At 34.9% G+C, this 57,671-nt stretch carries 36 protein-coding genes (2 of these 36 only partly in view); 14 read left to right on the forward strand and 22 right to left on the reverse strand.

What is annotated here, in order from left to right; all coding sequences use genetic code 11:
- Positions 1 to 2,263, reverse strand: partial view of an excinuclease ABC subunit UvrA gene (uvrA, locus tag PG912_RS04515; protein ID WP_275688635.1) — the 5' portion only. Its footprint begins 527 nt before the window's first position; only the first 2,263 of its 2,790 coding nucleotides appear in the window; it begins with the start codon at positions 2,261 to 2,263; the stop codon falls past the left edge of the window.
- Positions 2,264 to 2,501: 238 nt separating this feature from the next.
- Between uvrA and PG912_RS04520 the strand changes: the two genes are divergently transcribed.
- A complete protein-coding gene (locus tag PG912_RS04520; RefSeq protein WP_376740996.1) occupies positions 2,502 to 3,089 on the forward strand; it encodes an RNA polymerase sigma factor in 588 nt (195 codons plus the stop codon).
- Between the two features lie 237 nt (positions 3,090 to 3,326).
- On the opposite strand, the gene PG912_RS04525 is transcribed toward PG912_RS04520, so the two are convergent.
- Positions 3,327 to 3,983 carry an endonuclease III domain-containing protein gene (locus PG912_RS04525; protein WP_275688636.1) on the reverse strand — a complete coding sequence of 219 codons (657 nt, stop codon included), beginning with the start codon at positions 3,981 to 3,983 and terminating at the stop codon, positions 3,327 to 3,329.
- Between the two features lie 34 nt (positions 3,984 to 4,017).
- Here PG912_RS04525 and bcp point away from each other — a divergent pair, with 34 nt between their 5' ends.
- Positions 4,018 to 4,470 carry a thioredoxin-dependent thiol peroxidase gene (gene bcp, locus PG912_RS04530; protein WP_275688637.1) on the forward strand — a complete coding sequence of 151 codons (453 nt, stop codon included), beginning with the start codon at positions 4,018 to 4,020 and terminating at the stop codon, positions 4,468 to 4,470.
- A 195-nt stretch (positions 4,471 to 4,665) separates the two neighbouring features.
- On the opposite strand, the gene PG912_RS04535 is transcribed toward bcp, so the two are convergent.
- From PG912_RS04535 to PG912_RS04550, 4 genes are read right to left on the reverse strand one after another with little or no spacing between them, the layout of a single operon-like run.
- Positions 4,666 to 5,409, reverse strand: a complete 744-nt coding sequence (locus tag PG912_RS04535; RefSeq protein ID WP_275688638.1) for a sterol desaturase family protein — start codon at positions 5,407 to 5,409, stop codon at positions 4,666 to 4,668.
- A gap of 57 nt (positions 5,410 to 5,466) precedes the next feature.
- A complete protein-coding gene (locus PG912_RS04540; protein WP_275688639.1) occupies positions 5,467 to 6,105 on the reverse strand; it encodes an alpha/beta hydrolase in 639 nt (212 codons plus the stop codon).
- A gap of 1 nt (position 6,106) precedes the next feature.
- Positions 6,107 to 7,366: a dihydroorotase gene (locus tag PG912_RS04545; protein ID WP_275688640.1), complete on the reverse strand. Its 1,260-nt coding sequence runs from the start codon at positions 7,364 to 7,366 to the stop codon at positions 6,107 to 6,109.
- Positions 7,363 to 9,294 carry a BatA domain-containing protein gene (locus tag PG912_RS04550; RefSeq protein ID WP_275688641.1) on the reverse strand — a complete coding sequence of 644 codons (1,932 nt, stop codon included), beginning with the start codon at positions 9,292 to 9,294 and terminating at the stop codon, positions 7,363 to 7,365. Before PG912_RS04550 ends, PG912_RS04545 begins: the two co-directional genes overlap by 4 nt.
- A gap of 183 nt (positions 9,295 to 9,477) precedes the next feature.
- Here PG912_RS04550 and PG912_RS04555 point away from each other — a divergent pair, with 183 nt between their 5' ends.
- Together PG912_RS04555 and bshC are read left to right on the forward strand one after the other, a co-directional pair.
- Positions 9,478 to 10,143: a class I SAM-dependent methyltransferase gene (locus tag PG912_RS04555; protein ID WP_275688642.1), complete on the forward strand. Its 666-nt coding sequence runs from the start codon at positions 9,478 to 9,480 to the stop codon at positions 10,141 to 10,143.
- Positions 10,144 to 11,730 carry a bacillithiol biosynthesis cysteine-adding enzyme BshC gene (gene bshC / locus PG912_RS04560; protein ID WP_275688643.1) on the forward strand — a complete coding sequence of 529 codons (1,587 nt, stop codon included), beginning with the start codon at positions 10,144 to 10,146 and terminating at the stop codon, positions 11,728 to 11,730.
- A 1-nt stretch (position 11,731) separates the two neighbouring features.
- On the opposite strand, the gene PG912_RS04565 is transcribed toward bshC, so the two are convergent.
- Complete coding sequence (locus PG912_RS04565) at positions 11,732 to 12,022, reverse strand: hypothetical protein (RefSeq protein ID WP_275688644.1); 291 nt, start codon at positions 12,020 to 12,022, stop codon at positions 11,732 to 11,734.
- Positions 12,023 to 12,034: 12 nt separating this feature from the next.
- Here PG912_RS04565 and rlmF point away from each other — a divergent pair, with 12 nt between their 5' ends.
- Positions 12,035 to 12,892, forward strand: coding sequence for a 23S rRNA (adenine(1618)-N(6))-methyltransferase RlmF (gene rlmF / locus PG912_RS04570; RefSeq protein WP_275688645.1), 858 nt, complete (start codon positions 12,035 to 12,037; stop codon positions 12,890 to 12,892).
- Between the two features lie 137 nt (positions 12,893 to 13,029).
- Here rlmF and PG912_RS04575 read toward each other — a convergent pair whose 3' ends face one another.
- From PG912_RS04575 to PG912_RS04630, 12 genes are all read right to left on the reverse strand, one after another.
- Positions 13,030 to 14,109 carry an NADH:flavin oxidoreductase gene (locus PG912_RS04575; protein WP_275688646.1) on the reverse strand — a complete coding sequence of 360 codons (1,080 nt, stop codon included), beginning with the start codon at positions 14,107 to 14,109 and terminating at the stop codon, positions 13,030 to 13,032.
- 178 nt (positions 14,110 to 14,287) lie between these two features.
- On the reverse strand, positions 14,288 to 14,863 hold the full coding sequence (locus tag PG912_RS04580; protein ID WP_275688647.1) for a Crp/Fnr family transcriptional regulator: 576 nt from the start codon (positions 14,861 to 14,863) through the stop codon (positions 14,288 to 14,290).
- Positions 14,864 to 15,083: 220 nt separating this feature from the next.
- Positions 15,084 to 15,656 carry a Crp/Fnr family transcriptional regulator gene (locus PG912_RS04585; protein ID WP_275688648.1) on the reverse strand — a complete coding sequence of 191 codons (573 nt, stop codon included), beginning with the start codon at positions 15,654 to 15,656 and terminating at the stop codon, positions 15,084 to 15,086.
- A gap of 295 nt (positions 15,657 to 15,951) precedes the next feature.
- Complete coding sequence (locus PG912_RS04590) at positions 15,952 to 16,524, reverse strand: Crp/Fnr family transcriptional regulator (RefSeq protein WP_275688649.1); 573 nt, start codon at positions 16,522 to 16,524, stop codon at positions 15,952 to 15,954.
- Between the two features lie 131 nt (positions 16,525 to 16,655).
- Positions 16,656 to 17,267 (reverse strand): WbqC family protein, encoded by a 612-nt coding sequence (locus PG912_RS04595; protein WP_275688650.1) that lies wholly within the window; start codon positions 17,265 to 17,267, stop codon positions 16,656 to 16,658.
- Positions 17,267 to 18,847, reverse strand: coding sequence for a signal peptidase I (gene lepB / locus PG912_RS04600; protein ID WP_275688651.1), 1,581 nt, complete (start codon positions 18,845 to 18,847; stop codon positions 17,267 to 17,269). The genes PG912_RS04595 and lepB overlap by 1 nt, the downstream gene beginning before the upstream one ends.
- An 80-nt stretch (positions 18,848 to 18,927) precedes the next feature.
- The gene (gene dapB / locus PG912_RS04605) at positions 18,928 to 19,629 is read right to left on the reverse strand and encodes a 4-hydroxy-tetrahydrodipicolinate reductase (RefSeq protein WP_275688652.1); all 702 of its coding nucleotides are present in this window, start codon (positions 19,627 to 19,629) and stop codon (positions 18,928 to 18,930) included.
- Between the two features lies 1 nt (position 19,630).
- Positions 19,631 to 20,167, reverse strand: a complete 537-nt coding sequence (locus PG912_RS04610) for a DUF5683 domain-containing protein (RefSeq protein ID WP_275688653.1) — start codon at positions 20,165 to 20,167, stop codon at positions 19,631 to 19,633.
- 42 nt (positions 20,168 to 20,209) lie between these two features.
- Positions 20,210 to 21,097: a ParB/RepB/Spo0J family partition protein gene (locus PG912_RS04615; RefSeq protein WP_275688654.1), complete on the reverse strand. Its 888-nt coding sequence runs from the start codon at positions 21,095 to 21,097 to the stop codon at positions 20,210 to 20,212.
- A gap of 10 nt (positions 21,098 to 21,107) precedes the next feature.
- Positions 21,108 to 21,872 (reverse strand): ParA family protein, encoded by a 765-nt coding sequence (locus PG912_RS04620; protein ID WP_275688655.1) that lies wholly within the window; start codon positions 21,870 to 21,872, stop codon positions 21,108 to 21,110.
- Between the two features lie 152 nt (positions 21,873 to 22,024).
- Positions 22,025 to 23,143, reverse strand: a complete 1,119-nt coding sequence (dnaN, locus tag PG912_RS04625) for a DNA polymerase III subunit beta (RefSeq protein ID WP_275688656.1) — start codon at positions 23,141 to 23,143, stop codon at positions 22,025 to 22,027.
- Between the two features lie 83 nt (positions 23,144 to 23,226).
- The gene (locus PG912_RS04630) at positions 23,227 to 24,171 is read right to left on the reverse strand and encodes a lipid A deacylase LpxR family protein (RefSeq protein WP_275688657.1); all 945 of its coding nucleotides are present in this window, start codon (positions 24,169 to 24,171) and stop codon (positions 23,227 to 23,229) included.
- A 69-nt stretch (positions 24,172 to 24,240) separates the two neighbouring features.
- On the opposite strand from PG912_RS04630, the gene ppk2 (PG912_RS04635) reads away from it, so the two are divergent.
- Positions 24,241 to 25,098 (forward strand): polyphosphate kinase 2, encoded by an 858-nt coding sequence (gene ppk2, locus PG912_RS04635; RefSeq protein WP_275688658.1) that lies wholly within the window; start codon positions 24,241 to 24,243, stop codon positions 25,096 to 25,098.
- Position 25,099: 1 nt separating this feature from the next.
- Positions 25,100 to 25,879, forward strand: coding sequence for a polyphosphate kinase 2 (gene ppk2 / locus PG912_RS04640; RefSeq protein WP_260585340.1), 780 nt, complete (start codon positions 25,100 to 25,102; stop codon positions 25,877 to 25,879).
- 133 nt (positions 25,880 to 26,012) lie between these two features.
- Here the strand turns inward: ppk2 (PG912_RS04640) and PG912_RS04645 are convergent, their stop codons facing one another.
- Positions 26,013 to 26,645, reverse strand: coding sequence for a low molecular weight phosphatase family protein (locus tag PG912_RS04645; protein ID WP_275688659.1), 633 nt, complete (start codon positions 26,643 to 26,645; stop codon positions 26,013 to 26,015).
- Between the two features lie 82 nt (positions 26,646 to 26,727).
- Between PG912_RS04645 and PG912_RS04650 the strand changes: the two genes are divergently transcribed.
- The 6 genes from PG912_RS04650 to PG912_RS04675 all read left to right on the forward strand — a co-directional run bounded on the left by PG912_RS04650 (position 26,728) and on the right by PG912_RS04675 (position 55,023).
- Positions 26,728 to 27,276, forward strand: a complete 549-nt coding sequence (locus PG912_RS04650; RefSeq protein ID WP_275688660.1) for a Smr/MutS family protein — start codon at positions 26,728 to 26,730, stop codon at positions 27,274 to 27,276.
- A gap of 15 nt (positions 27,277 to 27,291) precedes the next feature.
- The gene (locus PG912_RS04655) at positions 27,292 to 28,428 is read left to right on the forward strand and encodes a cysteine desulfurase family protein (RefSeq protein ID WP_275688661.1); all 1,137 of its coding nucleotides are present in this window, start codon (positions 27,292 to 27,294) and stop codon (positions 28,426 to 28,428) included.
- A 542-nt stretch (positions 28,429 to 28,970) separates the two neighbouring features.
- Positions 28,971 to 29,786, forward strand: coding sequence for a hypothetical protein (locus tag PG912_RS04660; RefSeq protein WP_275688662.1), 816 nt, complete (start codon positions 28,971 to 28,973; stop codon positions 29,784 to 29,786).
- The gene (locus PG912_RS04665) at positions 29,764 to 51,894 is read left to right on the forward strand and encodes a tandem-95 repeat protein (protein WP_275688663.1); all 22,131 of its coding nucleotides are present in this window, start codon (positions 29,764 to 29,766) and stop codon (positions 51,892 to 51,894) included. Before PG912_RS04660 ends, PG912_RS04665 begins: the two co-directional genes overlap by 23 nt.
- Before the next feature lie 46 nt (positions 51,895 to 51,940).
- Positions 51,941 to 52,867, forward strand: a complete 927-nt coding sequence (locus PG912_RS04670; protein ID WP_275688664.1) for a PorP/SprF family type IX secretion system membrane protein — start codon at positions 51,941 to 51,943, stop codon at positions 52,865 to 52,867.
- An 11-nt stretch (positions 52,868 to 52,878) separates the two neighbouring features.
- Positions 52,879 to 55,023 (forward strand): OmpA family protein, encoded by a 2,145-nt coding sequence (locus tag PG912_RS04675; RefSeq protein ID WP_275688665.1) that lies wholly within the window; start codon positions 52,879 to 52,881, stop codon positions 55,021 to 55,023.
- 339 nt (positions 55,024 to 55,362) lie between these two features.
- Here the strand turns inward: PG912_RS04675 and PG912_RS04680 are convergent, their stop codons facing one another.
- Both PG912_RS04680 and PG912_RS04685 read right to left on the reverse strand, forming a co-directional pair.
- The gene (locus tag PG912_RS04680) at positions 55,363 to 56,133 is read right to left on the reverse strand and encodes a zinc ribbon domain-containing protein (protein ID WP_275688666.1); all 771 of its coding nucleotides are present in this window, start codon (positions 56,131 to 56,133) and stop codon (positions 55,363 to 55,365) included.
- A 3-nt stretch (positions 56,134 to 56,136) separates the two neighbouring features.
- Positions 56,137 to 57,231: a Nif3-like dinuclear metal center hexameric protein gene (locus PG912_RS04685; RefSeq protein ID WP_275688667.1), complete on the reverse strand. Its 1,095-nt coding sequence runs from the start codon at positions 57,229 to 57,231 to the stop codon at positions 56,137 to 56,139.
- A gap of 50 nt (positions 57,232 to 57,281) precedes the next feature.
- On the opposite strand from PG912_RS04685, the gene lpxK reads away from it, so the two are divergent.
- Positions 57,282 to 57,671: the 5' end (the start) of a tetraacyldisaccharide 4'-kinase gene (gene lpxK / locus PG912_RS04690; RefSeq protein WP_275688668.1), read on the forward strand. It continues 648 nt past the right edge of the window; the window shows 390 of its 1,038 coding nt (coding positions 1–390); its start codon is at positions 57,282 to 57,284; the stop codon falls past the right edge of the window.

Below are 57,671 nucleotides of genomic sequence, written 5' to 3' on the forward strand. Positions count from 1 at the left end.
GTTTTCCGTTACAAGTATCGCACTGCAAATGCACGTCTGCCATAAATTGCATTTCAATCGTAACTTCACCTTCACCTTTACAAACCTCGCAACGACCGCCTTCTACATTAAAAGAAAAATGTTTTGGTTGATAGTTTCTTATGTTAGATAGTTTTTGATCTGATAATAATTTACGAATATCATCATACGCCTTTATATAAGTAACAGGGTTTGATCTTGATGAGCGACCAATCGGATTTTGATCAATAAATTCAATATGTTTTATTGTATCAAAACTTCCGGTTATGTTGGTGTATTGGCCAACTTTATCTCCATACCCGTTTAGTTTTTTCTGCATTGCAGGATATAAAATTTTCTTAACCAACGTACTTTTGCCACTACCAGAAACACCTGTAATTACCGTTAAGTTATTTAAAGGAAAAGAAACATCAATATTTTTAAGATTGTTTTCGCGCGCACCAATAATATCAATAGTGTTTTTTGATGTTCTACGAGAAGTTGGAATATCAATTTTTAATTCTTCGGATAAATATTTGGCAGTTAAGGAATCTGATTTCATAATAGCATCAAAAGTACCTTCGGCAACTACGTGTCCGCCATAAGTACCTGCTTCAGGATCGATATCAATAATATAATCGGCTTCCTTCATAATATCCTCATCATGTTCAACCACAATAACAGTATTCCCTAAATCGCGTAAATCTTTAAGAACCTCAATTAGTCTTTCTGTATCTTTTGGATGCAAACCAATACTTGGTTCATCTAAAATATACATAGATCCTACCAACGAACTACCTAAAGAAGTGGCTAAGTTTATACGTTGACTTTCACCACCTGAAAGTGTGTTAGAAGTACGATTTAAGGTTAAGTATTTTAAGCCAACATCAGTTAAAAAAAGCAAACGATTATTAATTTCTGTAAGCAATCTTTTCGCAATATTTTTGTCGTTTTCATTTAAGTTTATGTTCTTAAAAAAAACAGCCAATTCATCTAAAGGAAGTGTAACTAAGTCAGAAATTACTTTGTCATTTACTTTTACATAGTTGGCTTCTTTACGCAATCTTTTACCGTTACAATCGGTACAAGTTGTTTTTCCGCGATAGCGAGAAAGCATCACTCTATTTTGAATTTTATAACTTTTTTCTTCTAATTTTTTAAATAAGTCATTTATTCCTTCAAACTTTTTTGTCCCGTTCCAAATAAGCTTTTTTTGTGCTTCAGAAAGTTCAAACCATGGTTTATGAATAGGAATTTCAAAAGTTTCAGCGTTAAGAATTAGTTCTTCTTTATATATTCTGTAGGCATCAGTTTTAAAAGGGAAAATAGCATCTTCAAAGATTGATAATCCTGTATTCGGAATCACTAAATCTTCATCAATGCCAATTACGCTTCCGTAGCCTTCACAAGTTGGGCAAGCTCCGTATGGATTGTTAAAGCTAAATAAATGTGTGTTCGGTTCTAAAAAAGTAATACCGTCTAACTCAAATTTATTACTAAATTCAGTAACAGTATTGGTATTTAAGTTTTCTATTAAACAGAATCCTTTTCCTTCAAAAAAAGCAGTTTGAATGGCGTCTCCTAAGCGATTGTAAAAATCTTCTTCATGTTTTAAAATAATTCTATCAACCACTAAAAATAACGCTTCATCATTATAATCTTCAATAGGAAAATCATCAATTCTTAAAACAGTATTATTATATTTTAATCGCGCGTAACCTTGTTGCGTTAATACTTGTAAAACAGTTTTTAAATCTCTGTTTTCATTAAGGGTAATTGGCGCTAATAATAAAAGTTTGGTGCGTTCTTCGAAAGTTTTAACAAAAGTAAGTACATCAGAAACGGTGTGTTTTTTTACTTCATTACCAGATATTGGCGAAATGGTTTTACCAATACGTGCATATAATAGTTTTATATAATCGTAGATTTCGGTTGAGGTACCTACAGTTGATCTTGGATTTGTTGAGTTTACCTTTTGTTCGATTGCAATTGCCGGAGCAATCCCTTTGATATAATCTACCTTAGGTTTGTGTAATTTTCCTAAAAACTGACGCGCGTATGAAGATAAACTTTCTACATAACGACGCTGTCCTTCGGCATACAAAGTATCAAAAGCTAAAGAAGATTTTCCAGAACCAGAAAGCCCTGTTATTACAACTAATTTATTTCGAGGAATAACAACATCAATATTTTTTAAATTGTGCAGTTTTGCCCCTTTTATAATAATGTTTTCCTTAGGATTAATGGTAGAAATATCTGTCTTCATCTATTCAAAAAAATAAGGGATAAAAATACCATTTTTGTAAATGAAAGAAGAGAATAACCAATTAATTTTTTAAAATTTTTAGATAAAATTTATTGAATACTTGTATTTGTTAATAAAAAAAACAATATTTGTAACTAGTTACTAATCAATAAATAAAAGCCTATAGCTAAATAATTACTTTTTAACGATTCACCCCTTAACGGAAGAATATTGAATGATGTTCTTAAAAAAAGTAATTATGATGCATAAAGATGTTGTAAGCGATAGCGCTTTAGTACGAGACTACATTAATGGAAAAGAATTGGCGATTGAATTACTAATTAAACGCCATCAGCAAAGATTATATAGCTTTATATATAGCAAAGTACAGAATAGAGATACTACAGAAGATATTTTTCAAGATACTTTTATTAAAGTGATAAAAACACTTAAAAAAGGACGTTACAACGAAGAAGGTAAATTTTTACCTTGGGTTATGAGGATTTCTCATAATTTAATTATCGATTTTTTCAGGAAAAATAATAGAATGCCAACTTTTAACAATACAGAGGATTTTGATATTTTTTCTGTACTAACAGATGGTGCTTTAAATGCTGAAAATAAAATTATAAAAGAACAAATTTTAGCTGATGTTAGAGATTTGGTAGAAGAATTACCAGAAGAACAAAAAGAAGTTTTAAAGATGCGTATTTATAATGATATGAGTTTTAATGAAATTTCTGAGAATACAGGAGTAAGCATTAATACGGCTTTAGGGAGAATGCGATATGCTTTAATTAATTTGAGAAAAATAATTGAGAAAAATAAAATAATATTAGTAAATTAGACAATATTAGTGAAGTAGCATCGTTAAATACTTGATAACAAAATATATAAAGGGAATATATGATGCAAATTTACTCAGAAAAATCTCCGGATTTTAAAATGAAACCTACACAAGAAACAATTCAATTTTTGATTAATTTTTCTAAATCGTTAAAAGTAGTTAAAACCAAATCAAACTATCTCATTGAATTGAATTTGAATTAAGAGAGGAAAAGCTTCAACTATGGTTGAAGCTTTTTTATGCTCTTTTTTTATAGTATTCATCTAAAACGGTTTTTCTTCCTATTGTTTTAGTAATAATATCATTATCTAAATCCCAACCACGAGCAGGAGAGTATTCTCGTCCGTACCAAATTATTTGTAAGTGAAGGTCGTTCCATATTTCTTTAGGAAATAATCGTTTTGCATCTTTTTCAGTTTGAGCTACATTTTTACCGTTCGTTAAATTCCAACGATATAATAATCGATGTATGTGTGTATCTATTGGAAAAGCAGGAACACCGAAAGCCTGACTCATTACTACGCCAGCAGTTTTATGGCCTACAGCAGGTAATTCTTCTAAAAATTCAAAACTCTCAGGAACTTCTCCATTATGTTTTTCGATTAATATTTTAGATAAACCATAAATTCCTTTCGATTTCATAGGTGACAATCCGCAAGGTCTTATGATTTCTTTAATTTCTTCTACAGTCATTTTTACCATATCGTAAGGGTTATCCGCTTTAGCGAATAAAAGAGGTGTAATCTTATTTACACGAACATCAGTACATTGTGCAGACAATAAAACGGCAATAAGTAAGGTATATGGATCTTTATGATCTAAAGGGACTGGTATTTCTGGATACAATTTCTCTAATGTATCTATCACAAATTGAACTTTGTTTGCCTTGGTCATTTTCTTTATCTTTATATCGACAAAAATACGAATTATGATAACATTAAAAATAGGAGATAAAGCACCAAATTTCGAGTCTGTTGATGAAAAAGGAAACACAGTAAAACTTACAGATTATAAAGGTAAAAAACTAGTTTTATTTTTTTATCCCAAAGCAAGTACGCCAGGTTGTACAAATGAAGCGTGTGATTTAAGAGATAATTATCAATCTTTTTTAGCAAAAGGCTACGAGGTTTTAGGAGCTAGTGCAGATTCTGCAAAACGCCAACAAAACTGGATAAATAAACATGAGTTACCTTTTCCGTTATTAGCAGATGAAACTAAAGAAGTAATTAATGCTTTTGGTATTTGGGGATCAAAAAAGTTTATGGGAAAAGAATATGACGGAATTCACAGAACTACTTTTGTAATTGATGAAAACGGAATTATTGAAGATATAATTAGTAAAGTAAAAACAAAAGAACACGCTAAACAGATTTTAGGATAACAAAAAACCGAGCTTAAAGCTCGGTTTTTTATTTTTGTTTAGATGATAATTCAGCCTGTAACTCTTTACTTGTTTTAGAGCTGTTATCATGACTCCAGCCCGGAGGCATAAAAACATATTTAAGTCGAGTGCCTAGTGGTAAGTGTTTTTTTCTATTAAAGAAATCTTTAAAAATTTCTTTCCATTCATGAAAAATTATATTGATAGGCCTTTGTCTTCTAACGGAGAAGTTAATCCGTAACGTAGTTTTTCATAAGTTACTTCATCTTCTTCAGCTTGAAATGTGCCGAACATACGATCCCAAATGATTAAAACCATTCCCATGTTTTTGTCTAAATATTTGGTATTTGAAGCATGATGAACTCTATGATGAGAAGGAGTTACAAAGAAAAATCCCCATAAACCTAATTTGCTTTTTATAAAATTTGTGTGACACAAAGTTCCGTAAATTTGATTCAATGCATAAGCAAACATAATATGTAAAGGTTCAACTCCTAAAAAAGCTAAAGGTAAAAAGAACATATAACGAAATAAAGGCTGTAATACCGGTGAACGAAAGCCTGTTGAGATATTATAATATTCCGAGTTGTGGTGTGTTACATGAACCGCCCAAAAAAATCTTGAATGATGGTCTACATAATGATGTATGTAGTATAAAAAATCTTGTCCAATAAATGCAAATAACCAGTAAGCTAGGCCTAAATATTCCCAATCTACAATTCTGTAATGATAGCAAATTCCCATTACACCAAAAGAGATTACTTTCATTAATAGGTCTAAACTAAAGTTTATTAGTGCAAAATAAACATTCGTAGAAGTGTCTTTAAAATCGTAATTTTTCTTCTTCGACCTGTAACTAAAATATATTTCAATTAAAATTATTGAAATAAAAAACGGTGTGCTCCAAAAATATAGAACATCTTGATTTAATAAACCCATACTGATTCTTTAGAATGCAAAAATATTTCTTTTTGCTTAAAAATAATAATTAAATTTTTACAAACGATTTTCGATCCACTTTTTAAAACTATAAAAGTTTTGAGGAGCCACTCCGTGACCTACCGGATATTCTGAATATTCGCTTTGTAATTTATTGTTTGATAAAATTTGTGGTGCTTTTCGAGCCCAATCAATAGGTAATACCTGATCTACGGTTCCATGAGAAATGTAATAATCTGTAGTAATCGTACTCGGTATTTTTTTAGGTAGTAATTCTTCGTTAATATAACCGCTTAAAGCAATTACATGTTGCACTTTATTAGGGTAATTAAAACTTAGTGCGTAGCTTAAAATGGCTCCTTGACTAAAGCCTAAAAGAAATGTTTTATAAGGATTTGTGTTGTATTTATTTTTTATTTCATCAATAAATAAAGCAATTTCATCTACTGATTCTTTTGCTTGAACTAAGTCAGAAAATTTACCATTAACAGCATCAAAATTAATGGCATACCAAGCATAAGCTCCCATGCCCATACTATGTGGTGCTTGCGCACTAACAATTAATAAGTTATCAGGTAATTCTTCAGCAAATGAAAATAAATCTTGCTCGTTACTACCGTATCCATGCAGTAAAATTAATAAAGACGGATTTGTAGTTGTTTTCTTAGGTTCTCTTACGATGTAATGTAAACTCATTTTATGAATTTAAAACTAATTGATTGTTATTGTAAATACCGTATACTTTTCCTTTTAATTCTTTATTTAAAAAGATACTATTTTTTGAAGTTGATAGGATATGTTTTTTTGAAAATGTATAAGATCCATCAGGGTTAAAAATTGATAAATTTGCTTTTTCATTTTCTTTGATACTTGCTTTCTCTAGTTCGAAACGTTCTTTTGGATTAGTAGATAAACAGTTTGTAATAGTTTCGATATCTAAAATTGAATTTAAAACACCAAAAGCACTTTCTAAACCGATGGTTCCGTCTTTTGCTTCTGAAAACTCTACCTTTTTATGTTCTATATCTATCGGATTATGATCTGACGTTATCATGTCAATCGTTCCGTCTTTTACACCTTTTAAAAGTGCTTTTATATCGGTTGATGTTCTCAGCGGTGGATTTACCTTTTTATTACCGTCAAAATCATGCAATTCATCATCAGTTAAAAATAAATTATGAACAGCTACGCTACATGTTACATCTAAACCTTTCTTTTTAGCGTCTTTAATTAGTTGAACCGATTTTTTAGTTGAAATTGTAGGAATATGTAGTTTTCCACCCGTATATTCTAGTAAAAATAAATCGCGAGAAATTTGAAGCTCTTCTGCCAAAGCAGGAATTCCTTTTAAACCTAAAAGCGTGCTGTTTTTACCTTCATTAACAACACCTTCACCAGCAATCGCATTATTTTTAGGAAAACTCATTGCCAAGCCATTAAAATTTTGAGTGTATAATAAAGCTACTTTTAATAAATTATCGTTAGCAATAGGTTTATTATAATCTCCAAAAGCAATAGCGCCAGATTGTTGCATGTCGTACAATTCGGCCATTTCAATACCTTTACTTTGTTGTGTTAACGTACCAATAGGGTATAGGTTCGTAGCGAATCCGTTGGCTTTATTAATTAAAAATTCAACGGCAGATTTATTGTCTATTACCGGGTTTGTATTTGGGTTTACAGCAATAGCTGTGAATCCACTTTTAGCGGCTACTAATAAACCATGTTTAATTGTTTCGCGCTCTTCATAACCAGGCTCACCAAAAGAAACACTCGTATCAAACCAACCTGTAGATACATGTAAATTATCAAGTTTTACAACTTGATATTCTTTTTTAGAAGTAATCGTATCGTTAATCTTGGTAATAATTCCATCAGTAATTAAAATGTCTTTAGTTTGTTGGTGATAAGGACTAGAGGCATCAATAATTGTAGCCGATTTTAGCAGCGTTGTCATGGTTTAAAGAATTTTAAGATCAAAATTTCTATAAGCAAAGATACAATGGCTAAGGCTAAAAACCATTTCCAAAGCCATTGAATTTTATTTTCACTATTAATATTTTTTAAGGTGTTTTTAACCGAATTAGCGGTAGTTTTTGAGTTTAAGTTTTCTGAATCTAAGAAATTTAATAAACTTTCTTTCTTCGGATAATTAAAAGCAATGTTTTTTAAAATACTTGCTTCTTGTTTTATTTGATAAAATCCGGCAACTAAAGGTTGATCTGTAGTTGTAATTTTTACACTATTTTGAAGTGTTTGTTGCAGCGGAATAAAGGACGTTTTGTTATTTGAAATAGTTACTATTTCATCTTTGCCTAGTTGTTTATCAATGTCAATAACTGATTGCTTATCAACTGTATAATATAATTTAGAAAGTTGTAAGCTGTTTTTACCAATATTATAAAAAACTGGCACAATTAAAGGAGAATTTATAAAGTTACTATTCTCTTTATTAAGCGGAGCCGCTACCCAATAAATAGCTGAATTTACTGAGTTTGTTTTTTGTATAAAACCCAGTTTGTTTTCGAAAGAAATAACAGTACTAGCGTTTAATAGTTGTGTATTATAAGAAGTTTTTACAAACGGATATTGAAAATTACGCACATTTTTTTCAAACACTTTTTTTAAAATCGGATGTTTGTAATTTATAGTTGTAATTTTTAAACTATCAGTTTTTTTAGAGAGTAGTTTTCCTATTTTAAGTTTGTTAAATAAACTGTTGTAAGACGAAATGGTTAAATCTCTAGAAGGTATTATAACCAAGTTTCCACCGCTTTTAGTGAATTCAATTAAACTAGCAATAAGATTCTCCGGAATATTATCAATTTCATTTAAAACAATTAAATGCTGTTTCTGAATTAAATTGTAATTCAGGTTTTTAATAGCAGAAAATGTAAAGTCAAATGCTTCTTTTGTATAAATTCTGCTTAAAAAATCAGCAGATTCACCAATATTTAAAACAGCAGTTTTAGTGTTGGAGTTTATGGCGAAATAAAAGGAATTATCAAAAGTATAAGTGTCTTTAAAATTTAATTCAATTTTTCCAGAAAAATCAGTTGTTTTCAAAATAGAAAAAACCACTTTTTTAGTTTCATTTTCTTCAATAGAAAAAAGTTGTTTATTGATTAACTTTTCTTTGTTGTAAATAGCAATTGGTACATTCTTTTTTAAAATTCCTTGATTTTTAACAAGAATGTTTACTTCAAAATTTGTTGTTCCGTTGTCACTTATAAAAACATTATCTATTGATAAATTACTTTTTTGCTGCGGATTTAATTTTACAAAAGAGGTATTCTTTGGTGAACTTAATAAGTCTTCTTTTTTTACGTTCTGAAAATCAGAAATAATAATGTTTTCAGAAAGTGTATTTGTTTTGTTTTCGGTAGATATTTTTAATAAAACATCTTTTAATTCCGTGTTTTTAGCGGTGTTTTTTACTTTTAATAAAATATCTTTTAAATCAGAAGCTGTTTTATTTTTATGAAATTCATCATTTGTAATTAAAGAGTAAGTTGCTTTATCTGAAATATTTTCTATAATTTCTTGACTCGCTACTTGTAATAAAATCCCTTTATCCCCATCGGTATTTGTGCTTAAAGAATTATCTAAATAAATTAAGAAATGTTGTTGTTGATCGCTTTTGTGATTGCTAAAATAAGGTTGTGCAAAAGCTATAATTAAAGCGGTAAATAATAGTAAGCGCGTAGCTAAAATTAACCATTTTTTTATGCGAGAACTTTTACGAGTTTGTAGTGCTAGTTTTTTTAAAAAGGCAACATTGGTAAACGGAATTTTAACAAATCGCTGTAATTGAAATAGGTGAACTATAAGCGGAATTAGTAAAAGTACTAAGAAGTATAAAATTTCAGGATGTTTAAACTGCATAGTTCATTTTTTGCTCACTAAGTGAGATTTTAAGTGATTAAGCTTTTATAAAAATGTTTTTACAAGGTAACTTATTAACTGTAAAAATAGCCAAATTGATCATTTAAAAAAGAATGTAGTTAAAAATCTGTTAGAAAAGTGTTTTGTTTTCGACAAGATATCAAATTTCACTATTTTTGAACTATGACTACAAAAGAGAGTGATTGTAAAAGCCCAGCGAAAATTGAATATAAAAATCACTGGAATACTGCATACACAAAAAATACAACTGAAAAGTTAGGTTGGTTTGAAGAAAAGGCAGCACAAACAATGTATTTAATTTCTGAATCGGGATTAAAAAAAACCGCAACTATTTTAAACGTAGGTGTTGGTTCTTCGGTTTTAATAGATGAATTATTGGCTGATGGTTACACGAATTTAATTGCAAGCGATTTATCTGAAAAAGCACTAACAACTTTAAAAGAGCGTTTAGCAAAAGAAGCAGCAAAAGTAACTTTTATTGCGGATGATTTAATACAGCCAAAAAAGTTAGGTAAGCTAAGTAATATTGATTTATGGAATGATAGAGCGGTATTGCATTTCTTTTTAAAAGAAGAAGAAAAAACGGCGTATTTTAATTTATTGAAACAGGTTGTAGCTAAAGACGGATTTGTAATTATTGCAGTTTTTGCTTTAGATGGCGCAGAAAAATGTTGCGGTTTAGAGCTGCAAAGATATAATAGCGAAATGTTACAAGAACGTTTAGGAAGTCAGTTTAAGTTAATCACAGAATTTAATCACACATTTGTAAATCCGTATGGTGGAAAAAGACCTTATATTTACACATTGTTTCAAAGAATAAATAAGTAAATGAAAGTAACACATATTCCTTTTAAAAAAACCGGTTTTTTCTCTAAAACAATGCTTGATTATTTAGAGCAATCAGAAAAATTACAACCCTTTTATAATAACTTTCCTTCATTAGATAGTTTTAAAAATCAGATAGAAAGTAAAACTTTTTCATCAACAGCAAGAAAAACTTTAGTTACTGTTTTAAAGAAACAATATGCTACTGTAAAAACATCAGAAGCTACACAGCAAAACATTGATGATTTATTATTAGATACTACTTTTACAGTAACTACAGGACATCAGTTAAATTTATTTACGGGGCCGTTATATTTTCTCTATAAAATATTTTCGACCGTTAATTTATGTGAAGAGTTAAGGGCTAATTATCCGCAACAAAACTTTGTGCCAATTTATTGGATGGCTACTGAAGATCATGATTTTGAAGAAATAAACTACTTCAACTTCAAAGGAAAAAAAGTGCAATGGAATTCTAACCAAACAGGAGGTGTAGGACGTTTTTCTACAGATGGATTGCAAGAGGTATTAGAAGTGTTTTCGAGCCACTTAGGAACTTCAAAAAATGCACAATATTTAATTAACCTTTTTAAAGAAGGGTATATAAAACATAACAATTTAGCTGATGCTACAAGATACATAGCGAATGAATTCTTTAGCGAATATGGATTGGTAATTCTTGATGCTGATAACCGCGAATTAAAGCAAGAGTTTATTCCGTTTATTGAGCGCGAATTAAAAGAGGAGATTTCATACAAAAAAGTAACAGAAACGATTGAGCGTTTGGGCGATGAATATAAGATTCAGGTGAACCCAAGAGAAATTAATTTATTTTATTTAACAGATGAAATTCGTGAACGTATTGTTTTTGAAGATGATGTGTATAAAGTGAATAACACTAGTATTTATTGGAAGTTAGATGCGTTGTTAAAAGAAGTTCATGATTTTCCTGAACGATTTTCGCCAAATGTTATTATGCGTCCGTTATTTCAAGAAGTAGTGCTGCCAAACTTATGTTATATCGGTGGAGGAGGAGAGTTGGCTTATTGGATGCAGTTAAAAGATTATTTTGATGAAGTTAAAGTGCCATTTCCTATTTTATTATTGCGTAATTCAGTGCAGATAATTTCTGAAAAGCAAGCTAAGAAATTAGAAAAACTAGATATTTCATTAGAAGAATCTTTTCAAGATCAAAATAGTTTATTAAAAGATAAAGTATTAGAAACATCTGAAGAGAAAGTTGATTTTACGAGTCAAAAAGAATTTTTACAGCAACAGTTTGTCGATTTAAGAGAATTGGCTAATAAAACAGATGTATCATTTATAGGTGCTGTAAATGCTCAGGAAAAAAAGCAATTAAAAGGATTAGATAATTTAGAAAAACGTTGGTTACGAGCAGAAAAACGAAGACAAAAAGATTTGGTAGATAGAATTATATTATTGCAAAACGAAATATTACCAAACCAAAGTTTAGAAGAGCGACAACGAAATTTTTCAGAGTATTATTTAGAGTACGGTGATACTTTAATTAAAGCATTAAAAGAAAGTTTACAGCCATTACAATTAGAATTTACAGTAATAGAAATTTAAATTAAAATTCTTGGTTTTTATATTTTTGATAATTTTTTTCGTTTAATTTATAGGAGATGAAATAAGCAAAAGTAAAATAGATGACCATGTTGATAAAAAAGAACAGTGGGAATTTATAAAAGAATTTTTCAGAAAAACCAACTTCCCAAAAAATAAATATAAACGAAAAAGGAAGTGCAAAACTAAGTGCCCTTTTAAAGGCAAATAACGATTTGTTATTTCTTGTAGTTTTCCAGTTTTTTACAAACAAAGAAGTTTTCTTTTTATAATACGCATTTGAATTCGGTTTCATAAACAAAAATTAATGAAAGACAAAGAAAGTAAATTACATAAAAATAACAAACATAAAAACGGATATGATTTTACATTGCTAAAAGAAAAGTATCCGAAAATAGAGGAGTTTGTTATCGAGAAATTTGATAAAGAAACAATCGATTTTTCTGATCCGATAGCAGTAAAAGAATTTAACAAAGCGTTGCTAGCAGCACATTATAATATAAAAGATTGGAATTTTTCTGATGAAAATTTATGTCCGCCAATTCCTGGTAGAGTAGATTATATTCATCATTTAGCCGATTTAATTGGTGATGCTAAAGATGTAAAAGTACTTGATGTTGGTACCGGAGCAAGTTGTATTTATCCGCTTTTAGGAACTGTAGAGTATGACTGGAATTTTGTAGCTACAGATATCGATTTAGATTCGTTAGATTATGCACAAGATATTATTGATGACAATGATTTAAGCGATAAAATTGAATTGCGTCAACAGTTTAATGAAGCCCATATTTTAAAAGATATTATAGCAGAAGGAGATTCTTTTTCGGCAACGATGTGTAATCCTCCGTTTTATAAATCGGCAGAAGAAGCAAGAGGAGCAAACTGCAGAAAATCTAGAAACTTAGGTAATAATACGGTTCGTAATTTTGCAGGAAATTCGAATGAACTTTGGTATGTTGGTGGCGAAAAAGCATTTTTACACACCTATTTATATGAAAGCTCATTACAGCCTAAGGCAAGTAAATGGTTTACTAGTTTGGTGTCTAAAAAAGAGAATGTAAAAAGTTTAGAAGATTCTGCTAAAAAACTAAAAGTAGCAGAATTTAAGGTGATACCTATGAGTCAAGGAAATAAAGTTACACGTATTGTGTGTTGGCGATTTTAAATATATTTATAACAATAAAAACAGCGTCTTAAAAAGTAATTTTAAGACGCTGTTTTAGTTAATTTAAAAATCGAAATGTAAAATGAACCAAATTTAGATTGATGAAATAATCACTAAATATAAAAAGAAGTTACTTTCTAGTTTTCTTTAACAAAATCCGGCCATCTTTTTAAATATTCGATAAACGTTTTGCTTACACCTTCTTTTAAAAGATGTTCTTCTGAAACAGGTGTTGCAACAGGTGTAAAATTAGGGTCATTCATTACCAACCTCGGAAAATTATGATGTAATATAGCTGAGGTTCCTATTGATACAAAATTGACACCAGCATCCAATATTTTTTGAACATCAACAGCGTTGCTAATTTTACCAGCAACTGTCCATTTAACATCTTTAAAATCTAAACTTTTAAAATGATCTAATAAGCTGAGGTTTTGATATTTTTCATCATTAGGCATTTTAAAACAATCCCATAAAGAGATGTCTAAAAAATTAATATTTCCTGCATCAATTAATTGTTGGCAAATAATTTTCACTTCACCAATATCCATTCCAAACCTTTCAGGTGATAAACGAACTCCGATTAAAAAATCTTTTCCGCATTGTTCTCTAATGCCGTCTACAATTTCAAAAATTATTTGAGCTCTGTTTTCTAGAGAACCACCATATTCATCTGTTCTATGGTTTATTTCTGAGCTTAAAAACTGTGTTAAAATATAACCATGTGCGCCATGAACTTCAACACCATCATAACCGCACTTTTTAGAACGAACAGCTGCAGTAATAAAATCATCTCTTAATTGTTTTACTTCTGTAAGTGTAAGACCCCTTGCATTTGTTTTTTCATTATCAGAAGAAGAAACAGGTTTTTCGTTTATCAATTCATGTGGTGTACGCATTCCTGCATGGTGTAATTGAATAACAGCTAAACTACCTTTTTCTTTAATACTTTGGGTTAGTTTTTTATGTCCGTCATTTAAGTCGTCGCTAAAAACACCTAATTGCCCAGGAAAACCTTTACCTATTTCTTGAACGTGAGAAGCACACGTCATCACTAAACCAAATTCACCTTCAGCTCTCATTTTTAACCAATTTAATTCATCATCAGAAAGCTCACCGTTTTCATGACTTTGTCGGTTGGTTAAAGGAGCTAACATGAAACGATTGTTCATTATTGAGCCATTAGAGAATTTTATTGTTGTATTGGGAGTATTCATACTTAAGGATTCAAATTTTTGAATGGCAAATTTAAGCAGAATATTTAGGAATTAATAAGTATGTTCGATTTGATGTTTTATAAGAAAAACTAACTCCTTTTTTTGAAATTAAAGAGTAAGAAGTAAGTAGCTAAAAATTTTAACTATTAATAAGTGATTGTAATACTTAATTGATTTGTTACTTAAGTAAGCTCTTTTTTATTCTACTTAACTGTACAGGTGAAACATTTAGGTATGAAGCAATATATTTTTGTGCTATTAAATTATCAATATCTGGAATTCTCTTTTTTAAACGTAAATACCTTTCTGTAGCGTCGTAAGCAGATAAGGTAAGGATGATACTTTCTGCTTCTAAGTAAGTGTCTTCTAACATTTTTACATAAAGTAAACTTAATTCATGGTGTTTTAAAGCAAGCTCTTTAAATTTGTAAAAATTACCTCTATAACCAGTAACCTTTGTTAACGCTTGGTAATTAACAGTTGCAGGAATTTCTCTAACCATTGTAGATAAGCTACAAGATAAACTAATAGGGGTAAATAAATGTCTTGTAATTTCTTTACCGTCTTCAGTTTCTATGTAAGACCTAATTAATCCCGTTTTTATGATAATGAAATCAGTAGGTCGTTCATTTATTTTAGTAAAAAATTCAAAAGGCTCCAATTCCGTATAAGTAAGAAGCTCTTCAAAAGCAACAACAAGGTTTTTGGGTAATTTCAAAAATCGAGAAAGGAAAATTTCAATATCATTTTTCATAAAAGGCAATTAACAAGTTATATCCTCAAGATGAGGATACGTAAATTTAATGAAAAATAATAAGATAAAACCTACACAAGGGTGTAAATTTTATTTTGTAATAAAAACCTATACAGTATAACAGTATAATGCTTTTATTGAAATGTAACTTGTTAACTGCATTCCAAAAGTATACTGTTTTTAGGATATTAGCATTAACATATGTTAATAAAATTATTGATTAATTATGGTAGCTTTTTCGAATTCGACTTAACTGTACGGGGGTTATATTTAGGTAAGAAGCAATATGATATTGATTGATTAATTTACCAATACCTGGTAGTCTATTTTTAAGTTCTTCATAGCGCTGCTTAGCATCTAGCATCAATAAGTTGAAAATTTTAATTTCTTCTTTAATATATACAGCTTCTAAAACTTTATGATGAAATATGGAAATGTCGTGGTGTAGTTTTGATAAATTATAAAATGAATTATAATTACATCGTAAAACTTCACAATCAGTTAGGCATTCATAAATTAAATTTGAAGGTTCTCTTTTTATCAAAGCACCTAAATTTCCTGAAGTGACTACTGGTGTAAATAATGTTTTAGTATGTTCTTTTCCTTTCTCGTCTATAATATATGCTCTTATAACTCCTTTTTTAAGAATATAAAAATTAACAGGAATTTGACTAAGTTTTACTATTTGGTGTTTTTTAGGTAGGCTTTCACTTGTTACAATATTATGAAACGTATTATAAGAACTTTCAGAAAGATCATAAAAATTAGTAACAAAATTTTTAAAAAAATCCATAGAAATAATTTTATGATTAACTCAAATTTACATTTTTTATTAAAATAAAAGAAATTTTCGATAAAATTGTTAATAAAAATGGAGTAACTACTGTTTCTTTAAGGGGTTTAATAAGGAGAGAAAATAAAAATTAAAGAATAGAAATAAAAAAATCAAACTTACATAAGATAAGTAAGTTTGATTTTGTAATAAAAACCTATTTAGGGCTAACGTTTTTATTAAAATGTAACTTGTTAATTACATCTCAAATATAATTTTTTTTTAGTGTTTAAGCATTAACATATGTTAATGAAAATTAATTGAGATAGTTTTTTCGAATTCTACTAAGCTGAACAGCAGTAATATTTAAGAATGAAGCAATATGATATTGGTTTATTAAATTATCAATACCCGGTAACCTATTTCTAAGTTTTCTATACCGCTGAGTTGAATTTAACATTAATAATTCTAGTATTTTAGCTTCTTCTCTTATATAAATTCTTTCTAATACCTTATATTGAAAAACAGATAAATCATGATACTTTAAAGATAAAACGTTGAAGTCATTATAATTACACTGAACAACTTCACAATCGGTAAGGCATTCATAAATTAATTTTGAAGGCTGTTTTTTTATTAAAGCACCAAGGTTTCCAGAGGTGTCGATAGGAGTGTATATGGTTCTAGTATGTTCTTTTCCCTTCTCATCAATAATATAAGCTCTTATTATACCCTTTCTTAAAATATAAAAATTGACAGGTATATCGCCTAAATCAACAATAATTTGATTTTTTTGTAGACTCTTTCTTTTAGCAAGTGCGCTAAATTCTTTTAGAGAGTTTTCTGAAATAGGATGAATATTAAAAACAAAATCTTTAAAGAAGCTCATAACAAAAAGTATTAGAGGTGATACTCTCAAATTTACATTTTTTATTGAATAAAATGAAATTTAATCAGATAATGTTTTGAATATGTATTGATTATGTGTTTTGTTTGAAGAGAAAAGTGGGTGGTAGTTCGTTATATTTTTATTTTTTCTAAAAAGCTAATTGCATTAGTGCCTTCCATAAAAAGTAAATCTAAAATAGATAAATTAGGGATAAAACCATGCTTGTCATCAAACATTTGAATGTAGGTTTCAATTTCAATAGTAACGCCTTTTTTAGCGATCGCTAGGTTTCTAAAATCAAGATTATTCGCAGTTACCTCGTAGTTTTCTGTTTTAGAAAAAGAAGTATCTATTTGTAAAGCATCTGTAATAAATAAATGTGTATCAATATTTACATCTTGTAAATAGGTGTATTTTTTATTAAATATTTTAGCAATATCATCTTCAAAAAATTCGAAAAAAGGAGAAGATCGGTAGGCAGACTGTAATGATTTAAAATGTTGCTGTTGCCATTGAGAATCATTATCAACTAATGTATCTTTTGTTTTTTTTCTATTCTCTTTAAGTAAATGTTTTACAGGAATATTTAAAGTTAGTTTTCCATTAGCGCCATAAATATAACACCTGTTTCGGTAGGTTTGTTTTTGATAATTATCTTCAAATTCAAAAACTACCGAGTCAGATTTATAAACTGCTGCATACTGTGAAATAGGCGCGAAATATGTTGGAATAAAAAGTGACATTAAGCGTTCTTTTTACCTTTTTTAAAACTATAAACAATGTAACCAGCAATTAAAATCAGCACCAGCCATAGGTATGAGGTTGGTTTTCCGCTACCACCAACAGTTGTAAACATTCTGTCCCAACGAATAGATTGTATTTTAGCCATAAAGCTAGGTGAATTAGGATCCCAGCTTAACCAAATCATTACAGGTTTACCAACTACGTGGTCAAAAGGGACATAACCCCAATTTCTAGCATCTAAGGAGCGCTGACGGTTATCACCCATCATCCAATAATAATCTTGCTTAAAAGTGTATTTTTTTGCTTTTTTACCATTGATAAAAATATCGTTTCCAAAAATTGTTAAATCATTGTTTTCATACCTTCGGATGATTTGCTCGTAAAACGGAATGGTATTTTCGTTTAAAGCAACTGTAGTTCCTTTTTTCGGAATATAAATTGGTCCAAAATTATCTGAAGACCATGCGTATTTTGGGTTGTGAGGAAAAACAGTAGCATCATAAGTTCCTTTGGGGCTTAAATGTTTTTCGATGCTTTTTACAATAGGATTTTTAGCTATTAAAGCAGCTTCATCATCTGTAAGATTTAAATAATATCTACCATCATTTAATAGCTTTCCTTCACGAATATTGTACCTGTTTATTGCACCTTGAGAAAATTTTTGATTGTCAGTATCTACAATATGCATCCATTGTGGTTTGGCTCTGTCTGGTAATACCGTTTTTTTTCCGTTTATAAACACATATCCATCACGAACCTCTAAAGTATCCCCAGCAATACCTGTAGCTCTTTTTACATAATTGGTTCTTTTATCAATAGGCTTATAAGTTGCTTTTCCTGATGTATCTCCCCACATTAAGGCTAATGTATCTGCTGGCCAGCTAAAAACAACAATATCATTACGTTTAATGTTTTGAAAACCTGGTAAGCGCATATATGGTAAAGACAATTTGTTTAAAATTCCGTCTTTGTTTTTGTCATCAGAAATAAAAGATTTTGTTCCTAAAACAGGAATTGTATCATGAGCCATTGGTGTTGCTACCACTGTATTAGGCACACGTGCACCGTAATGAAACTTGCTTACAAATAAATAATCTCCTACTAATAATGTTTTTTCTAAAGAAGAGGTAGGAATTGTATAGGGCTGCATAAAGTAGGTGTGCACCAAGGTTGCAGCAATAATTGCAAAAGCAATTGAACTTATCCATTCTCCTAAAGCAGAGCGAGGTTGTAAGCTTCTGTTTTCTATATAAGGTGTGTTGGTAGCATAGTTTATATAAAAAATATAAAATCCTAAAGTAAAAACGGCTAATAGCGTATCTTTTCTTTCGTTGAAACCAAAACTTCTACAGGTTTCTATCCAAAGAATAGGAAACATTAGTAAGTTTACTATTGGTATAAATAATAAAATAACCCACCATTTTGGGCGGTTAATAATTTGCATTAAAACAATTGCATTGTAAACAGGTATTGCTGCTTCCCATGCTTTTTTACCAGCTTTAACGTATAATTTCCAAGTCCCTAAAAAATGGATAACTTGAATTATTAAAAAGCATAAAAACCATTCAGTAAATGTCATAATGTATTTATTTTGTTTTTCTGTAACCAGAAATATATTTCAATATTATTTGTGTACTTTTTTATATAAAAGTTACGTAATTAACCTAAGTTTAACACATCTCTCATGGTGTAAACACCAGTTTTATTAACCAGCCATTCGGCCGCTACAACAGCACCTAAAGCAAAACCATGCCTATTATGAGCGGTGTGCTTAATGTTAATTGTATCTACTGCTGATTGATAAGTTACCGTATGAGTTCCTGGTACATCAGGAGTTCTAATAGCTGTGATAGGGATATTATTGTCTGATGTGGTTTTGTCTAATTCCCATTCGTTTTTTGTTGAATGATCAATGATTCCTTCAGCTAAAGTAATGGCTGTTCCGCTTGGAGCATCTAGTTTTTTAGTGTGATGAATTTCTTCAATAGCAATATCGTATTCGCTTAAAGCATTCATCATTTTTGCAAGTTGCTTGTTTAGTTCAAAGAAAACATTTACTCCTAAACTAAAGTTTGATGCATAAATAAATGTGCCTTTTTTATCATTACATAATTCAGTAATTGCATCGTATTTGTCTAACCAGCCTGTGGTTCCTGAAATAACAGGAATTTGATTATTTATGCAATTACTAATATTATTAAAGGCAGATGTTGGGATGCTAAAATCAATAGCAATATCAGCTTTTGTAATATCGTATACTTCCTTTCCTGAGGTTTTTATGATTATTTCATGACCTCTTTGTAAAGCAATTTTTTCAATTTCTTTACCCATTCTTCCATAACCTAGTAAGGCAATTTTCATCTTAAAAAGAGTATTTTAAATTTATCCCAACTTTTGGTGTTTCAATAAATAAAGGGTCGGGTGTTATTATTGGGTTTATAGAAAGGCTATCATCGGTATCAAATTGTAATAAATGTGCATTCACACTGGCTTCAACAATTTGTAAGACATAAATTAGTATACCTGTTAAAAGAGATAGATCTCTGTTCTTTCTAAGTACTTTTTGTGCATTTTCAAGCCCGCTAGTAGAGATTAATTGACTTCCGTTTATGTCAGTAAATTCATCTTTTAAGCCTTGTTTTCTAAGTTTAAAAGCGGTTCTGTAGCGATCGTATTCATTACTGTTATCAAAATAAAAATAAGCACTAGTACCTATGGCTGCCCAAACAATTGGTGCTTTCCAATATTTTTTATTGTAAAGTTGTCCTCCTCCAGGAAAAATAGCAGAATAAAAAGCTGCTTTTGATGGAGATAACGGATTGTACTTATGGCTCCCAAATTTTAATTGTTTAGTACTTACAACTGTTGTGTCTTTTTGAGCAAAAGATGTTAAACTCAAAAAAAAACTCAAAAAAACGAATATGAAAGTACGAATATTCAATTATTTTAATAGTTTTTTAATGCGATTAAAATCTTCTTCAGAAGTAAAAGGAATCGAAATTTTTCCTTTTCCCTTGTTGTTTACACTAACATCTATTTTATGACCAAAATAGTCACTCATATCTTTTACGCTATCAGTAATAAAACTTGGTACAGTTTTCTTTTTAGCTATTTTAGCTACAATACCTGATTTTAGACTTTTAACTAATTCTTCGGTTTGACGAACAGAAAGTTTGTCTCTAACTATCTTTTCGTAAACTGTTAATTGATTTTCGGTATTAAAAATACTGATTAATGCACGGCCGTGTCCCATAGAAATAAAACCATCTCGCATGCCTGTTTGAATAATAGGATCTAGCTTTAATAAACGTAAGTAATTGGTAACGGTAGATCTTTTTTTACCTACACGAACACTTAATTCTTCTTGTGTTAACTGAATTTCATCAATTAAACGCTGGTAAGAAAGTGCTACTTCAATAGGATCAAGGTTTTTACGCTGAATATTTTCAACCAATGCCATTTCTAACATTTCTTGATCGTTGGCTAAACGAATATAGGCGGGTACTTTTTTATTACCTATTAATTTAGATGCTCTAAAACGACGTTCACCTGAAACTAATTGAAATTTATTACTTGCTAATTTTCGTACTGTAATGGGTTGTATAACGCCTAATTGTTCGATAGAGTTAGCTAATTCGCGAAGTGCTTCTTCATCAAAGTAAGTTCTAGGCTGAAACGGATTCATTTCTATTGAATCTAATTCTATTTCAATAATATTTCCTACTAATTTATCAGCGTTTTTATCTCCAGCAGAATTTACTTCAGCAGTTTCAGTTAATAAAGCTGATAAACCTCTCCCTAAAGCTCTTTTTTTAGTTGCTTTTGCCATCCTACAGTACTTATGCGTTTTTAGTTAAAATTTCGTTCGCCAAATTTAAGTAATTTACGGCTCCTTTACTGGTTGCATCGTATGAAATTATACTCTCACCGTAACTAGGTGCTTCACTTAAACGGATGTTTCTATGAACAATTGTGTCAAATACCATTGAGCTAAAGTGCTTTTTAACTTCTTCAACAACTTGGTTAGAAAGGCGTAAACGAGAATCAAACATCGTTAATAATAATCCTTCGATATCTAAGTCTGGATTGTGAATTTTTTGAACACTTTTAATCGTGTTTAATAATTTTCCTAAACCTTCTAATGCAAAATATTCACATTGAATAGGGATAATTACTGAATCTGCAGCAACTAAAGAGTTTAATGTTATTAAACCTAAAGAAGGTGCGCAATCAATTAAAATATAATCGTAATCGTCTTTTATATCTACCAATGCTTTTTTAAGCATGTATTCTCTTTCTTGTTTGTCTACTAATTCTATTTCAATAGCTACAAGATCAATATGTGCGGGAATTAAATCAACATTTGGAGAACTTGTTTTTAAGATCGTTTCTTTAGCTGATATTGTATGTTCTAGAACTTGGTAGGTTCCAAACTCAATATTATCAACATCTAAACCTAAACCAGAAGTTGCGTTTGCTTGCGGATCGGCATCAATTAATAATACCTTCTTCTCTAAAACACCTAATGATGAGGCTAAATTTATAGAACTTGTAGTTTTACCTACGCCACCTTTTTGATTTGCAATTGCGATTATTTTACCCATTGTGATTTATAAAAAGTTTGAAAGAGGTAAATTTACAATTATTTATTATTTTTTTAAGCGAAAGATGTTAACAAAAACAAATATCAAACTTATGTAATATTAAAAAGCCACATATTTGACTATGTGGCTTTTATGATTTTATTTTAAGTGTTTTATGCGTTTAACATCACAGGCATTACCAACATGGTAACTTGTTCACCCTCGTCAGTTCCGTCAATTGGCGTTAAAATTCCAGCACGATTTGGTAAAGACATTTCTATTAATACATCGTTCGCATTTAAGTTATTTAACATTTCACTTAAAAAGCGTGAATTAAAACCTATCTGCATGTCATCACCTTGGTAATCACAGTGTAAACGTTCATCTGCTTTATTAGAGTAATCTAAATCTTCAGCAGAAATATTTAATTCTGTTCCTGCCATTTTTAAACGAATCTGGTGTGTTGTTTTGCTAGAAAAAATAGAAACACGACGTACAGAGTTTAAAAAAGAAGCTCTATCTACTGTTAATTTATTCGGATTCTCTTTAGGTATTACAGCTTCGTAGTTTGGATATTTTCCATCAATTAAACGACAAACTAAAACAACGTTGTCAAACGTAAATTTAGCGTTTGTATCATTGTATTCGATTGTAACGTTATTTTCTGATCCGCTTAAAATTCCTTTTAATAAGTTTAAAGGTTTTTTAGGCATTATAAACTCTGCTGATTTATCGGCAGTAACATCAGTACGTGTATATTTTACTAATTTATGAGCGTCTGTAGCAACAAAAGTTAGTTCTTTTGAGTTGAACTGAAAAAACACCCCACTCATTACGGGTCTTAAATCATCGTTTCCAGCAGCAAATATTGTTTTTGAAATTGCTGTAGCTAAAATATGCGACGGAATTTCAGTACTGCTTGGTGAAGGTAATTCAACAGCTTTCGGAAATTCTTCACCGCTAAAATAAGCCATGTCGTATTTACCTTGCTCAGAAATAATTTCGATAGTACTACCACTTTCTGCTTTAAAAGTAAGTGGTTGTTCAGGAAATGTTTTTAAAGTGTCTAATAATAAACGAGCGTTTATTGCAATAGATCCCGTATCGGTACTTTCTACTTCAATAACAGAAGTCATCGTAGTCTCAAGATCTGATGAAGATATTTGAAGTTCATTGTTAGCTAGTTCGAACAAGAAATTGTCTAAAATAGGTAATGTGTTATTGCTGTTTATAACCCCTCCTAAAACTTGTAATTGTTTTAATAACTGAGAGCTAGATACGATAAATTTCATTTAGTATAGTTTCTGTATATTAGATTTACAAATATATCTTAATTTGATGGTTTTAAAAATTATTTTTTCAATCATCAAAAAAATTAATTAAATTGATAGTTTAACTGTATGGTTCCGTAAAAATTTCCTTTTGGAACACGTATGCTTTTTAGCTTTTTTGTATGATAATTTACAGCATAGCCGAAATTAAAACGATTGGTTGTAAAACGAATTCCTATTTCAGTTGTAAATTTAAAAGGCTCAATATCGAAAGTAATAGGACTATTCTTGTTTAAGAAACTTCCTTCAATAGTAGCATCGTAAGCAATATAACTAAACATTGGTTTTATATAAATAAAGGATTCAATTTCATTATTGAAGTTAGTATTTTTAGTATTTAAATTAGCATTAAAAGCAATGGAATTTATAATTTTTTGAAGTGGTTTTAAGCCGATTCGTCCGTAAAATCCTGTTGATATATCGGTGTAAATAGTTCCGATTTTAGCGTTGTTTAACCAGTTAATATCAAGAAATTCATTGTTAGCGATGTTTTTAATGTAATCAGCATTTAGGTTTATGGCAAAAGCATTTGCAATTTGATATTTCCATCCAATAGCTTTCTTGTAACCATAAATAGTATGAATAAAATCTTGTAATTCTTTGCTCATTGCAGAAGTTCCCAAGGTTCCTATTTGTATAGTTGTTTTTAATATGGTTTGGTTTTTATAAAATCGATTGATACCAAAACTACCAAATAAATAACCTGCAAACGGGCGATCGTGACCCATATGTTGATTAACTGTTGCTTTAAAAGGCGTATACATATGATGACCCAGTTGTACTTCGAATATTTTTTTTTCAATATTCTTAGGAGTGTTATTACTTAAATATCGATAGGTTAAAAACATACCGTTCGTATAATAGCGATCTTGACTAGGAGAAATGTATAAATCATTGTCGTTTAAAAAACTAAATTCATTCGCATATTTTCGTTGGGAGAAAAGTGTTACAGAACATAGTATTAATAAAAAAAAGACTTTTTGTTTCATGGCAGCTAATATCGTCTTATTTTAGCAATGTTAGGCTGAAATAAGTAGTAATTCAACGTGTTATTTTAAATGGGAAAGAAAGCAAAACTTACAATTAACGATTTTGAAAGTGTCTCTACAAATGAAGAGTTATTAAATTTAGTAGCGAAAAAAGGCATGTCGATAGATAAAGTTAAGGAAAAAATAACTTACGAAGAAGAACTTAAGAAACTTCAGGTAGAATTAGTGAAGCTTCAGCAATGGGTAGCAAAAAACAACAAACGAGTAGCTGTTATTTTTGAAGGAAGAGATGCTGCCGGAAAAGGAGGTAATATCCGTAGATTTATGGAGCATCTTAATCCGCGTTCTATGCGTTTGGTAGCGTTAAATAAGCCTACTGTTATCGAAAAAGGACAATGGTATTTTCAGCGTTATATAAAAGAGTTGCCAAACCCTGGTGAGATTGTTTTTTTTGACCGCAGCTGGTATAATAGAGCGGTGGTGGAGCCAGTAATGGATTTCTGTACAAAAGAGGAATATAAAAAGTTTTTAGTGCAGGTGCCAGAGTTTGAGCACATGCTATATGAAGATGGGGTAACGATTATTAAGTTTTGGTTGTCTATTTCTAAAGATGAACAATTACGTAGATTCGATGCACGAAACGATGATCCTTTAAAACGGTGGAAATTTAGTCCTGTTGATAAAAAAGGACAAGAATTATGGGACAGGTATACCTTTTATAAAGACGAAATGTTTAGTAAAACACATACTACCTATAGCCCATGGATAGTTGTAAAAACAAATGAGAAAAAGAAAGCTAGGATAGAGTGTATTCGTCATGTATTATCTCAGTTTGATTACCAGACAGAAGAAGAATTGAAAACAATGACAAATCCTGATCCTAATATCGTAATGCGTTATTATCGATCAGTAAATCATTTAGATTAATATGGAAAAGTTAACACAAAAAGATGTAAATAAATTGAATTCTACCAAAGGGTTAAAAGCGCTTTTGTCTAAGCCTTTTAATCTGGAGAGAGCAGTTAGGTATGTAGATTATGAGCGTAAGCTTAAGAAATTACAAGTCGAGTTAATTCGATTACAAACCTGGGCTATAAATAATGAGGAGCGAATTATTATTATTTTTGAAGGAAGAGATGCTGCAGGAAAGGGAGGAGCTATCCGAAGAATTACAGAAAGAATTAATCCGCGGCATATGCGAATTATAGCATTGCCAAAGCCTAATGAAGATGAAAAAACACAGTGGTATTTTCAGCGATATGTAGAGCAGTTTCCTAAGGCAGGAGAAATTGTTTTTTTTGATCGTAGTTGGTATAATAGGGCAGTAGTTGAACCTGTAAACGGATTTTGTACGCAAGAGCAATATCAAATATTTATGAATCAAGTGAATGATTTTGAAAGAATGATTTTAGAATCGGGTATTCGTCTGGTGAAAATATATATGTCGATAAATAAAAAGGAGCAAGCAAAGCGTTTTAACGATATAAAAAACAACCCGTTGAAGCAGTGGAAAATGACTGAGGTTGATAAAAAAGCACAAGGATTGTGGGATGATTATACAGGATACAAGCGCGCCATGTTTTCTAAAACAAATACTAAAACATCACCATGGAAAGTTATACGAGCGAATAGAAAAACAATCGCACGTATAAATGTAATAAATCACGTTTTAGAAAGTATTCCGTACGATAAGAATACGATTGTGTAAAAATTAATAACTCATTTTTATTGTATATCTACTTTTATAATAAAATAACAACGTCACCCTGAATTTATTTCAGGGTTTTATTTGTAATGATGTGTGATTCTGAAACAAGTTAAGAATAACGCTATTTATAAGTTTACAACTCGTTTTTTATAATTTCAAAAATAAAAAATACTTCACCAGCAATTTGTTTGTTAGTGTTTAAGTAGCTTTCACTACTAAAATCGGTGTTATCCGCACTTTTCGGATCTGTATATGGTACGTGAAATCTTGCGATAGCATCCGGAATAACAGAACAATTTTCGTCAGCATTGTCACAAGTGGTAATTGCAATATAAGGATAGCTGTTATTGGTGTGGTCGTAGGTTTTGGAAAAACCTAAAATCGATTTTTTTGTACCTTCGAAAGTAATTAGGTAGCGTGGGTTTTGATGCGAAAAATCTAAGATATTAAAATTAAATCCAGTTTTTTGTAGGCTTTTTACCGTATTTCTGTTAAAAGCAGTTACTTCAGTTCCGCCAGAATAGGTAAAAATATTTTTCAGGTTAAAATATTCAACAGCAAAAAAACTCCAAACTTGAGCAAACTGACTTCTTCTTGAATTGTGGGTGCAAATAAAATTTAAATTTATCTTTTCTCTATCTTTATATTCACTAATAATTAGTTGCGCAATTTTAGTAAGTAGTTGTTTGCGTTCGTTACTAATGGTAATTTCTTTTCTTGCTTCTTCAAAGAATATTTTTGTGCTGATATTTTTAGTGTTTATCATTTTTTTACAGTTCTTTTGTACTATGTAATTATGGCAAAAATACGCTATAAAACTCTTTTAATGAATTAAGTAAAGGTTAAGGATGTGTTTAGAAATAGGTAGTAAAGTGGCGGTTTTAGATGCTGATATTAGAGGGTTCATAACAAAAAAGGAAAATAATATGTTTTTTGTTAAAGATACAGACGGAATGGAGTATTCTTTTTTAGCTCACGAATTGGTTAAAATTAATGTAGAACAGCAGGAGTTAAGTAAGCGAACTCGAGTTAGTAATTCGTTATTGAGAGCAAAGATTGAAGACACGCAAAAAAAGAAAAAATCAATATTTGTAAAAGATAAAAATGAAGTAGTAATGGAGGTAGATTTACATGCTAGTAAATTAGTAAAATCTACGCACGGAATGGATAATTACGATATTTTATCGTTGCAATTACAAACCGCCAAACATAAGGTAGAGTATTGCATGTCTAAAAGTATTGCAAAATTGGTATTAATTCATGGTGTTGGAGAAGGAGTTTTAAAAACGGAATTGTATTATTTGTTAAATAATTATCCGGTAAAATATTACGATGCTTCTTATCAAAAATATGGGGCAGGAGCTACCGAAGTGTATATTTTTCAGAATGCAAATTAATTATAAGTAAAAATTATGAAAGCTATTTATTTAGATAATGCAGCAACTACACCAATGTTACCAGAGGTTATTGAGGTAATGCATACGTCAATGCAAAATAATTTTGGAAATCCATCTTCTATCCATCAATTTGGTAGAAAAGCAAAAGCAGCCGTAGAAACTGCTAGAAAAAATATAGCAAAACATTTTAATGTATCTGCGCGCGAAATTATTTTTACAGCAGGTGGTACCGAGGCAGATAATTTAATATTATACAATGCTGTGTTAAATTTAGGTGTAACAAGAATTGTAACTTCTAAAATAGAGCACCATGCTGTTTTGCGTACTGTACAGTATTTACAAAAACAATACAATATAAAGGTAGATTTTGTTGATATTGATGAAAACGGAGCTGTTTCGTTAGGTAGTTTAGAAAATGTTTTAAAAGAAACTAGCGAGAAAATGTTGGTTAGTTTAATGTATATAAATAATGAAATTGGTAACTTATTGCCAATTCATAAAGTTGCTTTATTGTGTAAAACATATAACGCTTATTTTCATTCGGATACGGTACAGGCAATTGGGCATTATCAAATAGATTTAAAAGAAATACCTTTAGATTTTATTGTGGCAAGTGCACATAAATTTCACTACCTAAAAGGAGTCGGCTTTGCATTTGTTAGAGCAGGAATCGCCTTGCAACCTATGTTATATGGAGGTGAACAAGAAAAAGGGGTGCGTTCTGGTACCGAAAATGTACACGCCATTTTAGGTATGGAAAAAGCGTTAGCTATAGCTGTTAAAAATATTGATAACGATACAACGTATATTAAATTTATTAAAGCCGAATTAATAAACGGATTAAGTAAAATATTTTATGATATTAAATTCAATGGACTTTCTGGTGATTCAGAAAAAAGTAGTTATACGATATTAAATATAAGGTTTCCGTTTACAGATAAAATGATGCTTTTTAATTTAGACTTACAAGCTATTGCTGTTTCCGGGGGAAGTGCTTGTCAAAGTGGAAGTGTTAAAGGTTCGCATGTGTTAGAGGTATTTTTAAATGAAAAGGAAGTGGAGAAAACTTCCATTCGTTTTTCGTTTAGTAAGTTTACTACTGTAGAGGAGGTTGAAATGGTTGTAGATATCTTTAGAAAATATAAAAATTGATTTTAAGTGCTTTTTAATGGGTTTTATTATTTTTTTATTGTGATTGTATATGTGATTATTTTATCCGTCTAAAACAAGGTGTATCGCACTCGTTTAAATAGTTTTTTTTTATTGATTTGCAACTGTTGATTCTTTTTGCTTATGAGGTGTGCGGTTTTAAAAAAAATGTTTTTCTTTAAAGTAAATGTGACTAAAGTAAAAAAAGAGTGTCTTAAATGTAGAGTGTAAAAAAAAACAATTACATTTGCGTCGTTATATTAGAAATGTCCCCCCAAGAAACGATTAATCTGTCGCTAAAGCGATTAGGTGTTTTTTTGGGGGGATTTTCACGTTAAATTATAGTTGCAAAAAAATAAAACAATAACTAAACTTTATTTAGTTTGTTAGTACATAATAATATGGGGAAAAATTACAATTCATTTAGGTTGAGAGACTTTTTTTCAGGGTTAACGGTAAAAAAAGCAAGTCCTTTGTCATCTATTTTAAAATTTAGAGGTACATTTAATCTTGCTTTTTTGTTGCTACTTTTGAGTTTTAACGTAATGTTTGGTCAAAGCTGTTCTACTGAAAGTGTCCAATTTGATTGGGCAGCTATTCATGGTGCAGATGTGCAAAACGGTTCTAATACAGTAACTACTTGTGGTAATTCAAATACTGTTGTTAGTGGTTATGATAATGCAACCAATCTTAATACTGCCTTTCTAGACCCAACACAAGTTGTTGGAGATGGTAGATATAGGATGTCAATGTACGATGCAAATGCAAATGATGAAGTAGTATATAAATTAACCTTTACAAAACCTATAAAGTTAGTTAATTTTGCAATTGATGGAATTGATTCAGGTGGTTCAGGTTGGCAAGATGAAGCGAGTTTTTCTGCTTCATTATCAGGTACCAACGTTCCTTTATCTTTAACAGCTGCATCAGCGACTCCAGTTTTCACGATAGTTGGTCAAACAGCTTCGGCAGTAAGTAGTGGTAGTGGAGGTTTTTCTGCTATTAATGGAAGAGGAACTGTTATTGTAGATTCAAACGGTGGATATATTGATGAGGTAACATTTGTATATAAGGCATTACGAGATGCTACTAATGACTCTCAATTTATTTATCTTCAAAATAATTTTAGCGTTTCATGTTGTGTTGATACAGATGGTGACGGTATAGACGATGTTAGTGATTTAGATGACGATAATGATGGTATTCTTGATACTCAAGAACTTTGTGGAACTAACGCTTCTTCATCATCATCAATTACTATAACAATTGATTTAGATCGAGATGAAAATGAAACAACATGGAGCTTAACAGATGCGTCTTCGGGTAATTTAGGGTCTGGTGGCAACGTATTCAAATGGTGATGAAGTGATTACGCAATCGTTTACTGTTACGGAGTCTGGTGTTTATACATTTACTATAAATGATTCTTTTGGTGATGGTTTGTCTCGTGTAAATGGATCGAATTCAGATAGTACAGCAAGTTATTCCATAACGGTAGATGGCAATGTTGTTTTTTCTTCAGCGAACGCCTTTAATTTTGGAAGTCAAGATGTGCAAGCATTTACTGTAAGTATAGATAATTTTAGTTGCTTGTTAGGAGATCCTTCTGCAGATGACGATAATGACGGAACAGTAAATTATAAAGATGCAGATTATGCAGCAGCAAATGGCTCTACTTTAAATGCAAACGGTACAGTTACTAGTTTAGATACAGATGGCGATGGTATGCCAGATTATTTAGATACTGACTCTGATAACGATAATTGCCCAGATTCAATAGAATCAGGAGGTGTAGATGGTACAAGAGATGGTGTTTTAGATGGTACAGGAATTAGCTCTGTAGGTCAAGTAACAGGAGGCTCAGGAGGTTATAATGGTGTTACAGGAAACGAAGTTTTAGCAACTCAAATAGTTGTAGACGCAACTGCATTAGCAAATCAAAGTATAACAGACGGTGATTCAACTAGTTTTACAATAAGTTCAGTTACACCAACAAATGCTCCATCGGGCGTTAATTATCAATGGTATTTAGGAGACCCAGATTCAGGCGGTACATCGCTAACAGTAGCAGGTGTGTATGGAGGTGTGGCAACAAACACTCTTACAATAAGTAATGTAAGTGGTTTAGATGGTAATGAGTATTTTTTATTGATTACAAGTGATGATAATTTATGTATAAGAGAAACGAATAGTGCAACTTTATCAGTTGTTGCTGCTGTAGATCCTTGTATAGATGGTGCAAGTGCAGACGGTAATCCAACGGCGTCAGATTCTGATGGGGATGGAATTAATGACGTTTGTGATGAAGATGATGATAATGATGGTATTTTAGATCTTATTGAAAAAAGTAACTGTGATATTTCAGAAAAACAAGAAAATATATTATTCAGTGAAGATTTTGGTACAGGAGTAGGAAGAACTACGAATGCAAATGTATTAAATCATACATTTGATACTACAGGAGCTATACCTGATGGTTCTTATGCGGTTGTTGCATCCGACCCTGCACTTACACCAGGTCTTAATGATTACAATCGTACTGATCAGAACGGTAATTTAGATGCAAATATAGATAGAGATACAGAGCCTGCAGGAGGTTCTAACCAGGGTAGATTCTTGTCTATTAATATGATTAATACAGGAAATGTTGATTTTTATAGTCAGCCATTAACCAATTTAATTATTGGTGCAGACTATGAATTTAGGGTAGATTTAGCTGGTATTTGTAATGGTTGTGCTGATTTACCTATTTTTAGACTTGAAGTAAGAACTACTTCGGGTACAGTTTTACATGTAATATCATCAGCAGGATTAGGCGTGCTTAATGACGATATATGGAAGAGAGTAACTTTAAATTTCACCGCTACAACAACAAGTGTAGATATTGTAATTGTCAATGATCAACCAAATGGTTCTTCAGGTAACGATGTAGGTGTAGATAATATAGTTTTTAGTGAATTAGTATGTCCATCAGGTTTTAATGATACAGATAATGATGGTACACCTGATTATTTAGATTTAGATAGTGATAATGACGGCTGTCCAGATTCTATAGAGTCAGGAGGAGTAGATGTGAATAAGGATGGTGTTTTAGATGGCTCTTCTATTGGTACTAATGGTCAGGTAGTAGGAGGTACAGGTGGTTATGATGGACTTAATGGAGCTGAATTAATTAGTGATGTAGTTTCTAATGTCATTATTTCACCAAATCCAGCAGAAATATGTGAAGGGGATGATATTACATTAACAGTAACACCAACAGGAATAAGAACTACAGACTTCGGAACTGTAGCAGATCCAGGAGATGATACTTCAGTGGCAATATCTGCAGGAGATTATACTTATAAATGGTATTTAGGGGCTAGTACTACAGCTTTAACCAATGTTGATCCATACAGTGGAGCTTCAACAAGCTCTTTAACAATAACAAATGCACCAAGCAGTTTCAACGGAAATGTTTATAGAGTTGAAGTAACTACAACAAACAATAGTTGTGTAGAAGAAGATGATGTTACTTTGGTTGTAACTACCGCACCATTAAGTGCTGGAACAGATGGAACGTTAACCGTTTGTGCAGGAACTACTCCAACAGACGCTCAGTTATTTGCAGAGTTAGGTGGAAGTCCAGCAGCAGGAGGAACATGGAGTAATTCAGGATTGACTTATACATATACCCAAACAGCAACAGCGCCATGTACAACAAATAATACAGCAGATGTAGTTGTAACCGAACAAGCCGCACCATTAAGTGCTGGAACAGATGGAACGTTAACCGTTTGTGCAGGAACTACTCCAACAGACGCTCAGTTATTTGCAGAGTTAGGTGGAAGTCCAGCAGCAGGAGGAACATGGAGTAATTCAGGATTGACTTATACATATACCCAAACAGCAACAGCGCCATGTACAACAAATAATACAGCAGATGTAGTTGTAACCGAACAAGCCGCACCATTAAGTGCTGGAACAGATGGAACGTTAACCGTTTGTGCAGGAACTACTCCAACAGACGCTCAGTTATTTGCAGAGTTAGGTGGAAGTCCAGCAGCAGGAGGAACATGGAGTAATTCAGGATTGACTTATACATATACCCAAACAGCAACAGCGCCATGTACAACAAATAATACAGCAGATGTAGTTGTAACCGAACAAGCCGCACCATTAAGTGCTGGAACAGATGGAACGTTAACCGTTTGTGCAGGAACTACTCCAACAGATGCTCAGTTATTTGCAGAGTTAGGTGGAAGTCCAGCAGCAGGAGGAACATGGAGTAATTCAGGATTGACTTATACATATACCCAAACAGCAACAGCGCCATGTACAACAAATAATACAGCAGATGTAGTTGTAACCGAACAAGCCGCACCATTAAGTGCTGGAACAGATGGAACGTTAACCGTTTGTGCAGGAACTACTCCAACAGACGCTCAGTTATTTGCAGAGTTAGGTGGAAGTCCAGCAGCAGGAGGAACATGGAGTAATTCAGGATTGACTTATACATATACCCAAACAGCAACAGCGCCATGTACAACAAATAATACAGCAGATGTAGTTGTAACCGAACAAGCCGCACCATTAAGTGCTGGAACAGATGGAACGTTAACCGTTTGTGCAGGAACTACTCCAACAGATGCTCAGTTATTTGCAGAGTTAGGTGGAAGTCCAGCAGCAGGAGGAACATGGAGTAATTCAGGATTGACTTATACATATACCCAAACAGCAACAGCGCCATGTACAACAAATAATACAGCAGATGTAGTTGTAACCGAACAAGCCGCACCATTAAGTGCTGGAACAGATGGAACGTTAACCGTTTGTGCAGGAACTACTCCAACAGACGCTCAGTTATTTGCAGAGTTAGGTGGAAGTCCAGCAGCAGGAGGAACATGGAGTAATTCAGGATTGACTTATACATATACCCAAACAGCAACAGCGCCATGTACAACAAATAATACAGCAGATGTAGTTGTAACCGAACAAGCCGCACCATTAAGTGCTGGAACAGATGGAACGTTAACCGTTTGTGCAGGAACTACTCCAACAGACGCTCAGTTATTTGCAGAGTTAGGTGGAAGTCCAGCAGCAGGAGGAACATGGAGTAATTCAGGATTGACTTATACATATACCCAAACAGCAACAGCGCCATGTACAACAAATAATACAGCAGATGTAGTTGTAACCGAACAAGCCGCACCATTAAGTGCTGGAACAGATGGAACGTTAACCGTTTGTGCAGGAACTACTCCAACAGATGCTCAGTTATTTGCAGAGTTAGGTGGAAGTCCAGCAGCAGGAGGAACATGGAGTAATTCAGGATTGACTTATACATATACCCAAACAGCAACAGCGCCATGTACAACAAATAATACAGCAGATGTAGTTGTAACCGAACAAGCCGCACCATTAAGTGCTGGAACAGATGGAACGTTAACCGTTTGTGCAGGAACTACTCCAACAGACGCTCAGTTATTTGCAGAGTTAGGTGGAAGTCCAGCAGCAGGAGGAACATGGAGTAATTCAGGATTGACTTATACATATACCCAAACAGCAACAGCGCCATGTACAACAAATAATACAGCAGATGTAGTTGTAACCGAACAAGCCGCACCATTAAGTGCTGGAACAGATGGAACGTTAACCGTTTGTGCAGGAACTACTCCAACAGATGCTCAGTTATTTGCAGAGTTAGGTGGAAGTCCAGCAGCAGGAGGAACATGGAGTAATTCAGGATTGACTTATACATATACCCAAACAGCAACAGCGCCATGTACAACAAATAATACAGCAGATGTAGTTGTAACCGAACAAGCCGCACCATTAAGTGCTGGAACAGATGGAACGTTAACCGTTTGTGCAGGAACTACTCCAACAGACGCTCAGTTATTTGCAGAGTTAGGTGGAAGTCCAGCAGCAGGAGGAACATGGAGTAATTCAGGATTGACTTATACATATACCCAAACAGCAACAGCGCCATGTACAACAAATAATACAGCAGATGTAGTTGTAACCGAACAAGCCGCACCATTAAGTGCTGGAACAGATGGAACGTTAACCGTTTGTGCAGGAACTACTCCAACAGATGCTCAGTTATTTGCAGAGTTAGGTGGAAGTCCAGCAGCAGGAGGAACATGGAGTAATTCAGGATTGACTTATACATATACCCAAACAGCAACAGCGCCATGTACAACAAATAATACAGCAGATGTAGTTGTAACCGAACAAGCCGCACCATTAAGTGCTGGAACAGATGGAACGTTAACCGTTTGTGCAGGAACTACTCCAACAGACGCTCAGTTATTTGCAGAGTTAGGTGGAAGTCCAGCAGCAGGAGGAACATGGAGTAATTCAGGATTGACTTATACATATACCCAAACAGCAACAGCGCCATGTACAACAAATAATACAGCAGATGTAGTTGTAACCGAACAAGCCGCACCATTAAGTGCTGGAACAGATGGAACGTTAACCGTTTGTGCAGGAACTACTCCAACAGACGCTCAGTTATTTGCAGAGTTAGGTGGAAGTCCAGCAGCAGGAGGAACATGGAGTAATTCAGGATTGACTTATACATATACCCAAACAGCAACAGCGCCATGTACAACAAATAATACAGCAGATGTAGTTGTAACCGAACAAGCCGCACCATTAAGTGCTGGAACAGATGGAACGTTAACCGTTTGTGCAGGAACTACTCCAACAGACGCTCAGTTATTTGCAGAGTTAGGTGGAAGTCCAGCAGCAGGAGGAACATGGAGTAATTCAGGATTGACTTATACATATACCCAAACAGCAACAGCGCCATGTACAACAAATAATACAGCAGATGTAGTTGTAACCGAACAAGCCGCACCATTAAGTGCTGGAACAGATGGAACGTTAACCGTTTGTGCAGGAACTACTCCAACAGACGCTCAGTTATTTGCAGAGTTAGGTGGAAGTCCAGCAGCAGGAGGAACATGGAGTAATTCAGGATTGACTTATACATATACCCAAACAGCAACAGCGCCATGTACAACAAATAATACAGCAGATGTAGTTGTAACCGAACAAGCCGCACCATTAAGTGCTGGAACAGATGGAACGTTAACCGTTTGTGCAGGAACTACTCCAACAGACGCTCAGTTATTTGCAGAGTTAGGTGGAAGTCCAGCAGCAGGAGGAACATGGAGTAATTCAGGATTGACTTATACATATACCCAAACAGCAACAGCGCCATGTACAACAAATAATACAGCAGATGTAGTTGTAACCGAACAAGCCGCACCATTAAGTGCTGGAACAGATGGAACGTTAACCGTTTGTGCAGGAACTACTCCAACAGATGCTCAGTTATTTGCAGAGTTAGGTGGAAGTCCAGCAGCAGGAGGAACATGGAGTAATTCAGGATTGACTTATACATATACCCAAACAGCAACAGCGCCATGTACAACAAATAATACAGCAGATGTAGTTGTAACCGAACAAGCCGCACCATTAAGTGCTGGAACAGATGGAACGTTAACCGTTTGTGCAGGAACTACTCCAACAGACGCTCAGTTATTTGCAGAGTTAGGTGGAAGTCCAGCAGCAGGAGGAACATGGAGTAATTCAGGATTGACTTATACATATACCCAAACAGCAACAGCGCCATGTACAACAAATAATACAGCAGATGTAGTTGTAACCGAACAAGCCGCACCATTAAGTGCTGGAACAGATGGAACGTTAACCGTTTGTGCAGGAACTACTCCAACAGACGCTCAGTTATTTGCAGAGTTAGGTGGAAGTCCAGCAGCAGGAGGAACATGGAGTAATTCAGGATTGACTTATACATATACCCAAACAGCAACAGCGCCATGTACAACAAATAATACAGCAGATGTAGTTGTAACCGAACAAGCCGCACCATTAAGTGCTGGAACAGATGGAACGTTAACCGTTTGTGCAGGAACTACTCCAACAGATGCTCAGTTATTTGCAGAGTTAGGTGGAAGTCCAGCAGCAGGAGGAACATGGAGTAATTCAGGATTGACTTATACATATACCCAAACAGCAACAGCGCCATGTACAACAAATAATACAGCAGATGTAGTTGTAACCGAACAAGCCGCACCATTAAGTGCTGGAACAGATGGAACGTTAACCGTTTGTGCAGGAACTACTCCAACAGATGCTCAGTTATTTGCAGAGTTAGGTGGAAGTCCAGCAGCAGGAGGAACATGGAGTAATTCAGGATTGACTTATACATATACCCAAACAGCAACAGCGCCATGTACAACAAATAATACAGCAGATGTAGTTGTAACCGAACAAGCCGCACCATTAAGTGCTGGAACAGATGGAACGTTAACCGTTTGTGCAGGAACTACTCCAACAGACGCTCAGTTATTTGCAGAGTTAGGTGGAAGTCCAGCAGCAGGAGGAACATGGAGTAATTCAGGATTGACTTATACATATACCCAAACAGCAACAGCGCCATGTACAACAAATAATACAGCAGATGTAGTTGTAACCGAACAAGCCGCACCATTAAGTGCTGGAACAGATGGAACGTTAACCGTTTGTGCAGGAACTACTCCAACAGACGCTCAGTTATTTGCAGAGTTAGGTGGAAGTCCAGCAGCAGGAGGAACATGGAGTAATTCAGGATTGACTTATACATATACCCAAACAGCAACAGCGCCATGTACAACAAATAATACAGCAGATGTAGTTGTAACCGAACAAGCCGCACCATTAAGTGCTGGAACAGATGGAACGTTAACCGTTTGTGCAGGAACTACTCCAACAGACGCTCAGTTATTTGCAGAGTTAGGTGGAAGTCCAGCAGCAGGAGGAACATGGAGTAATTCAGGATTGACTTATACATATACCCAAACAGCAACAGCGCCATGTACAACAAATAATACAGCAGATGTAGTTGTAACCGAACAAGCCGCACCATTAAGTGCTGGAACAGATGGAACGTTAACCGTTTGTGCAGGAACTACTCCAACAGACGCTCAGTTATTTGCAGAGTTAGGTGGAAGTCCAGCAGCAGGAGGAACATGGAGTAATTCAGGATTGACTTATACATATACCCAAACAGCAACAGCGCCATGTACAACAAATAATACAGCAGATGTAGTTGTAACCGAACAAGCCGCACCATTAAGTGCTGGAACAGATGGAACGTTAACCGTTTGTGCAGGAACTACTCCAACAGACGCTCAGTTATTTGCAGAGTTAGGTGGAAGTCCAGCAGCAGGAGGAACATGGAGTAATTCAGGATTGACTTATACATATACCCAAACAGCAACAGCGCCATGTACAACAAATAATACAGCAGATGTAGTTGTAACCGAACAAGCCGCACCATTAAGTGCTGGAACAGATGGAACGTTAACCGTTTGTGCAGGAACTACTCCAACAGATGCTCAGTTATTTGCAGAGTTAGGTGGAAGTCCAGCAGCAGGAGGAACATGGAGTAATTCAGGATTGACTTATACATATACCCAAACAGCAACAGCGCCATGTACAACAAATAATACAGCAGATGTAGTTGTAACCGAACAAGCCGCACCATTAAGTGCTGGAACAGATGGAACGTTAACCGTTTGTGCAGGAACTACTCCAACAGACGCTCAGTTATTTGCAGAGTTAGGTGGAAGTCCAGCAGCAGGAGGAACATGGAGTAATTCAGGATTGACTTATACATATACCCAAACAGCAACAGCGCCATGTACAACAAATAATACAGCAGATGTAGTTGTAACCGAACAAGCCGCACCATTAAGTGCTGGAACAGATGGAACGTTAACCGTTTGTGCAGGAACTACTCCAACAGATGCTCAGTTATTTGCAGAGTTAGGTGGAAGTCCAGCAGCAGGAGGAACATGGAGTAATTCAGGATTGACTTATACATATACCCAAACAGCAACAGCGCCATGTACAACAAATAATACAGCAGATGTAGTTGTAACCGAACAAGCCGCACCATTAAGTGCTGGAACAGATGGAACGTTAACCGTTTGTGCAGGAACTACTCCAACAGACGCTCAGTTATTTGCAGAGTTAGGTGGAAGTCCAGCAGCAGGAGGAACATGGAGTAATTCAGGATTGACTTATACATATACCCAAACAGCAACAGCGCCATGTACAACAAATAATACAGCAGATGTAGTTGTAACCGAACAAGCCGCACCATTAAGTGCTGGAACAGATGGAACGTTAACCGTTTGTGCAGGAACTACTCCAACAGACGCTCAGTTATTTGCAGAGTTAGGTGGAAGTCCAGCAGCAGGAGGAACATGGAGTAATTCAGGATTGACTTATACATATACCCAAACAGCAACAGCGCCATGTACAACAAATAATACAGCAGATGTAGTTGTAACCGAACAAGCCGCACCATTAAGTGCTGGAACAGATGGAACGTTAACCGTTTGTGCAGGAACTACTCCAACAGACGCTCAGTTATTTGCAGAGTTAGGTGGAAGTCCAGCAGCAGGAGGAACATGGAGTAATTCAGGATTGACTTATACATATACCCAAACAGCAACAGCGCCATGTACAACAAATAATACAGCAGATGTAGTTGTAACCGAACAAGCCGCACCATTAAGTGCTGGAACAGATGGAACGTTAACCGTTTGTGCAGGAACTACTCCAACAGACGCTCAGTTATTTGCAGAGTTAGGTGGAAGTCCAGCAGCAGGAGGAACATGGAGTAATTCAGGATTGACTTATACATATACCCAAACAGCAACAGCGCCATGTACAACAAATAATACAGCAGATGTAGTTGTAACCGAACAAGCCGCACCATTAAGTGCTGGAACAGATGGAACGTTAACCGTTTGTGCAGGAACTACTCCAACAGACGCTCAGTTATTTGCAGAGTTAGGTGGAAGTCCAGCAGCAGGAGGAACATGGAGTAATTCAGGATTGACTTATACATATACCCAAACAGCAACAGCGCCATGTACAACAAATAATACAGCAGATGTAGTTGTAACCGAACAAGCCGCACCATTAAGTGCTGGAACAGATGGAACGTTAACCGTTTGTGCAGGAACTACTCCAACAGATGCTCAGTTATTTGCAGAGTTAGGTGGAAGTCCAGCAGCAGGAGGAACATGGAGTAATTCAGGATTGACTTATACATATACCCAAACAGCAACAGCGCCATGTACAACAAATAATACAGCAGATGTAGTTGTAACCGAACAAGCCGCACCATTAAGTGCTGGAACAGATGGAACGTTAACCGTTTGTGCAGGAACTACTCCAACAGACGCTCAGTTATTTGCAGAGTTAGGTGGAAGTCCAGCAGCAGGAGGAACATGGAGTAATTCAGGATTGACTTATACATATACCCAAACAGCAACAGCGCCATGTACAACAAATAATACAGCAGATGTAGTTGTAACCGAACAAGCCGCACCATTAAGTGCTGGAACAGATGGAACGTTAACCGTTTGTGCAGGAACTACTCCAACAGACGCTCAGTTATTTGCAGAGTTAGGTGGAAGTCCAGCAGCAGGAGGAACATGGAGTAATTCAGGATTGACTTATACATATACCCAAACAGCAACAGCGCCATGTACAACAAATAATACAGCAGATGTAGTTGTAACCGAACAAGCCGCACCATTAAGTGCTGGAACAGATGGAACGTTAACCGTTTGTGCAGGAACTACTCCAACAGACGCTCAGTTATTTGCAGAGTTAGGTGGAAGTCCAGCAGCAGGAGGAACATGGAGTAATTCAGGATTGACTTATACATATACCCAAACAGCAACAGCGCCATGTACAACAAATAATACAGCAGATGTAGTTGTAACCGAACAAGCCGCACCATTAAGTGCTGGAACAGATGGAACGTTAACCGTTTGTGCAGGAACTACTCCAACAGACGCTCAGTTATTTGCAGAGTTAGGTGGAAGTCCAGCAGCAGGAGGAACATGGAGTAATTCAGGATTGACTTATACATATACCCAAACAGCAACAGCGCCATGTACAACAAATAATACAGCAGATGTAGTTGTAACCGAACAAGCCGCACCATTAAGTGCTGGAACAGATGGAACGTTAACCGTTTGTGCAGGAACTACTCCAACAGACGCTCAGTTATTTGCAGAGTTAGGTGGAAGTCCAGCAGCAGGAGGAACATGGAGTAATTCAGGATTGACTTATACATATACCCAAACAGCAACAGCGCCATGTACAACAAATAATACAGCAGATGTAGTTGTAACTGAACAAGCCGCACCATTAAGTGCTGGAACAGATGGAACGTTAACCGTTTGTGCAGGAACTACTCCAACAGATGCTCAGTTATTTGCAGAGTTAGGTGGAAGTCCAGCAGCAGGAGGAACATGGAGTAATTCAGGATTGACTTATACATATACCCAAACAGCAACAGCGCCATGTACAACAAATAATACAGCAGATGTAGTTGTAACCGAACAAGCCGCACCATTAAGTGCTGGAACAGATGGAACGTTAACCGTTTGTGCAGGAACTACTCCAACAGATGCTCAGTTATTTGCAGAGTTAGGTGGAAGTCCAGCAGCAGGAGGAACATGGAGTAATTCAGGATTGACTTATACATATACCCAAACAGCAACAGCGCCATGTACAACAAATAATACAGCAGATGTAGTTGTAACCGAACAAGCCGCACCATTAAGTGCTGGAACAGATGGAACGTTAACCGTTTGTGCAGGAACTACTCCAACAGACGCTCAGTTATTTGCAGAGTTAGGTGGAAGTCCAGCAGCAGGAGGAACATGGAGTAATTCAGGATTGACTTATACATATACCCAAACAGCAACAGCGCCATGTACAACAAATAATACAGCAGATGTAGTTGTAACCGAACAAGCCGCACCATTAAGTGCTGGAACAGATGGAACGTTAACCGTTTGTGCAGGAACTACTCCAACAGATGCTCAGTTATTTGCAGAGTTAGGTGGAAGTCCAGCAGCAGGAGGAACATGGAGTAATTCAGGATTGACTTATACATATACCCAAACAGCAACAGCGCCATGTACAACAAATAATACAGCAGATGTAGTTGTAACCGAACAAGCCGCACCATTAAGTGCTGGAACAGATGGAACGTTAACCGTTTGTGCAGGAACTACTCCAACAGACGCTCAGTTATTTGCAGAGTTAGGTGGAAGTCCAGCAGCAGGAGGAACATGGAGTAATTCAGGATTGACTTATACATATACCCAAACAGCAACAGCGCCATGTACAACAAATAATACAGCAGATGTAGTTGTAACCGAACAAGCCGCACCATTAAGTGCTGGAACAGATGGAACGTTAACCGTTTGTGCAGGAACTACTCCAACAGACGCTCAGTTATTTGCAGAGTTAGGTGGAAGTCCAGCAGCAGGAGGAACATGGAGTAATTCAGGATTGACTTATACATATACCCAAACAGCAACAGCGCCATGTACAACAAATAATACAGCAGATGTAGTTGTAACCGAACAAGCCGCACCATTAAGTGCTGGAACAGATGGAACGTTAACCGTTTGTGCAGGAACTACTCCAACAGACGCTCAGTTATTTGCAGAGTTAGGTGGAAGTCCAGCAGCAGGAGGAACATGGAGTAATTCAGGATTGACTTATACATATACCCAAACAGCAACAGCGCCATGTACAACAAATAATACAGCAGATGTAGTTGTAACCGAACAAGCCGCACCATTAAGTGCTGGAACAGATGGAACGTTAACCGTTTGTGCAGGAACTACTCCAACAGACGCTCAGTTATTTGCAGAGTTAGGTGGAAGTCCAGCAGCAGGAGGAACATGGAGTAATTCAGGATTGACTTATACATATACCCAAACAGCAACAGCGCCATGTACAACAAATAATACAGCAGATGTAGTTGTAACCGAACAAGCCGCACCATTAAGTGCTGGAACAGATGGAACGTTAACCGTTTGTGCAGGAACTACTCCAACAGACGCTCAGTTATTTGCAGAGTTAGGTGGAAGTCCAGCAGCAGGAGGAACATGGAGTAATTCAGGATTGACTTATACATATACCCAAACAGCAACAGCGCCATGTACAACAAATAATACAGCAGATGTAGTTGTAACCGAACAAGCCGCACCATTAAGTGCTGGAACAGATGGAACGTTAACCGTTTGTGCAGGAACTACTCCAACAGATGCTCAGTTATTTGCAGAGTTAGGTGGAAGTCCAGCAGCAGGAGGAACATGGAGTAATTCAGGATTGACTTATACATATACCCAAACAGCAACAGCGCCATGTACAACAAATAATACAGCAGATGTAGTTGTAACCGAACAAGCCGCACCATTAAGTGCTGGAACAGATGGAACGTTAACCGTTTGTGCAGGAACTACTCCAACAGACGCTCAGTTATTTGCAGAGTTAGGTGGAAGTCCAGCAGCAGGAGGAACATGGAGTAATTCAGGATTGACTTATACATATACCCAAACAGCAACAGCGCCATGTACAACAAATAATACAGCAGATGTAGTTGTAACCGAACAAGCCGCACCATTAAGTGCTGGAACAGATGGAACGTTAACCGTTTGTGCAGGAACTACTCCAACAGACGCTCAGTTATTTGCAGAGTTAGGTGGAAGTCCAGCAGCAGGAGGAACATGGAGTAATTCAGGATTGACTTATACATATACCCAAACAGCAACAGCGCCATGTACAACAAATAATACAGCAGATGTAGTTGTAACCGAACAAGCCGCACCATTAAGTGCTGGAACAGATGGAACGTTAACCGTTTGTGCAGGAACTACTCCAACAGACGCTCAGTTATTTGCAGAGTTAGGTGGAAGTCCAGCAGCAGGAGGAACATGGAGTAATTCAGGATTGACTTATACATATACCCAAACAGCAACAGCGCCATGTACAACAAATAATACAGCAGATGTAGTTGTAACCGAACAAGCCGCACCATTAAGTGCTGGAACAGATGGAACGTTAACCGTTTGTGCAGGAACTACTCCAACAGACGCTCAGTTATTTGCAGAGTTAGGTGGAAGTCCAGCAGCAGGAGGAACATGGAGTAATTCAGGATTGACTTATACATATACCCAAACAGCAACAGCGCCATGTACAACAAATAATACAGCAGATGTAGTTGTAACCGAACAAGCCGCACCATTAAGTGCTGGAACAGATGGAACGTTAACCGTTTGTGCAGGAACTACTCCAACAGACGCTCAGTTATTTGCAGAGTTAGGTGGAAGTCCAGCAGCAGGAGGAACATGGAGTAATTCAGGATTGACTTATACATATACCCAAACAGCAACAGCGCCATGTACAACAAATAATACAGCAGATGTAGTTGTAACCGAACAAGCCGCACCATTAAGTGCTGGAACAGATGGAACGTTAACCGTTTGTGCAGGAACTACTCCAACAGATGCTCAGTTATTTGCAGAGTTAGGTGGAAGTCCAGCAGCAGGAGGAACATGGAGTAATTCAGGATTGACTTATACATATACCCAAACAGCAACAGCGCCATGTACAACAAATAATACAGCAGATGTAGTTGTAACCGAACAAGCCGCACCATTAAGTGCTGGAACAGATGGAACGTTAACCGTTTGTGCAGGAACTACTCCAACAGATGCTCAGTTATTTGCAGAGTTAGGTGGAAGTCCAGCAGCAGGAGGAACATGGAGTAATTCAGGATTGACTTATACATATACCCAAACAGCAACAGCGCCATGTACAACAAATAATACAGCAGATGTAGTTGTAACCGAACAAGCCGCACCATTAAGTGCTGGAACAGATGGAACGTTAACCGTTTGTGCAGGAACTACTCCAACAGATGCTCAGTTATTTGCAGAGTTAGGTGGAAGTCCAGCAGCAGGAGGAACATGGAGTAATTCAGGATTGACTTATACATATACCCAAACAGCAACAGCGCCATGTACAACAAATAATACAGCAGATGTAGTTGTAACCGAACAAGCCGCACCATTAAGTGCTGGAACAGATGGAACGTTAACCGTTTGTGCAGGAACTACTCCAACAGACGCTCAGTTATTTGCAGAGTTAGGTGGAAGTCCAGCAGCAGGAGGAACATGGAGTAATTCAGGATTGACTTATACATATACCCAAACAGCAACAGCGCCATGTACAACAAATAATACAGCAGATGTAGTTGTAACCGAACAAGCCGCACCATTAAGTGCTGGAACAGATGGAACGTTAACCGTTTGTGCAGGAACTACTCCAACAGACGCTCAGTTATTTGCAGAGTTAGGTGGAAGTCCAGCAGCAGGAGGAACATGGAGTAATTCAGGATTGACTTATACATATACCCAAACAGCAACAGCGCCATGTACAACAAATAATACAGCAGATGTAGTTGTAACCGAACAAGCCGCACCATTAAGTGCTGGAACAGATGGAACGTTAACCGTTTGTGCAGGAACTACTCCAACAGACGCTCAGTTATTTGCAGAGTTAGGTGGAAGTCCAGCAGCAGGAGGAACATGGAGTAATTCAGGATTGACTTATACATATACCCAAACAGCAACAGCGCCATGTACAACAAATAATACAGCAGATGTAGTTGTAACCGAACAAGCCGCACCATTAAGTGCTGGAACAGATGGAACGTTAACCGTTTGTGCAGGAACTACTCCAACAGACGCTCAGTTATTTGCAGAGTTAGGTGGAAGTCCAGCAGCAGGAGGAACATGGAGTAATTCAGGATTGACTTATACATATACCCAAACAGCAACAGCGCCATGTACAACAAATAATACAGCAGATGTAGTTGTAACCGAACAAGCCGCACCATTAAGTGCTGGAACAGATGGAACGTTAACCGTTTGTGCAGGAACTACTCCAACAGACGCTCAGTTATTTGCAGAGTTAGGTGGAAGTCCAGCAGCAGGAGGAACATGGAGTAATTCAGGATTGACTTATACATATACCCAAACAGCAACAGCGCCATGTACAACAAATAATACAGCAGATGTAGTTGTAACCGAACAAGCCGCACCATTAAGTGCTGGAACAGATGGAACGTTAACCGTTTGTGCAGGAACTACTCCAACAGATGCTCAGTTATTTGCAGAGTTAGGTGGAAGTCCAGCAGCAGGAGGAACATGGAGTAATTCAGGATTGACTTATACATATACCCAAACAGCAACAGCGCCATGTACAACAAATAATACAGCAGATGTAGTTGTAACCGAACAAGCCGCACCATTAAGTGCTGGAACAGATGGAACGTTAACCGTTTGTGCAGGAACTACTCCAACAGATGCTCAGTTATTTGCAGAGTTAGGTGGAAGTCCAGCAGCAGGAGGAACATGGAGTAATTCAGGATTGACTTATACATATACCCAAACAGCAACAGCGCCATGTACAACAAATAATACAGCAGATGTAGTTGTAACCGAACAAGCCGCACCATTAAGTGCTGGAACAGATGGAACGTTAACCGTTTGTGCAGGAACTACTCCAACAGACGCTCAGTTATTTGCAGAGTTAGGTGGAAGTCCAGCAGCAGGAGGAACATGGAGTAATTCAGGATTGACTTATACATATACCCAAACAGCAACAGCGCCATGTACAACAAATAATACAGCAGATGTAGTTGTAACCGAACAAGCCGCACCATTAAGTGCTGGAACAGATGGAACGTTAACCGTTTGTGCAGGAACTACTCCAACAGACGCTCAGTTATTTGCAGAGTTAGGTGGAAGTCCAGCAGCAGGAGGAACATGGAGTAATTCAGGATTGACTTATACATATACCCAAACAGCAACAGCGCCATGTACAACAAATAATACAGCAGATGTAGTTGTAACCGAACAAGCCGCACCATTAAGTGCTGGAACAGATGGAACGTTAACCGTTTGTGCAGGAACTACTCCAACAGACGCTCAGTTATTTGCAGAGTTAGGTGGAAGTCCAGCAGCAGGAGGAACATGGAGTAATTCAGGATTGACTTATACATATACCCAAACAGCAACAGCGCCATGTACAACAAATAATACAGCAGATGTAGTTGTAACCGAACAAGCCGCACCATTAAGTGCTGGAACAGATGGAACGTTAACCGTTTGTGCAGGAACTACTCCAACAGACGCTCAGTTATTTGCAGAGTTAGGTGGAAGTCCAGCAGCAGGAGGAACATGGAGTAATTCAGGATTGACTTATACATATACCCAAACAGCAACAGCGCCATGTACAACAAATAATACAGCAGATGTAGTTGTAACCGAACAAGCCGCACCATTAAGTGCTGGAACAGATGGAACGTTAACCGTTTGTGCAGGAACTACTCCAACAGACGCTCAGTTATTTGCAGAGTTAGGTGGAAGTCCAGCAGCAGGAGGAACATGGAGTAATTCAGGATTGACTTATACATATACCCAAACAGCAACAGCGCCATGTACAACAAATAATACAGCAGATGTAGTTGTAACCGAACAAGCCGCACCATTAAGTGCTGGAACAGATGGAACGTTAACCGTTTGTGCAGGAACTACTCCAACAGATGCTCAGTTATTTGCAGAGTTAGGTGGAAGTCCAGCAGCAGGAGGAACATGGAGTAATTCAGGATTGACTTATACATATACCCAAACAGCAACAGCGCCATGTACAACAAATAATACAGCAGATGTAGTTGTAACCGAACAAGCCGCACCATTAAGTGCTGGAACAGATGGAACGTTAACCGTTTGTGCAGGAACTACTCCAACAGACGCTCAGTTATTTGCAGAGTTAGGTGGAAGTCCAGCAGCAGGAGGAACATGGAGTAATTCAGGATTGACTTATACATATACCCAAACAGCAACAGCGCCATGTACAACAAATAATACAGCAGATGTAGTTGTAACCGAACAAGCCGCACCATTAAGTGCTGGAACAGATGGAACGTTAACCGTTTGTGCAGGAACTACTCCAACAGACGCTCAGTTATTTGCAGAGTTAGGTGGAAGTCCAGCAGCAGGAGGAACATGGAGTAATTCAGGATTGACTTATACATATACCCAAACAGCAACAGCGCCATGTACAACAAATAATACAGCAGATGTAGTTGTAACCGAACAAGCCGCACCATTAAGTGCTGGAACAGATGGAACGTTAACCGTTTGTGCAGGAACTACTCCAACAGACGCTCAGTTATTTGCAGAGTTAGGTGGAAGTCCAGCAGCAGGAGGAACATGGAGTAATTCAGGATTGACTTATACATATACCCAAACAGCAACAGCGCCATGTACAACAAATAATACAGCAGATGTAGTTGTAACCGAACAAGCCGCACCATTAAGTGCTGGAACAGATGGAACGTTAACCGTTTGTGCAGGAACTACTCCAACAGACGCTCAGTTATTTGCAGAGTTAGGTGGAAGTCCAGCAGCAGGAGGAACATGGAGTAATTCAGGATTGACTTATACATATACCCAAACAGCAACAGCGCCATGTACAACAAATAATACAGCAGATGTAGTTGTAACCGAACAAGCCGCACCATTAAGTGCTGGAACAGATGGAACGTTAACCGTTTGTGCAGGAACTACTCCAACAGACGCTCAGTTATTTGCAGAGTTAGGTGGAAGTCCAGCAGCAGGAGGAACATGGAGTAATTCAGGATTGACTTATACATATACCCAAACAGCAACAGCGCCATGTACAACAAATAATACAGCAGATGTAGTTGTAACCGAACAAGCCGCACCATTAAGTGCTGGAACAGATGGAACGTTAACCGTTTGTGCAGGAACTACTCCAACAGATGCTCAGTTATTTGCAGAGTTAGGTGGAAGTCCAGCAGCAGGAGGAACATGGAGTAATTCAGGATTGACTTATACATATACCCAAACAGCAACAGCGCCATGTACAACAAATAATACAGCAGATGTAGTTGTAACCGAACAAGCCGCACCATTAAGTGCTGGAACAGATGGAACGTTAACCGTTTGTGCAGGAACTACTCCAACAGATGCTCAGTTATTTGCAGAGTTAGGTGGAAGTCCAGCAGCAGGAGGAACATGGAGTAATTCAGGATTGACTTATACATATACCCAAACAGCAACAGCGCCATGTACAACAAATAATACAGCAGATGTAGTTGTAACCGAACAAGCCGCACCAAATGCAGGAATGTTAAGTGGAACACAAGAAATTTGTGTAACAGGAACAACAAGTTTAACAAGTGATGGAGATGCAGGAAACTGGAGTTCATCAGATAATTTAATAGCAACAGTTGATATTTCAACGGGAGTTGTAACCGGAGTTGCAGCAGGAACGGCAACGATTACTTATACAGTAACAGGAACTGGAGGATGTTCAAATGCAACAGAAACAAGAACAGTAACAGTAACTGCAGCACCAAAAGAACCTTTATTCACTCAAGGAAATTCAACATGTAGTGTTGGAACAGGAAGTATAATAGTAACAAGCCCTGTTGCAGGTTTAACATATACTTTGACAGGGGTTACGCCAGTGGTAGCATCTCAAACGGGAACAAGTTTTACAAGTCTAGTTTCAGGAACATATGAATTAACAGCAATGAATGGAACAGGATGTATTTCTCCTGCTGTTTCAATAACGATTATTTATAATTGTACAAATGCAATAGCGGACATAGTAAACACATACGATGGTATTGCTGTAAGTGGAAACGTATTAACAAACGATTTCGATTTAGAGGGAGATACTCAAACGGTAAGTTCAAATACCCAACCAACGAATGGAACAGTGGTAATGAACCCTGATGGAAGTTATACTTACACACCAAATACAGGGTTTACAGGCGAAGATAGTTTTATATATACTGTATGTGATGATGGAACACCACATGCATGTGCTACGGCAACAGTAACGGTAGAAGTATTACCAGTAACAAGTTCAGGAGTAAATGATGCACCAATAGCAAACAATGATATTGGAATCACAGAATCAGGAACACCAGTAACTGGAGATTTATTATCAAATGATTTTGATCCAAACGGCGATACAATTACGATTAATACAGTGCCAGTAGGTAATCCAACAAACGGAACTGTAACAATCAATTCTGACGGAACGTATGTTTATACACCAAACCCAGGATTTGTAGGCGAAGACAGTTTTACGTATACTATATGTGATGATGGAACACCACAAGCTTGTGATACAGCTACGGTAACGATTACGGTAACGGAGACAAATACAGAAAATAACTTGTATGCAATCGACGATGCATTTAACGGAGATGAAGATGGCGTGATTTCGGGAGATTTATTATCGAATGATTTTGATCCAGAAGGTGATAATATAACAATCACTACCACAGCAGTAACTGGACCAACCAATGGAGTTTTAGTAATCAACACTGACGGAACGTTTACATACACACCAAATGCAGGTTATACAGGAACAGATAGTTTTGTGTACACTATATGTGATGATGGAACACCACCAGTATGTGACAATGGAACGGTTTACTTAACAGTAAATGCAATAAACACGACTCATGCAATAGCGGACATCGTAAACACATATGATGGTATAGCGGTAAGTGGAAACGTATTAACAAACGATTTCGATTTAGAGGGAGATACTCAAACGGTAAGTTCAAATACACAACCAACGAATGGAACAGTGGTAATGAACCCTGATGGAAGTTATACTTACACACCAAATGCAGGATTTACAGGCGAAGATAGTTTTACATATACTGTATGTGATGATGGAACACCACAAGAGTGTGCTACGGCAACAGTAACGGTAGAAGTATTACCAGTAACAAGTTCAGGAGTAAATGATGCACCAATAGCAAACAACGATATTGGAATCACAGAATCAGGAACACCAGTAACTGGAGATTTATTATCAAATGATTTTGATCCAAACGGCGATACAATTACTATTAATACAGTGCCAGTAGGTAATCCAACAAACGGAACTGTAACAATCAATGCTGACGGAACGTATGTTTATACACCAAACCCAGGATTTGTAGGCGAAGACAGTTTTACGTATACTATATGTGATGATGGAACACCACAAGCTTGTGATACAGCTACGGTAACGATTACGGTAACGGAGACAAATACAGAAAATAACTTGTATGCAATCGACGATGCATTTAACGGAGATGAAGATGGCGTGATTTCGGGAGATTTATTATCGAATGATTTTGATCCAGAAGGTGATAATATAACAATCACTACCACAGCAGTAACTGGACCAACCAATGGAGTTTTAGTAATCAACACTGACGGAACGTTTACATACACACCAAATCCAGGTTATTCAGGAACAGATAGTTTTGTATATACGATATGTGATGATGGAACACCACTAGTATGTGACAATGCAACGGTTTATTTAACTGTAAATCCAAAAGATACAGATGGAGATGGAATACCAGATTATGTAGATGTAGATGATGATAATGATGGAATACCTGATACAGAAGAAGGAGATGGTATTACAGATACTGACGAAGATGGAATACCAGATAGTTTAGATTTAGATAGTGATAATGACGGAATTTTAGATGTAAATGAAGGAGGAGATGGTGATTTAGACACAAACGATGATGGAGTTATTGATGCAAATGATAATGGTTTCTCAGATATAAACAATGATGGACAGGCAGATGATTCTGAAAATCCAGGAGACGAAGAGCCAGATACCGATGGCGATGGCGTTCCAGATTATCAAGATTTAGACAGTGATAATGACGGAATCAACGATGTTATCGAAGATGAAAATGTTGATGTTAATAATGACGGAATCGCAGATGGACCTGATAGTGATGGTGACGGAATTGTAGATAGCGCAGATGCAGACGATGCTAACTTCGGAGAAGGAAACGGAGGAGAGCCAGACAATACAGACAGTGATGGCGATGGCGTTCCAGATTATCAAGATTTAGATAGTGATGACGACGGAATTAATGATGTTGTAGAAGGTGGTAATGAAGATTCAGATACAAATGATGACGGAATTGTTGATGGGCCAGATAGTGATGGTGATGGAATTCAAGATGAAGTTGATGAAGATGACGGAAACTTTGGTGATGCAGGAAACACAGATGTAAACGATACCGATCCAACCGATCCAACTGATGGAGGTAATGGAACAGTTGGTGACAGTGGAACAGATAATGATGGAGATGGAATTGCTGACAGTGTAGATGGCGATGATGATATTTTCGGAGATGCTGTTGATTTAGATACTTGTGTTGAAGTGTACAACGAGTTTTCACCAAACGATGATAATAAAAATGATTACCTTGTAATAGGTTGTATTGAGAATTTCCAAAACAATACTTTAGAGATATTTAACAGATGGGGGAACACAGTATATAAAGTTAAAGGATATAACAATACAGATAAAGTATTTAGAGGTATCTCTAACGGACGTGTAAATGTTAGTGTAGATGAAAAATTACCTGTTGGAACTTATTTTTATATGTTAGATTTAGGAAATGGTTCTAAAGTAAGAAAAGGTTGGATTTATATTAATAGATAATTAATACTTTTACAAAAAAATAAATTGAAATAAAATTTTATATAAAATGAAATTATTTTTAAGTATAATCTTGGTATGTGCATTTAGTATATGCATGGTTACAAATGTACAAGCACAGCAAGACCCTCAATATACACAGTATATGTATAACACAATGAGTGTGAATCCTGCTTATGCTGGTTCTAAAGGCTATGGTGTTATTACCGCTATTGGAAGAACGCAATGGGTAGGTTTCGAAGGAGCTCCAAATACACAAAATATAAGTTATGATACTCCTATAGGGTATTCAGGCTTAGGTTTAGGAGTAAATTTAATGAATGATGAGATAGGTCCCTCTAGAGAGATTTATTTAGATGCAAATCTATCGTATACTATCGAAACAGGTGATGAAGGTAATTTCGCTTTTGGTTTACGTTTAGGAGGTAGATTATTAAATATAGACTGGAGTAGAGGAAAAGCAAATCAAGATGAACCAATTTTTGGAGAAAATATAAATAAATTTTTACCAACTGTTGGAGCCGGAATTTATTACCATAAACCAGAATGGTATGTAGGTTTATCTGTCCCTAACATTTTAAGGATGGAACATTATGATGGAAATTTAGCAAATGCACAAACAACAGCCATTGAAAGAATGCACTTTTTCTTTATAGCTGGATATGTATATGATATAAATGAAGATTTAAAGTTTAAACCAGCAGCTTTAGTAAAAGCAGTTTCAGGAGCACCTTTATCTTTAGATATATCAGCTAATTTTCTATTTAATGAAAAGTTTAGAGCAGGTATAGGTTGGAGATGGGATGATTCTATTAGTGCACTTTTAGGTTTTCAAGTATCAGATAAATTACTTATCGGGTATTCATATGATTTAACAACCTCTAATTATAACGTAACAAACTCAGGAACCCACGAGATTATGTTACAATACGATTTATTAAGAAATACAAAGTTTAGATCCCCTCGATTCTTTTAAAATTATAATATATGAATTTAAAAAAAACGTTATTACTACTAGTTTTAGTTATAACTGTTAAAAGTTTTGGGCAAAATAAAAAAGTTGCTGATCGTTATTTTGATGAGTTTTCTTATGTGCAATCAGCTAAATTATACAAAGCGCTAGTAGAGGAAAAAGGAGATACTTCTAAACATGTTTTAAGTCGTTTAGCAGCCTCTTATTATAATAATGCAGAAACTGAAGAAGCCGAGCTTTGGTATAAAAAACTTGTTTTAACGCATAGTAAAAAATTAGAAGACAAGCATTTATTTAAATACGCGCAAGTATTAAGAAGTAACGGTAAGTACCAAAAGTCGGATTCAATTTTTTTATTATTAGCATCTTCGGATAATAGTAACAGAAAAAAAGAGCTTAAAAAAGATGATTACTTATTAGATTATTCTAAAAAAGAAGTGCGAATTGGGGTTCGAAATTTGGCTATTAATACCGAATTTTCTGATTTTGGAGGTTTTTTGTTAAACGGAAAATCATATTATACATCAGCAGTTCCAAAGGGAATTAAAAAAGAGCGAATTTATAAATGGAACAATCAACCATTTTTAAATATCTATAGTGCAGATGAAGAAATTAAAACACTCGAAGAAAACGAAAAAGATACAGTTTTAACATTAGTAAATCGTCGTTTAATTGATGTGCCTATTACATCAGAGTTTCACGAGTCTACTCCCGTTTTTACCAAAGATGGAAGAACAATTTATTTTACTCGTAATAATGCGAATGGTAAAAAAGCACGTAAGGATAAAAAAAATACTTCAAATTTAAAAATTTATACAGCAAGTTTTGTAAACGGGTACTGGGTAAATGTAAAAGAATTACCATTTAATAATGATGCATATTCTGTGGGGCATCCTGCTTTGAGTACAGATGAAAAGACATTGTATTTTGTATCTAATATGCCTGGTGGTTTTGGAGGAACAGATATTTACAAAGCAACCGTTTTAGGAAATAACGAATTTGGAACTCCAGTTAATTTAGGAGAAAAAATCAATACTTCAGATAAAGAAATGTTTCCTTTTGTCGGAGAGGACAATACCTTGTATTTTTCATCAAACGGACATTTAGGTTTGGGACTTTTAGATATATTTCAATCTAAAATAGCACAAGATTCTATTTATTCAAAAGCTGAAAATTTAGGGGCACCATTTAATAGTAAAAGAGATGATTTTTCTTTTTATATAAGTGAAAAAGGTAAAAAAGGATTCTTTTCTTCTAATAGAAAAGAAGGTAAAGGAGACGATGATATTTATAGTTTTTACCTATATACAGATCCGCCAATTTGTGCTGAATCAGTTGAAGGTATCGTAACAGAAACAATAAATAATACACCTATAGATGGAGCCTTGGTTAAATTAGTTAATAGTGAAGGTAAAGTTGTAAAAGAAACACTATCTAATAGTGTTGGTAAATATGTTTTTGAAGATATTTTATGTGATAATTCGTACACTGTTTTAGCAGGTAAGTTAGATCATAAATCGAAAGACAAAAAGAGAGTTACTATTACTAAAGGAGAAGCAAGTATTGCTAATTTAGGGCTAACACCTTTAATTGTAGGAAATCAAATTGTTATTAATCCAATCTTTTTTGATTACGGGAAATCTGTTATTAGAGAGGATGCACAATATGAATTAGAGAGTATTGTAATGGTTATGACAAACCATCCGGAAGTAACTATTAAAATTGAAGCACATACAGATAGTAGAGGTAAAAGAAGTTTTAATAGAAAATTATCAGATCAAAGAGCTAAATCTACCAGAGATTATATTTTATCAAGAGGTATTCGTAAAGATAGAATCGTGAGCGCTGTAGGTTACGGAGAAGATCAGCTATTAAATAAATGTAATGATGTGAATAAGAATAAATGTACCGAAGAAGAGCATCAAGAAAATAGGCGTTCTTATTTCTATATTGTAAAAGGTACAGATAAAATTAAAGCAAGACAAGTTGCTCAAAAAGTTGCAGAAAGAAAAAGAATAAGTAAAAAGAATAATTTTTTACTTTTCTTAAAAAGAAATTTTAAAAAGCCTAAAAATTCCGCAAGTGATAAATGTGTTATAGGAAAAGAGGAGGATTGCGACACAGATAAAAAAGATTTTAAAATCGATTATAAAAACTAATTTAGTTCCCCATAAATTTGTATTTTATGCTTAAAAGCTCCTTTATAGGAGCTTTTTTTGTTATATATAGAAGTCTGATATAAATAGTTACATCTATTTTAAGAAAGAAAAAATAATTTTAGATGAATCTAGTCCTTTATTGTAATTCGATGTTTTTTTAAAGTTGTATTAAAATGTTGGATAGTTGTTTATTTTAATCGTGAATAAGACACATATAACCGTATGTAAAGCTATATTTAAGCTGGTTTTAAAGGTTGTTTATTTATTATAAACAAAGTATTCAAACAATAAAAAAGCTCTCGAAAACGAGAGCTTTTAAAATATATGTAAAAAAAAATATTAAACAAATAAGTTGTCAATTTTTTCTTTTTCTTCTTGAGCTAAAGCTGCATCTACTAAGATACGACCACTGTGCTCATCGATTGTAATTTTCTTACGGTTCGCAATTTCTAACTGTACCTGAGGCGGTATTGTAAAGAAAGAACCACCAGCAGCACCACGCTCAATAGCAACAACAGCTAAACCGTTTCTTACTTTTGTACGAATTCTGTTATAAGCAGTTAATAAATGATCATCGATAGATTTTGCATATTCGATAGATTTTTCTTTTAGTAATTGTTCTTCTTTCTCAGTTTCTTTTAAAATAGCATCTAATTCATTCTTCTTGTGAGTTAAATGAGTTTCCTGCTTTTTTAATTTCTCTTTAGTAGTTTCAACAACTTCGTTCTTCTGAGCTATTTTAACCTTGTATTCTTTAATTCTCTTTTCAGACAATTCAATTTCTAATTCTTGAAATTCAACTTCTTTTGTTAAAGAATCAAACTCACGATTGTTACGAACATTTTTTTGTTGTTCTGCGTATTTTTCGATTAAAGCTTTAGATTCAGTAATAGCCAATTTCTTATTGCTAACATCAGTATCTATACTAGTAGCTTCTTCTTTTAACTTAGAAAGTCTTGTGTTTAATCCGGCAACTTCATCTTCTAAATCTTCAACTTCTAAAGGTAATTCACCACGAACATTTCTGATTTCGTCAATTCTAGAATCGATTAACTGTAAATCATATAACGCTCTTAATTTTTCTTCTACCGTTACTTCTTTTTTTGCCATCTGTTATATATAGTGTATTGGATTTGTACTTTTTTCACTTAAAATAATCGCAAAAGTACTAAATTTTTTACGAAGATAATCACTCAAAAGGTTTTTTGTAAACTGTTCACTTTCATAATGTCCAACATCAGCAAGTAATATTCTTTTTTCAGCTTTAAAAAACTCATGATATTTAAAATCAGCACTAATATAAGCATCTGCATTCAATCTCATGGCATTTTTTATGGCAAAGCTTCCTGATCCGCCTAAAACTGCAACTTTTTTAATTGGTTTATCTAATAACTCAGAATGTCTAACACAGTCAGTTTTAAAAGTTTTCTTAACAAAAGTTAGAAATTCTTTTTCATTCATAGGGTTTGCTAATTCACCAAGCATTCCCATTCCTACATTTTGATTAGAATTGTTAAGCGTTATAATTTCATAGGCAACTTCTTCATACGAATGAAAATCAAACAAAGCTTTTAAGATGTTTCCTTCTAAATAACTATTAAAAGTTACTGAAATACAGGTTTCCTTTTCAAGCATGACTTCCCCTTTTTTGCCAATAGTTGGATTCGAATCTTCTCCACCTCTGTAACTTCCTTTACCTTCTACATTAAAAGAACAGTTATCATAATTACCAATACTTCCTGCTCCGGCATTAAAAAGTTTGGTACGTAATTTTTCAGCTTCTGCAATCGGAACATACGTAGTAAGTTTCTTTATAATTCCTTTTTTAGGAATTAATGTTTTGCAGTTTTGTAAACCTAAAACTTCGCACATTTTAGCGGAAACTCCATTGTTTACGTTATCTAAAGCAGTATGTGTAGCATAAATAGCAATGTTGTTTTGAATTGCTTTTAAAACAACACGTTCTACATAATTATTCCCATTTATTTTTTTCAACCCACTAAAAACAATCGGATGAAAGCTTACAATTAAGTTGCAGTTATTGGTAATAGCCTCATCAACGGTTTCTTCTAAAGTATCAAGCGTAACTAAAACTCCAGTTACTTTTGTGTTATAATCACCTATTAATAAACCTACATTGTCAAAATCTTCAGCGTACGCAAGTGGTGCTAATTTTTCAATATAGTCAGTAACATCTTTTATTTGCATAATTTAAAATATCTTGAATCAAAGTTAAGATTTTTATTACTTTTGATGTAATGAAATTACTTCGATTTTTATTATTTCCGTTTGCTGTATTATACGACCTAATTACAACGATTCGTAATTGGTTTTTTGAGTTAGGTTTATTAAAATCTACCTCATTTGATATTCCGGTTATTGTAGTCGGAAACTTAAGCGTGGGTGGAACAGGTAAATCGCCTCAAATTGAATATTTGATAAGGTTATTAAAAGATACACATAAAGTTGCTGTTTTAAGCAGGGGTTACAAACGGAAAACAACAGGTTTTCAGATTGTAAATATTAAACATTCTGCTGCCGATGTTGGTGATGAACCTTTACAATTTTTTAAAAAATTCGGAAAAGAAGTAACAGTTGTTGTTGATGCTGATAGAACAAACGGAATTCAACAATTATTAAAAAGTGAT

It is taken from the genome of Tenacibaculum retecalamus (assembly GCF_027941755.1).
In the GTDB taxonomy this organism is placed as follows: domain Bacteria; phylum Bacteroidota; class Bacteroidia; order Flavobacteriales; family Flavobacteriaceae; genus Polaribacter; species Polaribacter haliotis_B.

Bases quoted from the DNA above. Each gene is read 5' to 3' on its own strand.
- PG912_RS04545 (WP_275688640.1), bottom strand. From the start codon at position 7,366: ATGACAACGCTGCTAAAATCGGCTACAATTATTGATGCCTCTAGTCCT.
- ppk2 (WP_275688658.1), top strand. From the start codon at position 24,241: ATGGGAAAGAAAGCAAAACTTACAATTAACGATTTTGAAAGTGTCTCT.
- PG912_RS04595 (WP_275688650.1), bottom strand. From the start codon at position 17,267: ATGTCACTTTTTATTCCAACATATTTCGCGCCTATTTCACAGTATGCA.
- PG912_RS04585 (WP_275688648.1), bottom strand. From the start codon at position 15,656: ATGGATTTTTTTAAAAATTTTGTTACTAATTTTTATGATCTTTCTGAA.
- lepB (WP_275688651.1), bottom strand. From the start codon at position 18,847: ATGACATTTACTGAATGGTTTTTATGCTTTTTAATAATTCAAGTTATC.
- PG912_RS04575 (WP_275688646.1), bottom strand. From the start codon at position 14,109: ATGAATACTCCCAATACAACAATAAAATTCTCTAATGGCTCAATAATG.
- bshC (WP_275688643.1), top strand. From the start codon at position 10,144: ATGAAAGTAACACATATTCCTTTTAAAAAAACCGGTTTTTTCTCTAAA.
- PG912_RS04615 (WP_275688654.1), bottom strand. From the start codon at position 21,097: ATGGCAAAAGCAACTAAAAAAAGAGCTTTAGGGAGAGGTTTATCAGCT.
- dnaN (WP_275688656.1), bottom strand. From the start codon at position 23,143: ATGAAATTTATCGTATCTAGCTCTCAGTTATTAAAACAATTACAAGTT.
- PG912_RS04555 (WP_275688642.1), top strand. From the start codon at position 9,478: ATGACTACAAAAGAGAGTGATTGTAAAAGCCCAGCGAAAATTGAATAT.
- PG912_RS04630 (WP_275688657.1), bottom strand. From the start codon at position 24,171: ATGAAACAAAAAGTCTTTTTTTTATTAATACTATGTTCTGTAACACTT.
- PG912_RS04520 (WP_376740996.1), top strand. From the start codon at position 2,502: ATGATGCATAAAGATGTTGTAAGCGATAGCGCTTTAGTACGAGACTAC.
- PG912_RS04685 (WP_275688667.1), bottom strand. From the start codon at position 57,231: ATGCAAATAAAAGATGTTACTGACTATATTGAAAAATTAGCACCACTT.
- dapB (WP_275688652.1), bottom strand. From the start codon at position 19,629: ATGAAAATTGCCTTACTAGGTTATGGAAGAATGGGTAAAGAAATTGAA.
- bcp (WP_275688637.1), top strand. From the start codon at position 4,018: ATGATAACATTAAAAATAGGAGATAAAGCACCAAATTTCGAGTCTGTT.
- PG912_RS04670 (WP_275688664.1), top strand. From the start codon at position 51,941: ATGAAATTATTTTTAAGTATAATCTTGGTATGTGCATTTAGTATATGC.
- PG912_RS04540 (WP_275688639.1), bottom strand. From the start codon at position 6,105: ATGAGTTTACATTACATCGTAAGAGAACCTAAGAAAACAACTACAAAT.
- ppk2 (WP_260585340.1), top strand. From the start codon at position 25,100: ATGGAAAAGTTAACACAAAAAGATGTAAATAAATTGAATTCTACCAAA.
- PG912_RS04580 (WP_275688647.1), bottom strand. From the start codon at position 14,863: ATGAAAAATGATATTGAAATTTTCCTTTCTCGATTTTTGAAATTACCC.
- PG912_RS04620 (WP_275688655.1), bottom strand. From the start codon at position 21,872: ATGGGTAAAATAATCGCAATTGCAAATCAAAAAGGTGGCGTAGGTAAA.
- PG912_RS04550 (WP_275688641.1), bottom strand. From the start codon at position 9,294: ATGCAGTTTAAACATCCTGAAATTTTATACTTCTTAGTACTTTTACTA.
- PG912_RS04660 (WP_275688662.1), top strand. From the start codon at position 28,971: ATGTTTGGTCAAAGCTGTTCTACTGAAAGTGTCCAATTTGATTGGGCA.
- PG912_RS04645 (WP_275688659.1), bottom strand. From the start codon at position 26,645: ATGATAAACACTAAAAATATCAGCACAAAAATATTCTTTGAAGAAGCA.
- PG912_RS04565 (WP_275688644.1), bottom strand. From the start codon at position 12,022: ATGAAACCGAATTCAAATGCGTATTATAAAAAGAAAACTTCTTTGTTT.
- PG912_RS04535 (WP_275688638.1), bottom strand. From the start codon at position 5,409: ATGGGTTTATTAAATCAAGATGTTCTATATTTTTGGAGCACACCGTTT.
- PG912_RS04590 (WP_275688649.1), bottom strand. From the start codon at position 16,524: ATGAGCTTCTTTAAAGATTTTGTTTTTAATATTCATCCTATTTCAGAA.
- PG912_RS04525 (WP_275688636.1), bottom strand. From the start codon at position 3,983: ATGACCAAGGCAAACAAAGTTCAATTTGTGATAGATACATTAGAGAAA.
- PG912_RS04680 (WP_275688666.1), bottom strand. From the start codon at position 56,133: ATGGCAAAAAAAGAAGTAACGGTAGAAGAAAAATTAAGAGCGTTATAT.
- PG912_RS04650 (WP_275688660.1), top strand. From the start codon at position 26,728: ATGTGTTTAGAAATAGGTAGTAAAGTGGCGGTTTTAGATGCTGATATT.
- rlmF (WP_275688645.1), top strand. From the start codon at position 12,035: ATGAAAGACAAAGAAAGTAAATTACATAAAAATAACAAACATAAAAAC.
- PG912_RS04655 (WP_275688661.1), top strand. From the start codon at position 27,292: ATGAAAGCTATTTATTTAGATAATGCAGCAACTACACCAATGTTACCA.
- PG912_RS04675 (WP_275688665.1), top strand. From the start codon at position 52,879: ATGAATTTAAAAAAAACGTTATTACTACTAGTTTTAGTTATAACTGTT.